Raw genomic sequence first — 57671 nt, forward strand, 5'->3', positions numbered from 1 at the left:
GTTTCGATATAGCCCTGCTGGTCGATGGTGATGATCGCGTCGAGCACGTTGTCGAGCAGAGTACGCAGGTAATCCTCGCGCTCGCGGATGGCCATTTCGGCGGCGATACGTTCGTTGAAGTCCTGAATCTGCACCACGAAGTGCACCGGCGCATCGTTGCTGTCACGCACCAGCGAGACGCTGAGCAGCACCCAGATGATCCGCCCCTGGCTGTCCAGAAAGCGTTTTTCCATCTGGTAGTTGCTGATCTCACCGGCCAGCAGTTCCTCGACGTTTTGCAGGTCAGCTTCCAGATCGTCGGGGTGGGTGATGCGCTGGAAGTCACTGTTGAGTAGCTGTTCGCGGCTGTAGCCGAGCATGTCGCAGAGCACTTCGTTGACCTCCAGCCACTGCCCTTGCAGGGACACCAGCGCCATGCCCTGGGGCGCGGTGCTGAAGGCGCTGCTGAAGCGTTGCTGGCTCAGGCGCAATTGGTCTTCCACGGCCTTGCGGTCGCTGATGTCCCAGATAAACCCGGAAATCCAGTGCAGTTTGCCATCGCTGTCGTACTCGCCGCGGCCTTTCTCGCGCACCCAGACGCTGTGGCCATCGGCGTGTTGCAGGCGGTAGGTCAGTTCGAAGGATTCCTGGCGCTCGACGGCGGCGACCGCGCGCATGGTGAGCGGGCGGTCATCCGGGTGTATCACGCTGGCGAAGCTGCGTACGCGGTTGTTGATAAAGTCGTAGGCCGGGTAGCCGCTCAGCGCCTGGATTTCCTCGCTGAGGTAGCTCATCGACCAGTCGGCATCGTTGCGGCAGCGGTACACCGCACCTGGCAGGTTGGCGACCAGGCCGCGAAAACGGCTTTCGCTCTTTTGCAGGGCGCGGGTGGTCTGGTGCAGTTCATTGATGTCACTGGCGATGCCCAGGTAACCGTTGATCGTGCCATTGAGGTCACGCATGGCGCTGACAGTGAGGTTGACGATGCGCGGTTCGCCGTTCTTGCGCACATAGGTCCACTGACGGGTTTCCGGCTCGCCCTGGCTGGGGATGCAGGTGAACACGGCAAAGCCACTGATCTCGCGGCCTTCCTGGCGGCTGAGTTGGCGGCTGCGGGCCTGCATTTCCGCCTCAAGGTGGAATTGTGCCGGGCTGCATTGGCCGATCATTTCTGCGCCGCGATAGCCGAGCAGGCGCTCGGCACCGGAGTTGAACAGGGTGATCAGGCCATCGCGGTCGGTGGTGATGATGCTGACGCCTGTGGCGGAGTCGAGCACGGCCTGGAGAAAGCGCCGCGCCTCGCGGGTTTGCTCTTCATGTTGCAGACGCTCGAGGGTGGCCCCGACCCAGCGGGCGAACAGGCGCATGAATTCGCGGTCGGCTTCATCGAAGGGGCGGCTGCGGGCGCTGCTGGCGGCAAAGCACAGGGTGCCGAAGCATTGCCCGCCAACCCAGATGCTTGAGCCGATGTAGCTTTCCAGGGCAAACAGCGGGTAGCAGGGGTGGGCGGCGTGTTCACTCTGGCCCATGGCACTGATGGCCAGTACATCGGGGCTGCGCAGGGTGATGCTGCAGTAAGTGTTGCCGAGTACAAAGCACTGATCGTCCTGCAGGCTGCCAGGTGGCGAAACCTGGACCTTGACCCGATAGGTGTCGCCGTCGATCTGGCTGATGATGCCGATCGGCATGCCATAGAACTCGGCCCCCAGTTGCAGGGCCTGGCGTAGCTGGGCGTGGGTGCTCAGCTTGGGCAGCGCGGCAATTTCGTTGAGGGCATGCAGGGCGGCCTGCTGGCGCTGGATGTGCTGCTGGGTCTGTTCGCGCTGGCGATCGCGACGTAACGCCTCCAGCAACTGGCCGAAGGTGGCCAGCAGGGGTTGCAGCTGTGCGGCGAAGTCGTCGCTGTAGCCGCCCTGGCGGTTGGCCAGGCCGAGCATGCCGCACAGTTCGCCGTTGGCGTGAATCGGCAGCCCGGCGAAGGCGTGCAGCGGTGGATGCCCCGGCGGTAGGCCGGCGCTGCCAGGATGCTGGGCCGGTGCGTTGCTGATCAGTACCTGGCCGCTGCGGATGACCTGGCCAAACAGGCTGTCGAGGTTGCGAAACTCCAGACCTTGCGTCACACGGGCGTCGTAAAAGGCCTGGCTGCTGGCATCCCAGGCGATATTGCTGATGGCAAAGGTGCGCAGGTACGGCGCGCCCTGTTCATCTATGAGGATTTCACCAATAAAGCCGAACTGGCTGCCGGTGAGGTCGAGGATCTGTTTGAGCAGGGCGTCGAAGGCTTCACGCTGGTTGTCGGCATTGATATAGGCGGCCTGTGCTTCGCTGATCAGGGCGAGCAGGTTGCGTGAGGCTTCGCTTTGCTGGTGTTTGTCCTGCAACTCGGTGTGGTGCCGCTGCATCAGTGCCTGGCTGCTGTTGCGGGTGGCTTGCAGTAACAGCAACAGCAGGCCTTCAGCCGCCAGCCAGGCGAGCAGCCATTTGCTCAGCAGCCAGCGCTTTTCTTCCTGGTAGCGGCTGTGAAGGTCGCTGACATCGCGCCAGGTCAGGGCAATCACGGTGGCCGCTGGTGTGCCGGCGCTGGGCTGGTAACCGGGCAGCAGCAACTGGTTGATCAGGTAGGTGTGGCCCTGGTCCTGCAGCAGTTTGTGGCTGTCGCCGGCAGCGGGATCGGGGAGCAGGTGTTGGCTGTGCCAGTGCTGCACCTGGGGGCGCGAGAAGCCCTTGAGGTAGCCGTTGGTAGGAGTGGGCGCAAGCAGGGCCACCCCGGCATCCAGCTCGCGGTCTAGCTGTTGCAGGCTATGGGCCAGGCTCAGGCTGACTTCCAGGGCGCCGACACTGACTGCACCCTGGGGGCCATCGACCTGCAGTGGGCTGATGGCGCGGATTACCAGGTCCTCGTCGGCCAGCCCCAACCCAGTGCGGCTGCTGGCGTCTTGCAGGGCATCGAGGAGCATGCTGCGCTGGGCTTGCGGGCGGTCGCCGAAGTGCTCGGGCTGCTGCACGCGCAGCAACACCTCGGTGCTGCTCAGGTACAGGTTGAGGTCGAACGGGTGGTGCGGTTGCAGGGTGCGCCAGCGTGGGGCCAGGCGGGTATACAGTTGCGCGCGAATGGCTTGCAGTGCCTGTGTGGAGGGCGTGGCGTCGGGCTCCAGAGGTGCGGCCTGGCGCAGCAGGTCGACCAGCCAGGCGTCGGCGGCGAGGGTTTGCGCCAGCAGCTGGGCCTGGTTCTCCAGGTTCAGCTGTGCGCTGCGCAAGGCCAGGCGTTGCAGCTCGTGCTGTTTACTCAGTTGCAGTTGCCAGAGGGTTTCCCGCTCATTCAGGGCGACGCCGCCGAGCAGGGCAAAGAAGATCGCCAGGCCAAGGCTGCCGAGGCCAACGATCCAGCGGATCGTCGAAGGCTTTACGTCTGTGTGCATCGGCGGCTTCCTGAGCGTGTCACGCCAGTTACTCATACACCGAGCAGGTGTGTTGCGCCAAGGCCTGTTGCAACTGTTCGGCCGGTTGTGGGCGGCCGAAGTAGTAGCCTTGCCCGTGGTCGCAGCCCAGCTGGCGCAGGAGGTCGAGCTGATCGGCCTGCTCAATGCCTTCGGCCAGCACCTTGAGCCCCATGCTGTGGCCCAGGGCGATCACGGCGCGGGTGATGGCAATGTCGTCCTGATCATTGGGCAGGCCTCTGACAAAGCTTTGGTCGAGTTTCAGCTTGTGTACCGGCAGGCGCTTGAGGCGGGCCAGCGAGCTGTAACCGGTGCCGAAGTCATCGATGGCCAGGCGTACACCGAGGTCACGCAAGCGTTGCAGCAGGGCCAGTGCGGCATCGGGGTCGTCCATCACGGCGCTTTCGGTCACTTCCAGTTCCAGGTGTATCGGGTCGAGCCCCGTGTCACGCAGCACTTCGGCTACCCGCAGGTCCAGTTCGCCGCGGCTGAACAGGCGACTGGAAGCATTCACCGCGACAAACTGCAGATTCACGCCGCTGGTGCGCCAGGCGACCATCTGCCGACAGCTCTGTTGCAATACCCAGGCATCGATGGCGCCAATCAGGCCGGTTTCCTCGGCAATTGGAATGAATTCGCCGGGCGGCACCAGGCCGCGCTCCGGGTGTTGCCAGCGCACCAGGGCTTCGACGCCGATCAGCGCGCGGCTTTCCAGGTGATACAGCGGCTGGTAGTGCACGCGCAGTTCCTGGCGATCCAGGGCATGGCGCAGGGCGCTGGCCATTTCGACGCGCTGATGGGCCTGGGTGGTCAGTTCCTGGCTATAGAATGCATAGCTCTCGCGGCCGCTGCTCTTGGCCTTGAACAGCGCCGAGTCGGCATTGCGCAGCACCTGGGCAACATCGTTGGCATCTTCGGGGTACAGGCAGATGCCAATGCTAGCGGTGATGAACAGCTCCTTATCCGCCACCTGGAAGGGCAGGGTCAGGCTGTTCTGCAGGCGCTGAGCCATGACCGCTGCCTGTTCGGTATTGCTGCATTGCTCATCGAGCAGGCCAAATTCGTCGCCACCCAGGCGCGCCAGGGTCATGCGCTTGCCAAGCTGGGTGCTGAGTCGTTCACCCACGGCCTTGAGCAGCAGGTCGCCGATGTTGTGACCGAGGCTTTCGTTGATGTGCTTGAAATGGTCGAGGTCGATCAGCAGCACCGCACCGCTGTGCTGGTCGCTGCGCGCGCGTTCCAGGGCATGCTCGACACGCTCGGTGAACAGCAGGCGGTTGGGCAGGTTGCTCAACGGGTCGTGGTGCGCCAGGTAGTCCAGTTCACGCTGGGAGCGCTTGAGTGCCGTGATGTCGGAGAACACCGCGACGTAGTGGCTGATCTCGCCCTGTTCGTCGTGGATCACCCGGATGCATTGCCACTGTGGGTAGATTTCACCGTTCTTGCGCCGGTTCCACACTTCGCCACTCCAGGCTCCACGGTTCTGCAGGGCGTTCCACAGGCTTTCGTAGAAGCTGTGGTCGTGCCGCCCGGATTTCAGCAGATTGGGTGATTTGCCGAGGATTTCTGTCTGGCTGTAGCCGGTAATGCGGGTGAAGGCCGGGTTGCAGTGCACGATATGTTGCTCGGCATCGGTGACCAGTACCCCTTCCTGAGTGGCATCGAATACGGCGGCGGCCTGGCGCAGGCTGTCTTCGTCGCGGCGGCGCTGGGTGATGTCGCTGGCGGTGCCGATCAGGCGTTCGGCCTGGCCCTGCTCATCAAGCAGCAAGCGGCCACGAAACTGAATCCAGCGGTAGCTGCCGTCGGCATGCCGCAAGCGGTAGTTGACCTCATAGGGTGTCGGATCAGCGGCGCTTATGCGTTGTTGCAGGTGGCGCTGGAATGCTTCGCGATCATTGGGGTGCAGGCGTTGCATCCACTGCTGCTGGTCGGTTTCCAGCGCTTGCTCCGGGATGCCGAGCAGAGCGGCGTAACTGGGGGAAAAATACAGCTGACCGCTCTGCATGTGCCAATCCCACATGCCGTTCTGGGCCGCTTCCAAGGCTTGCTGCAGGCGTCTTTCGCTGTGTTGCAGGGCTTGCTGGTTGCGGCGGTACTGGCGTTGGTGGGTGTGCAGAATCAGGTGCAGCAGGCCGCCGCTGAGCAGGACGAAAGCCAGCCCCTTGAACGTTTGCGCACGCTCCAGCTGTTCAAGTGACAGGCCCAGGGCAATCAGTTGGCTGTCGCTGAACAGCACCCAAAGGCCGGCAACCAGAAGGTAACTCAGGGTCAAGCGCCAGGCGCTGTAGGGGGCAGTCATGAGCAGCGGATCAGTCCTTGAAGTGGGGCAGGCAGTATAGATGTTAATGAGGGGGCGGCATTCTTATGCAAAAGACCAACTGGTTTTCTGATCCGGGTCAGGGATAATGTGTACAGGTGTGCGCTAAAAATCAGCGCCACCCTTTCTTTGCACGAGGCACATGACCCATGTGGTACAACGGTTTTCTTGACCTGTCGATCTGGCAACTGATCGCAGTCACCCTGCTGATGACGCACGTGACCATCGTCAGCGTCACGGTTTATCTGCATCGTTACTCGGCGCATCGCGCGCTGGAGCTGCATCCGGCGCTGAAACACTTCTTCCGCTTCTGGCTGTGGCTGACCACCGCACAGAACACCCGCGAGTGGACCGCCATTCACCGCAAACACCACGCCAAGTGTGAAACCGTCGATGACCCGCACAGCCCGGTAATCAAGGGCCTGAGCACGGTGCTGCGCAAAGGGGCCGAGCTGTACCGCGAAGAAGCGCAGAATGCTGAAACCCTGCGTATCTACGGCAAGAACTGCCCGGAAGACTGGATCGAACGTAACCTCTATTCGCGCTTCCCGATTGCCGGTGTGGCGCTGATGGCCGCCATCGACCTGGCCCTGTTCGGTGTTGCAGGCATCACCATCTGGGCGGTGCAGATGATGTGGATTCCGGTGTGGGCGGCTGGGGTGATCAATGGCCTCGGCCATGCCGTGGGTTACCGCAACTTCGAGTGCCGCGACGCCGCCACCAACCTGGTGCCCTGGGGCATCCTGATCGGTGGCGAAGAGCTGCATAACAATCACCACACCTACCCGAACTCGGCCAAGCTCTCCGTGCGCAAGTGGGAGTTCGACATGGGTTGGTTCTGGATCAAGCTGTTCAGCCTGTTCGGTCTGGCTCAGGTGCAGCGTGTTGCGCCGATTGCCCACCGGGTGGAAGGCAAGCGCAGCCTGGACATGGACACCGCCATGGCCATCCTCAACAACCGTTTTCAGATCATGGCGCAGTACCGCAAGCTGGTGATCGCGCCGCTGGTGCAGCAGGAGCTGGCCAAGGCCGACGCCTCGGTTCGCCATCATTTTCACCGTGCCAAACGCCTGCTGTCGCGCGAGCCAAGTCTGCTTGATGAAGGCCACCATGCGCGTATCCAGCGCATGCTGGAGCAGAGCCAGGCACTCAAGGTGATCTACGAGAAACGCCTGGCCCTGCAACAAATCTGGGTGAAAACCAGCGCCAATGGCCACGACATGCTCGAAGCCATCAAGCAGTGGGTCAATGAAGCTGAGGCCAGCGGTATCCAGTCACTGCGCGAATTTGCCGAACAGCTGAAGACCTATTCGCTGCGTCCAGCAACCGCCTGACGCTCTGTTGTGCCCCCGAAGCCCGCCTATTGGCGGGCTTTTTAACTTCTGGCGTATGCTGCTGTCATATCCCCGTTATCTGAGCACAGCGGCGGTGTTTATGGATGAAGTCAACAGACAGCAGCTGGAACAGGAAGAGCTGACCCTGGCGTTGTTGCACACCCGTGCCGAAGTGGCGCGGCTTCAGGAGCGCGAGCAGCTGTTCAGCACCCTGCTCGGCAGTGTCAATGCGGTGCTCTGGGCGTTTGACTGGAATACCCAGCGGGTGATCTACGTTAGCCCTGCCTATGAACGCATTTTCGGGCGCTCCACCGAGTTGCTGCTGGCCGGCTACGAAGAATGGCGCAACAACATCTACCCCGATGATCTGGAGTACGCTGCCGAAAGTTTTGCCCAGGTGCTGCAAACCGGCGCGGTTGAAGCGCGCGAGTACCGCATCATTCGTGGTGACGGCCAGGTTCGCTGGCTCAGTGACAAGTGCTTTGTCAGCCGTGAAAGCGCGCCGGGGCAGCCGCATATCATCGTCGGCATTGCCGAAGACATCACCGAGAAGAAGCAGCTGGAAGGCGAACTGCACCGCCTGGCTACTACCGATGTGCTGACCCAGAGCAGCAACCGCCGGCATTTCTTCGAGTGCGCCCAGCGCGAGTTTGAGCAGGCCCGTGAATATGGTAGCCCGCTGGCCTTTCTGCTGCTCGACCTGGATGACTTCAAGCAGATCAATGACCGCTACGGCCACCAGATGGGCGATCAGGTGCTGCAGCGCCTGGCCTACAGCGGTGCGACCACCCTGCGCCGTGGTGATCTGTTCGGGCGCATCGGTGGTGAGGAGTTTGCCGCGTTGTTCCCGCGCTGTGATGCGGCGTTGGCCGAGCAGATTGCCGAGCGCTTGCAGCGTGATACGCGGCGCCTGAGTTTCAGCCATGACGGTACAACCTTCGGCATTACCCTGAGTCAGGGGCTGACCTGTTTACGTCCTGAAGACACCAGCCTGGATGCCCTGTATGCCCGTGCGGATGCTGCAATGTACCGGGCCAAACGCCAGGGCAAGAACCAGATCGTGATCGACTGAATTGGCTGGCGGCAACCCGCCTGGTAAGTCTTGTTGATCGGCAAGAGTCCGCTTATGAGTCGCGCATCCTGCTTCCCCAGGCCTGCTGGCTTAGAGCGCAAAACCCCGTTATAGACAGCTTGCTGCCGCTTCTTCAGCAGCTGGCACAGTATCTGCGTAGGGCTTCGTTCATAACGGCCAGGTAGTCGGCCGACCAATAAGAACGAAGAGTGCCTCACTATGCCCCGCACCTGCCTGCCGACCATCCCCGATATTCCCGTCCGCGCTGATTGCCTCCCAGCGCCCACCTGATCCTGCCTGTGCTCGGCCAGCCTCTGGCTGCGGCGGCGTTCGCCTGCACGCCACTGGCCCCGACCCCAGCCCCCGAATTCGGTGCGCGCCTGCCTTTTCACTCGCTGAAGCCTGTACCGCGCCGATGTGCAACCCACACACAACTGGAGAAATCATAATGAGAAAGACCTCCCTGGCCTTGGCCGTCGCGGCCAGCACCCTGGGCATGTCCCTGAGCCAAGCGGCGTTTGCCGATTTTATTGGCGATAGCAAAGCCACCCTCGAAGCGCGGAATTTCTACTACAACCGTGACTTTCGTGAAGCAGCGGGCCAGAACAAGTCTGAAGAGTGGGCGCAAGGTTTTATCCTGCGTGCTGAGTCGGGCTTTACTGACGGCACCGTTGGCTTTGGTGCTGATGCCATTGGCATGTTCGGTTTCAAATTGGATTCGGGAGATGGCACTGCAGGTAGTGGTCTGCTGGTTCCGGATCGTTCGTCCAATGGTTCGCAGGACAACTATTCCGGCCTGGCTGTAGCGGCTAAGGCCAAGGTCTCCAAAAGCACCCTGCGCGTCGGCCAGATGCAGTTTAAGAACCAGGCGATCGCCTCCAGCGATAGCCGCTTGCTGCCGCAAGTTTTCCGCGGCGGTAACCTGGTATCCCAGGAAATTGATGGTCTGACCCTGGATGCGGGTTACCTCGACGAGGTTAACAACCGCAACTCGCAAGACTATGAAGACATGACTCTGAACACCTACTCCTTGAGTGGTATCAGTATTAAGGGTGGGGCTGTTAATCAGTCCAACGAGTTCGTCTTTGCGGGCGGTAACTACAAGCTCACCAACGACCTGACGGCCGGTTATTACTATTCCAACTTGGAAGACCTGTACAAACAGCATTCCTTCAATCTGGTGCATGTCCTGCCGTTGGGCGACAAGCAAAGCCTGAAGACCGACGTGCGCTATGCCCGCTCCACCGATGACGGCCTGAGCAACGTCGACAACAAGGCCTTTGGTGCGATGGTTACCTACAGCCTGAATGCTCATAAATTTGGCCTGGGCTACCAGAAAATGAGCGGTGACACCGGTTTCGCCTATATCGGTGGCACCGATCCGTTCCTGGTCAACTATGTGCAAATCGGCAACTTCGCCGCCAAGGACGAAAAATCCTGGCAGGCCCGTTATGACTTCGATTTCGCGTCTGTTGGCATTCCCGGTCTGACCTTTATGACCCGCTATCTGACTGGCGATAGCATTGATCGCGGCGCCGCCTCCGAAGGCAAAGAATGGGAGCGCAACACGGACATCGCCTATGTGGTTCAGGAGGGTACTTTCAAGAACCTCGGTATCAAGTGGCGCAATGCGACCATGCGTAACAACTTCAGCCGTGATATCGACGAAAACCGCCTGATCGTCAGCTACACCCTGCCACTGCTCTGACTGTGGCGGTTTCAGGCTGAGCTGTTGCATGCAGCCCAGCCTGAGCAGTACAGCAAACCCGGACTCTGTTCCGGGTTTTTTATGACCGGTGATTGACCTCTGTACGGTGTCGCGGTGGGCTTGCTAATCAATATATAAAAGAATAGATTGTTTTTATCTTAATTGAGCAGCTTGCCATGACGTCTGAACACCCTCCACTCGATATCCAGCAACTGCGCGCCAATGCCGATGCGGCGGGGCAACTGCTCAAGGCCCTGGGCAACCCGGATCGCCTGTTGCTGCTGTGTCAGCTGTCCCAGGGCGAACGCAATGTCAGCGAGCTGGAAACGCTGCTGGGTATTCAACAGCCGACGTTATCGCAGCAATTGGCGGTATTGCGCCGCGAAGGGCTGGTAGAAACCCGTCGTGAGGGCAAGCAGATCTATTACTGCATCAGCAGTCCGGCCGCATTGGCGGTGATCAACACTCTGTATCAACTGTTCTGCGCAGGTGCCGAGCAATGAGTATCGACTGGTACAACTTCACGCCCTGGAGTGCTCTGGCGGGTGGCGCGTTGATTGGTCTGGCCGCCAGCCTGTTTGCTGTGATGAATGGCCGTGTGGCCGGCATCAGCGGCCTGCTTGGCAGCCTGCTGGAGCGTGGTGAAGGCTGGGGCGAGAAAGGTCTGTTTCTGCTCGGCGTGCTGCTCGCGCCGCTGCTCTGGCAGCTGTTTACTCGTCTGCCCGAGATCCATATCGACAGTGGCTGGCTGGCCCTGACGGTTGCCGGTCTGCTGGTGGGTATCGGCACCCGCTATGGCGCGGGCTGCACCAGTGGTCATGGTGTGTGTGGCTTGTCGCGTCTGTCGCCACGCTCACTGGCGGCCACCCTGGCGTTTATGGTCGCGGGCTTTGTCACGGTGTTTATCCTGCGTCATCTGCTGGGAGCCTGAACATGCGCAAACTGATGGCGTTTCTCGCCGGGCTGATTTTTGGCATCGGCCTGCTGACTGCAGGTATGGCCAACCCGACCAAGGTGCTGGCATTTCTCGACCTGGGCGGCGCCTGGGATCCATCCCTGGCGTTGGTGATGGCGGCGGCGATTGGCGTAGCGTTTTTGCCGTTCAGTTGGGCGCGCACGCAGCGCGTCAGCGTACTCGGTGCGCCGATGCAGTTGCCGGGCAAGCGTGAGCTGGATCGCCGACTGATCGGCGGCAGCCTATTGTTCGGTATCGGTTGGGGCATCGCCGGGATCTGCCCGGGGCCGGCCGTGACACTGTTGCTGACCGGGCGCTGGCAGGCTCTGCTGTTCACCCTGGCCATGCTCGCGGGCATGCTGATCTTTGCTGCGTTGGAACGCCGGCGCGGATAACCGCAGGTCAGGCGAACAGCATGGGCGCGCTCGACCGCTGCGTGCGGCTGGATTAATCACCTGCGATTGCAGGCTGGAGTTGTCATGTCACCGTGTATTCAGGCGTTTTTCGATCCTGCCACCTCGACCTACAGCTATGTGGTCAGTGATCCAGCCACTGCACAGTGCGCGATCATCGACTCGGTGCTGGATTACGATGCGGCCGCCGGACGTATCCGTTACGAGAGTGCCGACCGCCTGATCGCCTACGTGCGTGAGCAGGGCCTGCACGTGCAATGGCTGTTGGAAACCCATGTGCATGCCGATCACCTATCGGCCGCGCCGTATCTCAAAGCGGCCTTGGGTGGACGATTGGCGATTGGCGAACAGATCCGCGTGGTGCAGAGCACCTTTGGCAAGCTGTTCAATGCCGGTACCGAGTTTGCTGTGGACGGTCGCCAGTTCGATCAGCTGTTCCAGGATGATCAGCTGTTTCAACTGGGCAGCCTCAGCGCTCGCGCGCTGCATACGCCAGGGCACACCCCGGCCTGCATGACCTACCTGATCGGCGATGCCGCCTTTGTCGGCGACACCCTGTTTATGCCGGATTACGGCACCGCGCGCTGCGACTTTCCTGGTGGCGATGCGCGCACCCTGTATCGTTCGATTGCCCGGCTGTTTGCCCTGCCAGAACGCACCCGCTTGTTCATGTGCCACGATTACCTGGCACCGGGACGCGAACAGCACCGCTACCAGACCACGGTGGCGGAGCAGCGGGCGCATAATGTACACGTGCACCAGGGCATCGACGAAGAGACCTTTGTGGCCATGCGCCAGGCCCGTGACGCCAGCCTGGGCATGCCGGCGTTGATGCTGCCGTCGGTGCAGGTCAATATGCGCGCCGGCCATCTGCCGCCAGCCGAAGACAATGGCGTGCGCTACCTCAAGGTGCCGTTGAATGTTCTCTAGGTGGCCGCTGCTGCAAACGTTGCGCGGTTATGACCGCGACCAGGCCGGGCGCGACGTGCTGGCGGCCTGCCTGGTCTGCCTGCTGCTGGTGCCACAGGCGCTGGCCTATGCCCAACTGGCCGGTCTACCGGCCGTGGCCGGGCTGTATGCGAGCATCCTGCCGCTGCTGGTGTATGCGTTGATCGGTGCCAGCCCAGGGGTGGCGCTGTCGTTCGGTCCGGTGGCGGTATTGTCATTGATGACGGCAGCAGCCCTGGCGCCGCTGGCGGCGGTGGGGAGTGCGGCTTATCTGGTGGCGGCCACCACCCTGACCTTGTTGGTCGGTGTGCTGTTGCTGCTGATGGGTGTGCTGCGGCTGGGCTTTATCGCCAATTTCCTCAGTCATCCGGTGATCTCCGGGTTCGTCAGTGGCTCAGCGCTGCTGATCGCCGTCAGCCAACTTAAGCACCTGCTGGGCATTTCGGCCGATGGCCTGACCTTGTTGCAGGTATTGCCGGCGCTGGCTGCGCAGTTGCCGGCTGTGCACCTGCCAACGCTAGTGTTGGGTCTGGGCAGCCTGGCGCTGTTGGTGTTGCTGCGTAACCTGGGCCTGTTCGGTGTGTCTGAAACGCTGGCGCTGCGTTTCAAGCAGTTGAGTGCCTTGTTGCTGATGCTGCTGGCGATGGGCTTGGGTGCGCTGCTGCACTTGGAAAACCACGGGGTCAAGGTGGTCGGCAGCGTGGCCGCAGGCCTGCCGCCACTGGCGATACCGAGCCTTGACCTGGGGCTGTTGCGTGAGTTGATGCCGGCGGCCGTGCTGATTGCGCTGGTGGGCTTTGTCGAATCGGTGTCGATTGCCCAGAGCCTGGCAATGCGCAAGCGCCAGTCAATCAACCCGGATCAGGAATTACTCGGCCAGGGCGCGGCCAACATTGCCGCCGCCTGCACGGGCGGGATGCCGGTGGCGGCCAGCTTTTCGCGCTCGGCGCTGGCGCTGCAAAGCAATGTGGCCACCCCGCTGGTTGGCGTGTTTGCCGCTGGCCTGATGCTGGCGGCAGTATTGGGCCTGGCGCCGCTGTTGCAGCACTTGCCGCAGGCGGTGCTGGCGGCGAGCATCATGGCGGCGGTGCTGGGGCTGATCGACCTGCGCAGCATTCGCCGCACCTGGCGTTACTCGCGACAGGAAGGTGCGGCCCAGTTGGCGACGTTGCTGGGCGTGTTGTTGCACGGGGTCGAGGCCGGCATCCTGCTTGGCGTTGGTCTGTCACTGCTGCTATTTCTCTGGCGCACCAGCCGCCCGCATATGGCGGTGGTGGGGCAGGTGCCGGGCAGCGAGCACTTTCGCAATGTCGAACGCTACCAGGTGGTGGAAAGCAGCAGCGTACTGTCGTTGCGGGTCGATGAAAGCCTGTATTTCCCCAACGCACGCTACCTGGAAGAGCGTGTCGCCGCGCTGATCGCCGCGCGGCCGGGAGTGCGCCATCTGGTGTTGATGTGTTCCGGGGTCAACCTGATCGACGCCAGCGCCCTGGACACCTTGCAGGCGCTCAGCGAGCGCCTGAACAGCGCTGGCGTGCAGCTGCACCTGGCGGAAGTAAAAGGGCCGGTGATGGACCGCCTGAAACGCTCGGACTTTTTCCAGCGCTTCAGTGGCCAGGTGTTCGTCAGCCAGTATCAAGCGCTGCGTACCCTGGATATGGCGAGTACAGAGCGCGCCAAGCGAGCGCAAGAAAACTGAGCTACAGCTTAATGGCGGCGTGTCGATACGCTGTTTGGATCAGGGATGAAAGCCGTACCGTGTGCCCTGAACAAGTGTGCTCTTGTTGAGGCTATTGTCATGTTCGGATCACAACTGCGTCACGCGTTAGAGCAATGCCAGCAGGACCTGGCGGCGAGCTTGCAGAATATCGCGGCTATCCGTCACACCTTTGCCGTGATCGAGTTCAGCCCCCAGGGCGAGATTCTCGACGCCAACGAACCCTTTCTGGCTGTCATGGGCTATCGCCTGGATGAACTGCGCGGCAAGCACCACCGCCTGTTCTGTACCCAGGAGCAGGTCGCCAGCACGGCGTATGCCCAGTTCTGGCGGCGTCTGGCCGATGGTGAAAGCTTCAGTGACCGCTACATGCGGATTGCCAAGGGTGGCCGCGAGATCTGGCTGGAGGCCAGCTACCTGCCGGTGCGTAATGCTCAGGGGCAAGTCGTCAAAGTGATCAAGCTGGCGGCCGACATCACTGCGCGCATGCATGCTGAGCATCAGCACGAGAGTTACCTGAATGCGATCAACCGTTCGACGGCGGTTATCGAGTTCAACCTGGCTGGTGAGGTGCAGTACGCCAATGACAATTTTCTCAGTGTCATGGGCTACCGACTGGAGGACATTCGCGGCAAGCACCACCGTCAGTTCTGTAGCCATGAAGATGCCAGCAGCGATGAATACCGGCAGTTCTGGCAGCGCCTGAACTGCGGTGAGTACATTGCCGACCGCTTCAAACGGATCACCAAGAGTGGTCAGGTGATCTGGCTGCGAGCCACCTACAACCCGCTCTACGACGCCAGTGGTCGTTTGTACGGCGTGGTCAAGTTTGCCAACGACATTACCCATCAGGTGCATCACCGCGAGGCCGAATCCGCTGCCGCGCGGCTGGCCTTTGATATCGCCCGGGAAACCGATGAAAGCGCGATCAAGGGAACGGCAACCGTCGATGAGACGGTGCAGGTGGTGCGCGGGATTGCCGATGAGCTGGGCAGGGTGTCGAGCAATATCGGTGCCCTGAGTGCGCAGTCCGAGCGCATCAGCAGCATCGTTCAGGTGATCCGCGGGATTGCCGAACAGACCAACCTGCTGGCGCTCAACGCCGCCATCGAAGCGGCGCGTGCCGGTGAACAGGGCCGTGGCTTTGCCGTGGTGGCCGACGAGGTACGCAACCTGGCCGCACGTACCAGCCAGGCCACGGTGGAAATCAATGAAGTGGTGCGTCTGAACCACGACCTCGCCACGCAGGCTGTGAGCGGTATGGACGGCAGCAAGCAGCGCGCTGAGAAGGGCGTGCTGCTGGCCAACAGAGCGGGGGAGGTGATGCTGGAAATCCGCGATGAAGCGCAGCGCGTGGTGGACGCTATCGGTCAGTTCACCGAGGCCATGCAGGACTGAGGCATGCCCGACCGCTGGCGGTCGGGCGCCTGTGTTCAGCAGTTTTGCGGCGCAGGCTGCTGCTGAGTAATGCAGTGGATATTGCCGCCGCCCAGCAGGATCTCCCGGCCCGGCACCATCACCACGCGGTGTTGCGGGAACAGGCGTTGCAGAATTGCTTCGGCTTGCGCGTCTTTCGGGTCGTCAAATTTGGGCGCGATGATGCCGCCGTTGACGATCAGGAAGTTGACGTAGGAACCGGCCAGGCGGATCGACGGGGCGCGCTCCTGGGTGCCGGCCACTAGGTCGACGCCCGCACATTCTTCGTCGGTGGCATGCAGCGGGCCGGGAATCGGCATCTTGTGCACGATCAACTGGCGGCCTTTGGCATCGCGCACGCTTTCCAGCACGCGCATGGCGGCCTGGCAGCGCGGGTAGTTGGGGTCAGTGGCATCGTCGGTCCAGGCCAGCAGCACTTCACCGGGGCGCACGTAGCAGCAGAAGTTGTCGACGTGGCCGTCGGTTTCGTCGTTGAACAGGCCGTCTGGCAGCCAGATCACCGTATCGATGGCTAGGTGATCGGCCAGGTACTGCTCGATCTGCTCGCGGTTCAGGTGCGGGTTGCGGTTGGGGTTGAGCAGGCATTCCTCGGTGGTGATCAGGGTGCCTTCGCCGTCGACATGAATCGAGCCGCCTTCGAGGATCAATTCATCGGTGCGATAGCGCGCGCAGCCTTCGATCTGCAGAATCTTGCGCGCCACCTGATCATCACGCACCCAGTTGGCGTACAGGCCGCCATTCAGTCCACCCCAGGCGTTGAACGCCCAGTCCACACCGCGCACTTCGCCGCTGTTGTTGGTGACGAAGGTCGGCCCGGTGTCGCGTACCCAGGCGTCGTCGGTGGTGATTTCCACCACACGGATATTGTTGTGGGCCAGGCGCTCACTGGCGTTTTCATACTGGCCGGCGGAGACGCATACAGTCACCGGTTCGAACTCGGCAATCGCCCTGGCCACGGCGGTGAAGGCGGCTTGCGCCGGCTTGCCGCCCAGACGCCAGTTGTCCGGGCGCTCCGGCCAGACCATCCAAGTCTGGCTGTGGCTTTCCCACTCGGCAGGCATGCGGAAACCATCGGCGCGTGGGGTGCTGTTCAGGGCTGTCATAGGTTCACCAAGGTACTGAGCGATTAAGTGGGCGGACGATGCAGGCATGGGCTGCTAATGGTGCTTGCGGGCCGAGCTACGGTCATCTGACACGAGCAGGGCGCTGTCGCGATAGCATCGCATGCGGATTCGCCGCAGTGGATAGGCTATTTATATCCGATAAAAATCGGCCTTTAAAGCAGAATAGTCTTTCTATTAGGCTTTTTAATCGACTAATATCGAATAAAAATCTGCTATTACCTGTGTTTGTGTGTAAGCGCCAAGGGTTGTGAGCCTTCGGGTTCAGCGCTTCACCCCTTGCTGCGTGATGCTGTAAGCGAGTAACGATATGCGAGCCCCTAACTTCAAGCTGCAGTGCGCGCACTGCCTAATCCCGTGCCAGTCAGTGGTGACAATATGATCGAGGTAACCGAGGTTTCCATTGCCGAGTTGCGTGCTGCGCTCGAAGCCGGCCAGACCACGGCGGTTGAGCTGGTGCAGGCGTATTACGCACGCATCGACGCTTATGACGCAGCCGACACGCCGACTCACCTCAACGCCGTGGTGGTGCGTAATCCCGATGCGCTCAAGGAGGCCCAGGCCGCCGATGCCCGTCGCGCCCGTGGCGAGTCACTCGGGCCGCTGGACGGCATCCCCTACACCGCCAAGGACAGTTACCTGGTCAAGGGCCTCACTGCCGCGTCCGGTAGCCCGGCGTTCAAGGATCTGGTTGCTTATCGCGATGCCTTTACCGTCGAGCGGCTGCGCGCCGCCGGGGCCATTTGCCTGGGTAAAACCAATATGCCGCCCATGGCTAACGGTGGCATGCAGCGTGGTGTTTATGGCCGCGCGGAAAGTCCGTACAACGCCGACTACCTCACCGCACCGTTCGCTTCTGGCTCATCCAACGGTGCCGGCACCGCCACTGCCGCCAGCTTTGCGGCGTTTGGTCTGGCCGAAGAAACCTGGTCCAGCGGTCGGGGTCCTGCGTCGAATAATGGTTTGTGCGCCTACACGCCGTCGCGCGGGGTGATTTCGGTGCGCGGCAACTGGCCGCTGACGCCAACCATGGACGTGGTGGTGCCTTACGCGCGGACCATGAATGATCTGCTTGAAGTGCTCGACATCGTGGTCGCCGACGACCCGGATACCCGTGGCGATCTCTGGCGTCTGCAGCCTTGGGTGCCGATCCCGAAAGCCTCCGACGTGCGTCCAGCGGCCTATGCCGATCTGGCCGCCAAGGCCGATGCCCTGGCCGGCAAACGTTTTGGCGTGCCGCGTATGTTTATCAACAAGGATGACGCCGCCGGCACCAGCGAAAACCCAGGCATTGGCGGGCCGACCGGCCAACGCATCCACACCCGTGCGTCGGTGATCGACCTGTGGGAAGACGCGCGCAAGGCGCTGGAAGCTGCTGGCGCCGAAGTGATCGAAGTCGACTTCCCGCTGGTGTCCAACTGCGAAGGCGACCGCCCCGGCGCGCCGACCGTGTACAGCCGTGGCATCGTCACCCCGGAGTTCCTGCATGACGAGCTGTGGGAGCTGAGCGGCTGGGCCTTTGACGACTTTCTGCGCGCCAACGGTGATCCCAAGCTGAACAGGCTGGCGGATGTCGACGGCCCGCAGATTTTCCCTCACGACCCCGGCACTCTGCCTAACCGTGAGGGCGACCTGGCCGCCGGCATGGACGAATACGTCAATATGGCCAAGCGCGGCCTGAAAAACTGGGATCAGATCGAGACCCTGGCCGACGGCCTGCGCGGTCTGGAGCACACCCGCAAGATCGATCTGGAAGACTGGATGGACAGCCTCGGCCTCGACGCCGTGCTGTTCCCCACAGTGGCTGACGTTGGCCCGGCGGATGCCGATATCAATCCGCTTTCGGCTGACATCGCCTGGAGCAACGGGGTGTGGGTGGCCAACGGCAACCTGGCCATTCGTCACCTCGGTGTGCCCACGGTCACGGTGCCCATGGGGGTGATGGCGGATATCGGCATGCCGGTGGGGCTGACCTTTGCCGGTCGCGCCTACGATGATTCGGCATTGCTGCGCTTTGCCGCTGCATTCGAATCCACCGGTTCGAAACGCCTGGTGCCGCCGCGTACGCCGCCGTTGTCGCGCGGCTAAAACAGCAACGGGATTGGCGCACACCGCGTCAATCCCGTTAGTTTGTGCTCAGTTCTGGATAAGGTTCAGGCGCTGTGGCGCTTGTGCAGTTCGAACTGCTCGTGGCCATCGTCCCAGCCGGCTTCCCAGGCGGCGATCAGTACGTCGGCGGCCAGGGTGCGGGGGATATTGGTTTGCCCAGTCAGGCCGGCCATGTAGCCCTGCTGGTAAGCCTTGTTGAGGCTTTCCAGGCTCCAGTGCTGGTCATCTTCCTTGGTGAAGTCGGCGCAGGCCATAGCGGCAGCTCGCAGTAGATTTACCCCTGCAATGCTAGCTGCATCGCCTGGCCAGGGCTGCGCCGCTGATCCCGCTTTTGCCACCACTGGCGGGTTATGTGATGCAGTTGGCGAAACGCCAGCTTGCCCGCAGGGTGCACTGTGCGCACCGATATTTGCCCATCTAAGGCTAAGGCGCACCCTACGCAAGCAGGCCGCCGCTACACGGCCAGGGCCAGAATGCTGGCCTGATAGGCTGCGGCAAAACTGTCGAAATCACCTTCCTCGTGTGCTTCCAGCTCTGCCTGCTCCTGTAGCGACTGGGCGGCGCTGGCCTCGAAGGCTGCTTGCTGCTCGGCGCTCAGTGGTTGGCTGCGGAAGTATTCGGCGTGCTGCTTGCTCTGGCGCAGGGCGAACTCGGTAAAGCTCAGGCCTTGCTGCAGCTGTGCCAGCACCTGGGCCGAAGGTGTCAGGCTGGGGTCGGCGACCTTGGCCTGTTGCGCCTGCAAGGCCTGGCGATGGGCTTCACCGCCCTGGCTTTGGTCGAGCAGCTCAGCCAGCGGCAGGATCTGTTCCAGCAGCTCGCTGGCCCAGGCTTGCAGCACCACCGGCTGGCCATTGCGTTGCAGTTGCAGGCCCGGCCGGCGACCTTCCTTGACCACGGCCAGGAAGTTGTCGGTGCAGGCATGGCATTCGCCGCTTTCCAGCAGCGGGCTGTCGGCCAGTGCGCAGAACAGCAGGAAGGCGTCGAGGAAGCGCGATTCGGTAAGGTCGATGCCCAGCGGCAGGAATGGGTTGATGTCCAGGCAGCGCACTTCAACGTACTGCACGCCACGGGCCATCAGTGCCTGAATCGGCCGTTCGCCGCTGTAGGTCACACGTTTTGGGCGGATGTTCGAGTAGTACTCGTTCTCGATCTGCAGGATGTTGGTGTTCAGTTGCAGCCACTCGCCATCCTTCTTCGCGCCAATGTCCACATAGGGCGGGTAGGGCGTGCCAACCGCCTGGCGCAGGCTGTCGGTGTAGCTGGTCAGGTCGTTGTAGCAGGGTGTCAGGCCGGACTGGGCGCTGCTCTGATAGCCCAGATCACTCATGCGCAGGCTGGTGGCGTAGGGCAGGTAGAGGGTTTCTGCGTCCAGTTCCTGCAACTGATGCGGGCGGCCGCGCATAAAGCCCTTGTGCAGCGCCGGCGAGGCACCGAACAGGTACATCAGCAGCCAGCTGTAGCGGCGGAAGTTGCGGATCAGCGCGATATAGCGCGCCGACTGGTAATCGCGTGCGCTGCGGGTATCGCCTTCGGCCTGCTGCTGCAGTTGCCACAGGGCTTCTGGCAGGGAGAAGTTGTAGTGGATGCCGGCGATGCACTGCATGGTCTTGCCGTAACGCAGGGCCAGGCCCTTGCGGTAGACGTACTTGAGTTCACCGATATGCGAGCTGCCGTAACGGGCGATCGGGATCGTCTCTTCGTCCGGCAGGGCGCAGGGCATCGATGGGCTCCACAGGTATTCGCCGTCCAGCTTGCTGTAGGCGAAGCGGTGGATCCGCTCCAGGTCGGCCAGGGTTGCGGCCGGGTCAGCCTCGGCCGGGGTGATAAATTCCAGCAGCGATTCGGAGTAGTCGGTGGTGATCTGCGCGTGGGTCAGCGCCGAGCCGAGTGCGGCCGGGTGCGGGGTCAGGGCCAGTTGGCCGTTGCCGTCCACGCGCAGGCATTCGCGTTCGATACCGTGAAGGCATTGGGAAAGCAGGGAGAGGTTGGCGCGCTCGCCAAGCTGGGCCAGGCGGCGGGTTAACAGGTCGCTCAAGATTGCATTCCTTCACGCATCGGTCGCCTCAATATGGGGACGACTGCCGTGCTCTACAAGGGGGCGAGAAAACCGGCTTCAATCGGGCGCGGTTGATAGCGCTTTATAACCCGGCGCGGGTGAAGAAGGTTATAGCTGGGCGCTGTGCTTTTGCGTCAGGGCGACGCGGCAGGGCGGGCACGTTGCCCACGGACATAGGGCTTATGTCCGTGGGCGTTGGCTTATTTCTTCAGTTGTTTGGCATTGGCAAACAGCGCCGCCATGCCGCCGCTGGCCGGTGCGGGCTTGTCCTGGCTGGAATGGCGTTCGCTGCGCGGCGCATTACCGGCGGGTTTGCCGCCACGGGATTGGCCGCCACGCGGGCCTTCGATTTTCTCGCCGGGGGTGTCGCCCATGCGCATCGACAGGGCAATGCGGTTGCGTGGGATGTCGACTTCCATCACCTTGACCTTGACCACGTCGCCGGCTTTGACCGCTTCGTGTGGGTCCTTGATGAACTTCTCCGACAGCGCCGAGATATGCACCAGGCCGTCCTGGTGCACGCCGATATCGACGAAGGCGCCGAAGTTGGTCACGTTGGTCACCACGCCTTCGAGCATCATCCCCAGTTTGAGGTCGCTGAGGGTTTCCACGCCTTCCTGGAACTCGGCCGTCTTGAATTCCGGGCGCGGGTCGCGGCCGGGTTTTTCCAGCTCGCTCAGGATATCGCCAATGGTCACCAGACCGAATTTCTCGTCGGTGAACTGCTTCGGGTCGAGGCGCTTGAGGAAGGCCGAGTCACCGATCAGCGAACGGATATCGCGGCCGGTGTCGGCAGCAATACGTTGCACCAGCGGGTAGGTTTCCGGGTGCACGGCGGAGGCGTCCAGCGGGTTGCTGCCGTTCATCACACGCAGGAAGCCGGCGGCCTGTTCGAAGGTCTTGTCGCCCAGGCGCGGCACCTTGAGCAGGTCGGCGCGGCTGTTGAACGCACCATTGGCGTCGCGGAAAGCGACGATATTCTGCGCCAGGGTCGCGTTCAGCCCGGAGATGCGCGCCAGCAGCGCGGCGGAAGCGGTGTTCACGTCGACGCCGACGGCGTTTACGCAGTCTTCCACCACCGCATCCAGCGAACGCGCCAGCTTGAGCTGCGACACGTCGTGCTGGTACTGGCCGACACCGATGGATTTCGGGTCGATCTTCACCAGTTCAGCCAACGGGTCTTGCAGGCGGCGGGCGATGGACACCGCGCCGCGCAGCGACACGTCCATATCGGGGAATTCCTTGGCGGCCAGCTCGGAAGCCGAGTACACCGAGGCACCGGCTTCACTGACCATGACCTTGGTCAGGTTCAGGCCCGGCAGCTTCTTGATCAGGTCGGCAGCCAGTTTATCGGTCTCGCGGCTGGCGGTGCCGTTGCCGATGGAGATCAGGTCGACACTGTGTTTGGCACAGAGTTTGGCGAGGATCGCCAGGGTGCCGTCCCAGTCGTTGCGCGGCGCGTGTGGGTAGACGGTGGCGGTTTCCAGCACCTTGCCGGTGGCATCGACCACGGCCACCTTGCAGCCGGTGCGCAAGCCCGGGTCGAGTGCCAGGGTGGCGCGTGGGCCGGCCGGGGCGGCCAGCAGCAGGTCGTGCAGGTTGCGCGCAAACACGTTAATTGCTTCGTCTTCTGCTGTTTCGCGCAGTTCGCCGAACAGGTCGGTTTCCAGGTGGGTGTAGAGTTTGACCTTCCAGGTCCAGCGCACCACTTCACCCAGCCATTTATCGGCGGCGCGGCCACGGGCGCTAATGCCGAAGCGCTCGCCGATCATGCTTTCGCACGGGTGCATCGTGCCCGGCAGCTCGTCGCCTACTTTCAGGCTGGCGCTGAGAATGCCCTCATTACGGCCACGGAAAATCGCCAATGCGCGGTGCGACGGGGCGCCCTTGAGCTTCTCGTCGTGCTCGAAGTAATCGCGGAACTTGGCCCCTTCGTTCTCTTTGCCGGCGACGACGCGGGCGCTGAGGGTGGCGTTGTCTTTGAGGAAGCTGCGCAGGCTGGCCAGCAGGTTGGCGTCCTCGGCGAAGCGCTCCATGAGGATGTACTTGGCGCCCTCGAGCACGGCCTTGACGTCGGCAAAGCCCTTGTCGGCATCGATAAAACGCTCGGCTTCGCTTTCCGGCGTCAGTGTCGGGTCGTTAAACAGTGCGTCGGCCAGTTCGCCGAGGCCGGCTTCCAGGGCAATCTGGCCCTTGGTGCGGCGCTTCTGCTTGAACGGCAGGTAGAGGTCTTCCAGGCGCGTCTTGGTGTCGGCCAGGTTGATTTCGCGGCTCAGCTCGGGGGTCAGTTTGCCCTGTTCCTCGATGCTGGCGAGGATGCTGGCGCGGCGCTCGTCCAGTTCGCGCAGGTAGCGCAGGCGCTCTTCCAGGGTGCGCAGCTGGGTGTCGTCGAGGCTGCCGGTGACCTCTTTGCGGTAGCGCGCGATAAACGGCACGGTAGAGCCTTCGTCGAGCAGCGCCACGGCGGCGGCGACCTGTTGCGGGCGTACGCCCAGTTCTTCGGCGATGCGGTTGTTGATGCTGAGCATAGGAAAAGCTACCCACACGGAAACGAAAAACCGGCCACGCAGAGTACGGGCCAGGCACGAAAGCCGCGCATTATAAACACTGCCCGGCAATGCACCGGGAACCCGTCCGGGAAAAATCTGCTAACAATGGCTTACCCGTCGGCCATGGCTCCTGAGCCATAATGCCGGCTATTGCACACTGCCAGCGCGTCCGCGCCCGGCGGATGCCTGGACAAGGAGCCCTGAATGAGCAGCACTGCACTTCCCGTTGAAGGCGAGAAAATCCTTATCGTCGATGACGACGCGCGCCTGCGTCGCCTGCTCGAACGCTTTTTCGACGAGCAGGGCTACCGCGTGCGTGCGGTGGAAAACGTCGAGCAGATGGATCGCCTGCTGGCTCGCGAGCTGTTCAACCTGGTGGTGCTCGACCTGATGCTGCCGGGTGAGGACGGCCTGTCCGCCTGCCGCCGCCTGCGCGAGGCGAACAATCAGGTGCCGATCATCATGCTCACCGCCAAGGGTGACGAAGCCAGCCGTATTCAGGGCCTGGAACTGGGCGCAGACGATTACCTGGCCAAGCCGTTCAACCCGCGCGAGCTGCTGGCGCGGATCAAGGCCGTGCTGCGCCGTCAGGCGCCGGTCGTGCCGGGCGCGCCGGGTAGCGAAGATGAAAGCGTGAGTTTCGGCGACTATGAATTGTCTCTGGCGACCCGCGAGCTGAAGAAAGGTGAGGAAGTGCACATGCTCACCACCGGCGAGTTCGCCGTGCTCAAGGCGCTGGTGCAGCACGCCCGTGAGCCGCTGACCCGCGACAAGCTGATGAACCTGGCCCGTGGCCGCGAGTGGGACGCCCTGGAGCGCTCCATCGACGTGCAGATTTCCCGTCTGCGTCGGCTGATTGAGCCGGATCCGTCGAAACCGCGCTATATCCAGACGGTCTGGGGCGTGGGCTATGTGTTTGTGCCGGACGGCAATAAGTGATTCGTAGGTTGGCGCTGAGCGCAGCGAAGCCCAACGGTCTGTTCGCGAACCCTGCGTTGGGCTTCGTCGCTGCGCGCCTCAACCCAACCTACATCGAGTTGTGATGAAAACCCCTCTCTGGTTCCCGCAAAGTTTTTTCGCCCGCACGCTGTGGCTGGTGCTGATCGTGGTGCTGTTCTCCAAGGCGCTGACCCTGGTTTATCTGATGATGAACGAGGACGTGCTGGTGGATCGGCAATACAGCCACGGCGCGGCGCTGACCCTGCGTGCTTACTGGGCGGCGGACCCGGAAGACCGCGCCACCATCGCCGAGGCCGCCGGGCTGACCCGTGTGCCACATGAGCAGGTACCGGCCACCGAGCAGCACTGGCCTTACAGCGAGATTTTCGAGCGGCAGATGCGCACCGAGCTGGGCCCGGACACTGAGGTGCGGGTGCGCGCCAAGAGCCCGCCGGCGCTCTGGGTGCATGCGCCGAGCCTGGGCAGCGACTGGCTCAGGGTGCCGCTGTACCCGCACCCGCTGCGTGGTCAGCGGATCTGGAGCGTGCTCGGCTGGTTCCTTGCCATCGGCCTGTTGTCGACGGCGGCGGCGTGGATTTTCGTGCGTCAGCTCAATGCGCCGCTGAAACGCCTGGTGTTCGCTGCGCGGCAACTCGGCAAGGGCCGCAGCGTGCGGCTGCCGGTCGGCGATACGCCGAGCGAAATGACCGAGGTGTACCGCGCCTTCAACCAGATGGCCGAGGATGTTGAGCAGGCTGCCCGTGAGCGTGAGCTGATGCTGGCTGGGGTGTCGCATGACCTGCGTACGCCGCTGACCCGCCTGCGCCTGTCCATGGAGTTCCTCAATACCGATTCGGAGCTGACCGAGGATATGGTCCGCGATATCGAGGACATGGATGCCATTCTCGACCAGTTCCTCGCCTTTATCCGCGATGGCCGTGACGAGCCGCTGGAGCAGCTCGACCTGCTGGAGCTGATCCGCGAGGTGGTGGCGCCCTACAACCAGAAGCAGGAAATGGTGCGCCTGTGCCTGGAGCCCGTGCCGGCCTTCCCCCTGCGCCGGGTGTCGCTCAAGCGCCTGCTGGTCAACCTGATCGAAAACGCCCTGCGCTACGGCTGCAATGCCGTCGAGGTGGCGGTTTCCCTGTCGGGTGACCACAGCGCGCCGTACGTGGTGCTCAGCGTGCTGGATCGCGGTACGGGTATTGATCCGGCCGAGCTGGGCAGCATCTTCAACCCGTTTATTCGCGGTGACCGTGCTCGCGGCGGGCAGGGCGCTGGCCTGGGCCTGGCCATCGTCAAGCGCATCGCTGCGCTGCATGGCGGCAGTGTCGAGTTGCGCAACCGCTCCGGCGGCGGCCTGGAAGCCCGGGTATGCCTGCCACTGGGCCTGCTGTTGCCGCGCGACGCCGTCTAGGGGCGCTGGCATACTGTCATCGTTGCGCTGAACTATGCTCTATCAGCGCCATGACATGAGGTCAGCATGCCTACCGTTCCAGCCCGCCTTTCTGCATGGACTTGGTTGCTGCCGCTGCCACTGCTCCATATTGCCACCTGGTTTTCCCTGGCGACCCAATTCACTGACGGGGCGGCGCTCTGGTACCTGCCATTTGCTCTGGCCCTGGTGTTGGTGCTCTGGTGGGGGCCGCGGGTGTTGCTGGCGGTGTACCTCAATGCGCTGCTTTGTATGCCGCTTTGGGGCCTGGACTGGCGCTTGGCGCCGCTCTATGCCATCCCGGAAACCCTCGGGGTAACCCTGGCCTGGCTGCTGTTACGGTTGCGTCCGTTCGACCCGGCCCTGCCTGATCTTGGCCACCTGCTGCGCCTGATGCTGCTGGGCGTGTTGCTGCCGGCCGTCCCCATGGCGATTGGCGTGCAGGGCAACCTCTGGCTGACCGGGCATATTCCGCTTTCGATGCTGCCGTCCGGCAGCATGACGCTGTGGCTGGCTGATAGCCTGACCGCGCTGGCATTGGCCATTCCGCTGCTGGTGTACCTCACGCCTTGGCTGCGGGGGCATGGTTGGTTGCGTGGCCAGGCGCTTGTCGGCAGCGAGCAATTACCGCCAGTGTTGCGGCAATTACCGCCCTGGCCGCTATTGCTGATGCTGTTGCTGGGCATGCCCTGGCTGCTTGGTGTGCTGCCGCTGACCCTAAACCTGCCGCTGCTGGGTGTGATGATGCTGGGCCTGGCGTTGGTCTGGGGCTTTGCCGGCGGCGTGTGCGGGGCCATATTGAGTGTGTTGATGGTGTTGATCCTGCCGCTGTTGCGCGGCCTGGGCGATACCGAGGCATGGCTCGACCCGCAGCGCCTGGAGCTGCACTTCAGCGTGCTGCTGTTCATGATCGCCACCTTGCTGGTGGGACGCAGCCTCAGTGACTTGCGCCAGGCCCTGGCGCGCAGTGCGCAGATGCAGCAACAACTGGCACTGGCCAATCTGGCACTGGAAGCCAGCCCGCTGGGGGTGATCATCGCCGATGCGCGTCAGCCCTCCTTGCCGCTGATCTACTGCAACCCGGCCTTTGAGCAGATCACCGGCTACAGCCGTGCGGAAACCCTGGGCAATAACTGGAATTTTCTGCTCCGCGATGACCAGCAGCAACAGGCGTTCAGCCGTTTGCAGCAGGCAGTGCGCGAGGGCGTGGCCTGTGATGTGGTGTTGCGCAGTTACCGCAAGGATGGTCAACAGTTCTGGAACGAACTGACTCTGGCGCCGATGCGCGACGAGCAGGGCATCAGCCACTTTGTCGCACTGCAAAGCGATGTGACCGCCCGCGAACAGTTGGCCAGTCAGGTGCGCCTGCAGAGCGATGAGTTGCTCAAGCAGAGTTACTTGTTCAGCCAGACCGAGCACATTGCCAACCTCGGTGGTTGGGTGCTGAACATGCCGCAGCAGACCATGGACTGGAGCGCCGGCTGCTTCCGGATCTACGAGCTGGACCCGAAAAACGGTACGCCCGACCTCAACGAAGCACTGAGTTACCTGGATGCCGGCGGCCGTGTGCTGGCCGAGCAGACCCTGCAGCAACTGGTGTCGGGTCAGGAGCAGTTCGATTTCGAGGTGCGCCTGCTTACCGCCAAGGGCAAGACGCGCTGGTTGCGCATCCGGGGTATCAGCGAGCGCGATGGCAGTGAACTGGTGCGGGTGTATGGCGCGCTGCAGGATGTCAGTGCGCGCAAGTATGCCGAGCAGCAGCTACGCGAGCGCGACGAGCGGCTGCGGCTGTTCTTTGAGGCACCACTGATTGGCATGGCCCTGACCAGTCCGACTTTTGCCTGGGAAGAGGTCAACCACAAATTCTGCAGCATCCTCGATTGCAGTCGCGAGCAACTGTTGGCCAGCAGTTGGGAGAGCCTGTCGCTGGACGAAGATCTGCTGGTCGAACAGCCGCTGCTGGATCAGGTGCTCAGCGGTGAGCGTGAAGGCTTCGAACTGGAGAAGCGTTTTCGCCGCGCCGACGGCAGCCTGGTGCATACCCGCGTCAGCCTGCGCGCCGTGCGCCACAGCACCGGGCGGGTGCGCATGTTCCTGTTGCTGGTGGAAGACATCAGCGAGCGCCTGCAGGCCGAAGCGCGCTACCGCACCATCGTCGAGAACGCGCCGGAAGCAATCATGCTGTTTGACCTGCACGGCACGTTGGTCGAGTGCAACGACAATGCCCTGCGGCTGCTGCGCTATAGCCGTGAGGAAATTGCCAGCAAGCGCGTGTTTGACCTGAGCCCAAGCAAGCAGGCCGATGGCCAACTGACGGCCGATCTGGGCCGGCTTTACCTGCAGCGCGCGATGGCGGGTGAGGCGCCGGTCTTCGAATGGCTGCACCGGGACAGCGCTGGTCGGCAGATTCCCTGTGAGGTCCGTCTGGTGCGCATGCCGGGCGAACCGGTGCTGATTCGCGGCAGCGTCACCGATATTTCCGAGCGGCAGCGCTATCAGCGTGAGATCGAGCGGCTGGCCTTCAGTGACGAACTTACCGGGCTGCCCAACCGGCGCCTGCTGCTCGACCGCCTGCAGCATGCCATGGACCGTGAGCTGCGCGAGAATACCCTGGGCGCTTTACTGTTTATCGACCTGGATCACTTCAAGACAGTCAACGACAGCCTGGGGCACCAGGTTGGTGATGGCCTGCTGCGCGAAGTCACGGCACGGCTGGCCAGCGGCCTGCGCGCCGAAGACACCCTGGCGCGGATGGGCGGTGACGAATTTGTGGTACTGCTCGAAGGGCTCGACAGCAACCCGCAACTGGCCGCTGAGTCCGCCGCGATCACGGCAGAGAAACTGCTGAAAAGCCTGGTTGGCACCTGCTGGATCGACGGCCATGAGCTGTCCATTAGCGCCAGTATCGGCATCGCCCTGCATCCGTTTGGCAGCCAGCGGGCCTCGGATGTGCTGAAGCAGGCAGACACTGCGATGTACCGGGCCAAACAGGGCGGACGCAATGCGCTGCATTTCTTCGCCCCGGAGATGCAGGCGGCTATCGACCAGCGCCTGCAACTACAAAGCGAGTTGCGCCAGGCCGTACAGCGCAACCAGTTGTACCTGGTGTTCCAGCCGCAGTTGGCCCTGAGTACCGAGCGAGTGGCCGGCGCCGAGGTGTTGCTGCGTTGGGTGCACCCGGAGCGTGGCGAGATCATGCCGGCGGACTTTATCCCGTTGGCCGAAGAAACCGGGCTGATCGAGGAACTGGGTGGCTGGGTGCTGGAGCAGGCCTGTGCAACGCTTGCGCGCTGGCTACCGCAGTGGCCGCAGCTGGTTCTGGCGGTCAATCTCAGCCCACGCGAATTGCGCCAGCGCAGCTGCGTGACGCGGGTCCGCGAGTGCCTGCAGCGTCATCAGGTTCCGGCCACGGCGCTGGAGTTGGAGATTACCGAGGGCGTGCTGCTGGAAGATGTTGAGCAGTGCATCAGCAATATGCAGGCGCTCAAGGCGCTCGGCGTGCGTTTCGCCATCGACGACTTCGGCACCGGCTACTCCTCACTGACCTATCTAAAGCGTCTGCCGCTGGATCGGTTGAAGATCGATCGCAGCTTTACCTGGGACATGGACGGTGAAGACGGCAGCGGCCTGATGCTGGTGCAGACCATTCTGGTGATCGCTCGCAATCTGGGTCTGGAATGCGTGGCCGAAGGTATCGAAAGCCAGTGGCAACTCGATTGCCTGCGCCAGCATGGCTGCTCGCTGGGGCAGGGCTATCACTTCAGTCGGCCGTTGAAGGAAGCGGATTTCCAGGCCTGGTTGCAGCAGCATCAGGCGCCACCACCACTTTTTTGAGGCTCAGCCCTTACCCTTGGTGCGCGTCAGGTGGGGGCCGCCGTTCTTCTCGATGTACTGGATGATCATCCCGGCAACGTCCTTGCCGGTGGTGGTTTCAATGCCTTCCAGGCCCGGCGATGAGTTCACTTCCATCACCAGCGGGCCGTGATTGGAGCGCAGGATATCCACCCCGGCCACGCTCAGCCCCATGACCTTGGCCGCGCGGATGGCGGTCATGCGTTCTTCCGGGGTGATCTTGATCAGGCTGGCGCTGCCACCACGGTGCAGGTTGGAGCGAAATTCGCCGGGCCTGGCCTGACGCTTCATCGCTGCAATCACCTTGTCGCCGACCACGAAGCAGCGGATGTCCGCGCCGCCGGCTTCCTTGATGTATTCCTGCACCATGATGTCCTGCTTGAGGCCCATAAAGGCTTCGATCACCGACTCGGCGGCAGTGGCGGTTTCGCACAGCACCACGCCGATGCCCTGGGTGCCTTCCAGCACCTTGATCACCAGCGGTGCGCCGTTGACCATCTGGATCAGGTCGGCAATGTCATCCGGCGAGTGGGCAAAACCGGTGACTGGCAGGCCGACGCCGCGGCGCGACAGCAGTTGCAGCGAGCGCAGCTTGTCCCGCGAGCGGGCGATGGCCACCGATTCGTTGAGTGGAAACACGCCCATCATTTCGAACTGACGCAGTACGGCGCAGCCGTAGAAGGTCACTGAGGCACCGATGCGCGGAATCACCGCATCGAAGCCTTCCAGCGGTTTACCGCGGTAATGGATCTGCGGCTTGTGGCTGGCGATGTTCATGTAGGCGCGCAGGGTATCGATCACCACCATCTCATGGCCGCGCAACTGCCCGGCTTCAACCAGGCGGCGGGTGGAATACAGGCGCGGGTTGCGCGACAGCACGGCGATCTTCATTGGGCACCAGAAGGGTCAGCAAGGGTGGGTTTGTTCTGTACGTAGCTCAGGGCCGGGTTGACCAGCAGTTGTCCGGCAATCAGCGCCTTGGAGCCGAGCAGCACGCGGTAGCGCATGGTCTTGCGGCAGGTCAGGGTGAACTCCACCGGCCATTCGCGCTCACCCAGGGTCAGGGTGGTGCGGATGACGTAGCGCGACTGACTCTGGCCGTTGGAACTTTTGATGGTCTTTACCGATACCAGTTGCGCCTCGCAGCGATGCCGGCGTTGTACCAGGGTGCCGAGGTGCGCGGTGAAGCGTACCCAGGGCTGGCCATCGCGGTCGAACGGCTGGATATCGCTGGCGTGCAGGCTGGATGTGCTGGCCCCGGTATCGATCTTGGCGCGCAGGCCGACCATGCCCAGTTCCGGCAGGTTGATCCATTCGCGCAGGCCGATGACGCCAAGTTGGTCAAAAGTCTTCAAAGGGCAGTTCCAGGCTATTTGCGGGCATTCTAGTTGGCACGTGTGACAACTGCATCAGGCAAAATGTCCGCCTGCACAGTGTGATCAGCGAGGGCTGGATGAGCGAGAAACAAGACGACAAGGTGCGCCTGGACAAATGGCTGTGGGCCGCGCGCTTCTATAAAACTCGCGCCCTGGCCAAGGCCGCCATCGAAGGCGGCAAGGTGCATCACCGCGGCGAGCGCTGCAAACCGGGCAAGGAGCCCAAGGTGGGTGACGTCTATGTAATCCGCACCGGCTTTGAGGAACGCAGTGTGGTGGTGCAGGCGTTGTCCGTGGTGCGGCGTGGCGCGCCAGAAGCACAGGCGTTGTATGCCGAAACCGCCGAGAGCATCGTGCGCCGCGAGCAGGCCGCCGCCCAGCGCAAGGCCGGAGCATTGGGGCTGCAGACCGAGGGTCGGCCAAGCAAGAAGCAGCGCCGGCAGATTCACGATTTCAACGAGCGACAGGATGGCGGCCTGCGCCATCCCTGGGCTGACGAAGAGGACTAGCGCCCGCTGATCACACTCAGGCGGCCCAGCAGGGGCAGCTTGGCCAGGCTTTGCAGCAGTGGCTGGGTGACATACTCCAGCCACTCGCTGGCTTTGTAGGCAAACGGCGTAAAGCAGCCCCAGGCCAGGGCCAGTATTGCCAGGAACACGCCGCCGACCAGCGCATCCGAGCCCCAGTGTGCGCCGGCTACCAGGCGCGGCAGCATAAAGATCACGGCCATCGTCCAGACCAGCAACAAACGCCAGTTGCGCGCAAAGAAGCTCATAAACATCGCCCAGATCAACAGCACCGAGGCGTGATCGCCGGGGAAGCTGCGGGTAGCGCTGTCCTTCATGTCCCAGCGTTCTTCCCAGGTTGGGAACAGCTCAGTCAGCCGCGCGGCGCCTTCCACCACCAAGGATGCGCTCGGACGCTGCCAGCCCATCAGCTTGACCAGTTCGGCAAAGCCGACGCGAAACAGCAGCATCACGAACAGCGCGGCGAGAAAGGCGTAGAGCGCTTTACGTACCTGAGCGGCGCTAAACACCAGGTTGGCCTTGAGCATCACCGCCAGCATCAGCACGCCAACCCCCATGTCGACCGGGCGCATGCTGCCGATGGCCCAAACCTGTGCCCACAGGCCGGCGCCGTGCACGGGCTCGTTGAGCAGGGCAAACAGTTGCAGATCGAACTGGTCCCACAGCATGCGGCTCGGTGCCCACAGCCAGCTGGCGAGCAGCAGCAGGGCGACGACATGGCAGGCAAGCAGCGGGCGCAGGCGCCATTGGTCGTTAATAAAGGAAGGGCTCATGCAGTGGCATCCTTGTCATCTGTAAGGGATTAAGGCGGCGGGCATGCTAGGGATTCAGTCCTTGAATTGCAAAGATTCGCGCGGCCTTTTGTCGACAACTGTGACCCGGGTTGGTATCGATAGCTTCTGCCCGCAGGGCTGATAGATAAGAGGCGCTTGGTCGGTTGGGCGTTTGCGCCTAAAATCGCGGGCCGAAACACATTCAGTGAAATTGGCATGTCTGATTTTTCCCAACGCTTCTTGTTCGATGACAGCGATATTCGCGGCGAGCTGGTCGGCCTGACCGACAGTTACGGCCACGTACTGGCCAAACATGACTACCCGCAGCCGGTCGCCCAGTTGCTCGGTGAACTGCTGGCGGCCGCCTCGCTGCTGATCGGCACCCTGAAATTCGACGGCCTGCTGATCCTCCAGGCGCGCTCCTCCGGTGCCGTCCCGCTGCTGATGGTCGAATGCTCCAGCGACGGCGAGTTGCGTGGCATTGCCCGCTACCATGCCGAGCAGATCGCCGCCGATGCCAACCTGCGCGAGCTGATGCCCGATGGTGTACTGGCCATGACCGTCGACCCGAAAGCCGGGCAGCGTTACCAGGGCATCGTTGATCTGGAAGGCGACACCCTGGCCGATTGCCTGACCAATTACTTCGCCACCTCCGAGCAGTTGCCTACGCGCTTCTGGCTCAACGCCGATGGCCAGCGTGCGCGCGGCCTGCTGCTGCAGCAGTTGCCGGCCGACCGTCTGAAGGAAGCTGATGAGCGTGAAGCCAGCTGGCAGCACGCCATGGCTCTGGCCGACACGCTGAAGGCCGAGGAACTGCTCGGGCTGGACAACGAGACTCTGTTGCACCGCCTGTATCACCAGGAAGCGCTGCGCCTGTTCGACCCGCGCGCTCTGCAATTTCGTTGCAGCTGCTCGCGTGAGCGCTCCAGCCGCGCGCTGATCAGCCTCGGTCAGGCCGATGCCGAGGCGCTGGTGCAGGAGCATGGCGGCAGCGTGGAAATCGACTGCCAGTTCTGCAACGAGCGCTACCTGTTCGATGCCGCCGATGTGCTGCAACTGTTTATCGACGGTAGTACCGATGCGCCGTCAGACACGCGCCACTAGGGCGCGCAGCTCTAAAACGAGGCGCGGAGAACTGATCAGAGGCTGCACCCGCAGCTAAATTTTTCTGGCATAATCCGCGCACTTTTTCGCTGTAGTAGTGCTCCACTTTCTACTACAAAACGTTCGGAAGACTCGGCCACGTGGCCGACGGGGATCCACATGACGCAAGCCAACAACGCCGTGTACACCGACATCAGCGCCGCCCAACTGGTCGAAGAAGCCCTTCGTCGCGGTGAAGGCGAGCTGGCCGCCAATGGCTCGCTGGTCGTACGTACAGGCCATCGCACGGGTCGTTCTCCGGCTGACCGCTTCATCGTGCAAGAGCCGAGCACCGAGGCGAAAATCGCCTGGGGCGCAATCAACCGTCCGTTCCCGGCTGACAAGTTCGACGCCCTGTGGGACCGCGTGCAGGCGTTCTCCGATGCCCAGGACAGCTTCGTTTCCTACGTTCATGTAGGTTCTGCCGACGCACACTACCTGCCGGTCAAGATGACCACCGCCACCGCCTGGCAGAACCTGTTCGGCCGTTGCCTGTTCATCAACCCGGAGCAGTACAACCCGGCTGGCAAGGACGAGTGGCAGATCCTCAACGTTGCCAACTTCGAGTGCGTACCTGAGCGTGACGGCACCAACTCCGATGGCTGCGTGATCCTCAACTTCGCCGCCAAGAAAGTCCTGATCGCCGGCATGCGTTACGCCGGTGAAATGAAAAAAGCCATGTTCAGCGTGCAGAACTTCCTGCTGCCGGACGCCGACGTGCTGCCGATGCACTGCGCCGCCAACATCGGTGAAGAGGGCGACGTGACCCTGTTCTTCGGTCTGTCCGGCACCGGCAAGACCACCCTGTCCGCTGACCCAAGCCGCTACCTGATCGGCGACGACGAGCACGGCTGGGGTGTGGGCGTGGTGTTCAACATCGAAGGCGGTTGCTATGCCAAGTGCATCGACCTGTCCGAGAAGAACGAGCCGGTGATCTGGAAAGCCATCCAGTTCGGCGCCGTACTGGAAAACGTCGTCCTCGACGAAAACCGCGTCCCGAACTACGCCGACGACAGCCTGACCCAGAACAGCCGTGCGGCCTATCCGCTGGAGCTGGTCGAGAAGCGCAGCGAGAAGAACCTCGGCGGCGAGCCGAACGCGGTGATCTTCCTGACCTGCGACCTGACTGGCGTACTGCCGCCGGTGTCGATCCTCAACGAAGAGCAAGCGGCTTATCACTTCCTCTCCGGTTACACCGCGCTGGTCGGTTCTACCGAAATGGGCAGCGGCGGCGGCATCAAGTCGACCTTCTCCACCTGCTTCGGCGCACCGTTCTTCCCGCGTCCGGCTGGCGAGTACGCTGAGCTGCTGATCAAGCGTATCCGTGGTTTCAACTCCAAAGTCTATCTGGTCAACACCGGCTGGACCGGCGGTGGCTACGGCGTGGGCAAGCGCTTCAACATCCCGACCACCCGTGGCGTGATCGCAGCGATCCAGAGCGGCGCGCTGATCGGTGCCGAAACTGAGCTGCTGCCGATCATCAACCTGAGCGTGCCGAAGTCGGTACCGGGCGTTGAAACCAACCTGCTCAACCCGCGCAACACCTGGGAAGACAAGAACGCCTACGACGAAGCGGCGAAAGGCCTGGCTGGTCTGTTCATCGACAACTTCAAGAAGTTCGATGTGTCCGACGCCATCCGCAACGCCGGCCCGCAACTCTAAGTTGTAAGCGCTGTACTGAAAAAACCGCCGAGATCGGCGGTTTTTTTATGCATGGGAAATTGCAGCGATAGCCTGTGGGAGGCGCTTTAGCGGCGAGTTCTCGTCAATGAAGGCGTTGTTGCGGCTAAAGCCCCTCCTGCGGTGCTCTGCATGTGCGATAAGCAACGGAAAAGCCGCCCGGAGGCGGCTTTGGGTGCGTATCTGCTAACAGATCAGGCACATTTGCGAGTGTTGCGCGTTGCATTGTTGCTCAGGTGGCCGCTCTGCACGGCCTGGCTGTTGCTATGTGGTTGTCTCGGGCCACAGCGCTAACGGGGTTGGCAACTCAGGCGATTTCCGGGGCCGTTGTCTGCAACTGTCGACTTCAGCATGACTGGCTACTGCCAGATAGGTGTCGATATGTCGCGGGTGAGCACTGGCGCTTTCGAGTTGTATGGCGGCGTTAGGTCTATGGTTTGGCATCACTCACGGCGAACCTGAGTTGTCCCGCCAGACTGCGCATCGGCCTGTTGCTGCGTCAGCTACTCCGGTTCTTCCGGGGTCTATGCGGCGCGGCCATCGGGCCTGGGTGGTGAGCGATCTAGTGGAAAACCGGCAAGCTGCCGCTGAACCCAGATACCTGCATACTCATCTCCTCTTTCACTTGCATGGTTTGAATGTACGCCAGAGTGGCCGATGCTGTTAGTTGGATTGGCAATAGCGGCGCGGCCTGTAGGAATCAATCATTGTTTGCCGCCAGTGCGGTCAATGGAGTGACAGCCATGAGTACCCTGGAACGTGTATTTGGCTTCAAGCAATTGCGCCCCGGTCAGGAGCGCGTGGTGACGGCTGTACTCGCTGGCCGTTCGGCGGCGGCGATTTTCCCCACCGGGTCGGGCAAGTCCCTGTGCTACCAGCTGCCGGCGCTGCATCTGCCGCACCTGACCCTGGTGGTCTCGCCCTTGCTGGCGCTGATGCAGGACCAGCTGGCGTTTCTGCATAGCCGTGGCATCAGCGCTGCGAGTATCGATTCGGCGCAAAGCCGCGAGGAGGCCAGCGCGGTAATGGCGCGGGCGAAATCCGGCGAGCTGAAGATTCTGATGATCTCGGTCGAACGGCTGAAAAACGAGCGCTTTCGCAACTTTATCGCCCAGGTGCCGATCTCTCTGCTGGTGATCGACGAGGCGCACTGTATTTCCGAGTGGGGGCACAACTTCCGCCCGGATTACCTCAAGCTGCCGGACTACCAGCGCCAGTTCGGCATCCCGCAGGTGCTGTTGCTCACCGCCACGGCCACGCCGCCGGTGATTGCCGATATGCAGCAGAAGTTCGCCATCGCCGCCGAGGATGTGGTCACTACCGGTTTCTATCGCGCCAACCTCAACCTGCTGGTGGAGCCCGTCAGCGGCGCCGACAAGCAGCGCCGTCTGGAGCAGTGGTTGGGCGCCAAGGCCGGGCAGCCGAGCATCGTTTACGTGACCCAGCAGAAAACCGCCGAGCAAGTGGCTGCGCACCTGAGCCAGCGCGGAATTGCCGCCAGCGCCTACCACGCCGGCATGGCCTCTGATGCGCGGGAGGCGATTCAACGGCAGTTTATGGCCGGACAGATCAACTGCATCGTTGCCACTATCGCCTTCGGCATGGGCATCGACAAGGCGGATATCCGCAATGTGCTGCACTTCGACCTGCCGAAATCCATCGAGAATTACAGCCAGGAAATCGGCCGTGCCGGCCGCGATGGCCAGCCCTCCGACTGCTTGGTGCTGGCCAATCGCGACAGCCTCAACGTGCTGGAAAACTTCGTGTACGGCGATACGCCGGAGCTGGACGGCATCCGTTGTGTGCTCGACGAACTGCTGAATAGCAGCCAGAACGGCGAATGGGAGCTGATGCTTAACCAGCTCTCCGAGCAGAGCAATATTCGTCAGCTGCCGTTGAAGACCCTGCTGGTGCAATTGGAGTTGCGCGGGATCATCGCCCCGCGTTACGCCTATTTCGCCGAATATCGCTTCAAATACTTGGTGGAACCTGAAGCCCTGCTGGAGCAGTTCGAGGGTGAGCGGCGGCAGTTTGTCGAGGCATTGATCAGCACCTCGCAACGCGCGCGAACCTGGTGCACGGTGGATTTCGACCAGCTCTATCAGCAGCACCAGGCCGAGCGGGGCCGGGTGATCAAAGCCCTGGATTATTTCCAGGAAAAGGGCTGGGTCGAGCTGGAAAGCAAGCAGATGGCCGAGGTTTACGCGCTACTTGAGCCAGGCTTTGACCCGGCAGCCTTGAGCGTTGAACTGCACCGCTATTTCAGCCAGCAGGAAGCCAGCGAGATCAGCCGGATTCACGCCATGCTCGCGCTGTTTGCCAGCGAGCAGTGCCTGAGCCAACGCTTGGCCGCCTATTTCGGTGACGCCAACGCGCCGCAGCAGTGTGGGCATTGTTCGGTGTGCTGTGGGCAGGCGGCTCGGCTACCCGAGCCGCCAGCGTTGCCGCCGTTGGCAGAGCTGGATAGGCAGGCGCTCTGTGACGGCTTCGTGCGCAAACATCAGGAGCTCAAGGACGTTGCGCCGAGCCGCGAATGCCTGACGCGCTACCTCTGCGGCATCAGCGTGCCGCTGTTTACCAAGCTCAAAGCGCGTCAGTTCAGCGGCTTTGCCGCGTTGGAGGCTTACCCTTATGCGGCAGTGCGCGAGTGGCTAGGGACGTCGGCAGGGTTGCCTAACGGCTGATTCAAGGGCAGATCATCCGCCCGCCGCCGGTGCATTGATCTTCGTCGTCCACCGCTGCGCTCTGCATGCGTACCGTGGCTTCGGAGGTGACGATAAAGCCGGCGCGGCTGCGGCAGACGTCCGCATAGTTGGTACTGGTACGACGTGACACATCCTGGAAACTGGCGGAAGCCCGGCCTGTATTCTTGCGGTCGACAAATTGCGAGGTCGAGCTGAGTAGCCTGTCGACGATTGGAACGATCAGCCTCATGCAGTACTGCACGCGAATTTTCAGCAGGTTGGCGTCCTGGATCGATACCGGGTTCTGCTGCATCGGGCGGTACATCAGGTTGTCGTTGGGGATCGCGTCATAGGCGTTGCCGTCACCGAGCGGGTCATCCTGTTCTATCGCCCAGGCCCCGAACGCTGCGCTGTCAGGACTGACACGGGTGATCAGCAGGAAGTTGTCGATTTCCTCGGCCGTATGATCCAGACGCTGCTCTTCATCCTGAATCTGGGAAAACATCGGGTACATGCCACGCACCAGGCCACGGCGCATGTCGGCGTACTGGGCGTTATTCATCGCACCGATACGCGCCGCCTGAAAGGTGGCGTAGTTCAGGCCGGTTTTGGTCGAGTAAATAAAGGCAGCCTGCACGGCCCCGAAAATCAGCAGGATCAGCACCGGGATGATGATCAGGAATTCGGTCATTGCTTGTGCAGCTTGCCCGCGCCGTTTCATTTCAAGGCTCCTGCTCGGCGTCGCGGCCGGGTTGCTCCATCACGTCGAGCAGGCGCTTGCCCAGTGCCAGGGCGCGGTCGGCCTGGGGCTGTTGCGGGTTGAGGGTGCTCTGCATCTCGGTAGCGGTGAACAGTGCTTCGCGCAGTTGCAGCTGCAGCAGGTTATGCCAGGCGCGTGCGTGCTGGCGGTCGCGCAGCAGTGCTTCGCGGTAGCTGTTGATCGCGCCCTGAACATCGCCCTGGCGGGCTAGGCTGTTACCAAGCTGGTAACGCACGCCGGCATCGGCCGGCATGGCCTTGGCCAGACGGCGATATTGCTCGCCAGCCTCAACGAAGCGGCCGTTGGCGTAGTCCTGATTGGCGGCATTCTGCAGGGCCAGCAAATCGGATTGCGGCAGGCCGGCGCAGCCTGACAACAGCAGGCTGGCGAGGGCGAGGCTCAGGATGCGCATTTAAGACTGTCTCCGGGTTCTATGTGCAGGCGTTGGCATTCGCCGGCGCTCAGTTCAACCACGCTACGGGCGCGCCAGCAGGCACTGAAGCGCCAGGGGCGCAGGTTATGGCGTATCGCGATAATGCGCTGTTCGGCGTCTAGATAAAGTACGTCGATGGCAAAGCGCATAAAACAGCAGTGTACCGAGTTGCAAGGGCTGATCCACAAACCGTGGGTTGCCGGCAGGCTACGTCGCCCGAGCAGGCCGCGCAGGCGCGTCCAGGGCGTTGCCGCCGACTCCAACTGCAACGGCGTGACTCCGCCAGCCTGGTGGATAAGCTGGCTGTTCACGTCTGGCCCATAAACTTGACCACAATCGGGAAGAGCAGAATCACGAAGGTCAGCGGGAAGATAAACATGATCAGCGGGATGACCAGTTTTACCGGTGCCTGCATGGCGGTTTTCTCGGCCCGTTGGAAGCGTTCTTCGAGGCGCTGCTCAGCCTGGATCTTCAAGGTGGTGCGCAGGCTGCTGCCCATCTTTTCCGCCTGGATCACCGAGCGTACGAAGGTGCTGACATCCTTGAGGTTGACGCGTTGTTCCAGGCGCGTAAGGGCCTCGGCACGCGGCAGACCGGAACGGATGTCGCGCAGGACGATGCGAAACTCATTCTTCATCGCGCCATCCGGGCCTTTATCCACGGCCTGCTGCAAGGCGCCAAGAAAGTTCAGGCCGGCGTCCACGCACATGGTCAGGTATTCGAGAAATACCGGCAGGTTGCGGATGATGTCACGGTCGCGGCGCTTGTGTGTGTCGCTGATCCACATCATCGGCAGCGCCGCACCCATGACCAGCATAACCAGCAGCACTGGCCAGATGATGCCGCTCTTGCCAGTGGCCATGGGCAGCGCGGCGGCGAGTGGGAAGAGGATCGCCAGGGTGATGCACAGGGCGAGAAAGTCCTCGGCAGTCAGCACATAGAGTGCACCGGTCTTCTGCAGCTTCAGGTCGAGCTTGTCCATCTGCTGGGGCGGCACGTTGCTGCAGAAGAAATGGCTGATCAGGCGTACCAGCGGCCAGATAGGGCGCACCCAACTGGGTACCGGATCCATATAGGCGCGGTTTTCCTCGGGCACCAGCGTCAGCAGCCAGATAAACAACAGCAGTGAGCAGCTGACGGCAATCCCCAGGCCGGCGCTGCTGAGTAGGGCGAGTAGTTCAGTCATGCGTCAATCCGGGTAATGCGTCTGATGGACATAAAGCCGAGCACTTCCATCACCACCATCACGGTCAGCACCATCAGGCCGTTGCGGGTGGTGTAGAGCTGGCTCATGGCCTCCGGCTCAATGGCGCTGAGGATGCCGGCGAGAAACACCGGCAGCAGCGCCATAAAGGTGCCCTGGGCGCGGCCCTGGGCGGTCAGGCTGTCGATCTTGCCTTCCATGATGCGTTTGCGGCGCAGCATGGCCGCCATGCCATTGATGGTTTCCACCAGGTTGCCACCGACCTCACGGCTGATACGGATCGCCGAGCTGGCCATGATGAAGGAGGGCAGCGGGATGCGTTTCTCCAGCTTAAGCAGGGCATCTTCCAGGGTGACCCCGAGGCGGATGTTCTTGATCAGCAGGCCGAACTCCTGCGACAGCGGAGCCGGCGACTGCTGCACCACGTTCTCCAGCGCCATATTCAGGCTGGCCCCCGATTGCAGGCTGCTGGAAAGCAGCATAAAGGCATCGGGCAACTGCTCTTCGAACTTCTGCAAGCGCGCCTTGGTCATCTGTTTAAGGATCAGCCGTGGCACGAATACCGCCACTATCGCGCCGGCGATGGTCAGCACGAGGATCTGGAACAGCACATGCAAGAACAGCGGGATCAGCACCAGCAGCATCAGGTTGAGGATGAACAGCTGGCGGCCGTTAGCGAAGATGAACATATCGGCCATCTCAATCTCGGCATTGCGCGAGAACTGCTTGCGATAGAAACCGAAAAAGTCCGAAACGCGGTCGGCCAACAGCACGGCGGCAATCCCCACCGCCGCGCCAAGGGCCGCGATACAGCCGATCAGGAGCAGGTCGCTCATGAGTCCATCCTTGGGCGGAAGATGTCCAGGTTGACCGGAATGCCGCGTTTGGCCAGGGCCTCGTAGAACTCCGGTACCTGACCCGTGGCGTGGAACTGGCCTTTGACCCGGCCGTTCTCGTCGAAACCGTTCTGCTGGAAGCGGAAGATTTCGTTGAGCTGGATGGTGGCCTGCTCCATGCCGGTGATTTCACTGATGCTGGTGATGCGCCGTGAACCGTCGCCGAAACGGGTTTGCTGCACGATCAGTTGTACCGCCGAAGCGATCTGCTCACGGATCGCCTGTACCGGCAGGTCCATACCGGCCATCAGCACCATCACCTCCAGACGGCGCAGCATGTCGCGTGGGCTGTTGGCGTGGCCGGTGGTCAGCGAGCCGTCGTGACCGGTGTTCATCGCCTGCAGCATGTCCAGTGCTTCGCCACCACGGCACTCGCCGACCACGATGCGGTCGGGGCGCATCCGCAGGCAGTTGCGCACCAGGTCGCGGATGGTCACATGGCCTTTGCCTTCCATGTTCGCCGGGCGCGCTTCCAGCGCTACCACGTGGGGTTGCACCAGCTTCAGTTCGGCGGCGTCTTCCACCGTTACCACGCGCTCTTCAACCGGGATAAAGTTGGAGAGGATGTTCAGCAGTGTGGTTTTGCCTGAGCCGGTACCACCACTCACCACGATATTCAGACGTTGCTCTACCGCCGTACGCAGAAACTCGACCATTTGCGGGTTGATGGTGCCGAAGCCGATCAGATCGTCGGTGGTCAGCTTTTTTTCCGAGAATTTACGAATGGTCAGGCACGGCCCACGCAACGCCAGTGGCGGGATGATGGCGTTGACCCGCGAGCCATCCTTGAGGCGCGCGTCGACCATCGGTGAGCTTTCGTCGATGCGCCGGCCCAGCGGCGAGATGATCCGCTCAATGGTCGAGAGCACTGCGGCGTTGGAGCTGAAGTTGATCGGTGTTTTCTCCAGCCGGCCGGCGCGCTCGACGTAGATGTCGTTGTGCGCGTTGACCATGATTTCGCTGACGGTTTTGTCGGCGATCAGGTCCTCCAGCGGGCCAAGGCCGATGGCTTCATCCAGTACGATCTTGCGCAGTGTTTCGGTATTCAGGGCTGGTAGGCGACCACCGACCTGCTGGAGGATTTCATCGATCAACCCGGACAGGGTGCTGCGTACCTGCTCGTGGTCCATGCTGTCGAGGTTCATCCGGCGCAGGTCGAGGGCACGGAACAGCTCGCCCTGAATGAACTGCGCCCACTCCATATAAGCCTGATCGTGGCCTTGCTTCTCGGCCGGAGCCTCCAAGTCTTCCAGCTCCGGTACCAGCGGTGCCAGGCTGTCGGCTTCGTCGTTCTGCTGAGTGTTCAGGGCGCGCACACGCACCAGATAGCCGCCGATGGCAATTGCATCTTCGGGGGTCAGTGGGCCATGGCGCGACACCGGACGTTCGTTGACCAGCACCTCGTAGCCACGGCTGACGTCTTCGACAAACAGTCCGGCCAGGGAGTGTTCGATGCGAGCATGCACCGGTGCGATCTTCCAGCCGCGCAGGCGGATCAGCCCGCCGCGCGCCTTGCCCAGCTCACAGTAGGCGCTGGTGCAGGTGAGCTTTTCCAGCGGTTTGCCGTCGCGATAAGTGACTTCAATCTCGAACATGTTGGCCTCAGTCGATCAGCTCAATGGCACCGGCTTTTTCCTGGTAGCGCTTGAGCAGTTCGTCATTACGCTGCAGCTCCTGGGCGTTGATCGAGTCCGGGGCGGCGGTCATCAGGCGCGGGGTGATAAAGATCACCAGTTCGGTGCGTTTGTCCGTGCCGGAGTCGCTGCCGAACAGGCGGCCGATCCAGGGCATCTCACGTAGCAGCGGGATACCCTGATTAGCGTAGGCGTTTTCCGTGGTAATCAGGCCAGACAGCACCAGGGTTTCGCCCAGGCGCAGTTGCACGTCGTTCTCGGTGCGGCGGGTCTTGAAGGCCGGGTAGCCGCTGACCTGGTTAGCCATGTCCACCTGGCTGATTTCGGCGGAAACCTTGGTGGAAATCTGCTCGTTGCCGTAGACCTTGGGCTCGATATTGAGCATCACCCCGTAGTCCTTGTACTCCACCGAAGGACCGCTGATGCTGCTGGTAACCACCGGTGTTTGCCCGCCGACAGTCAGTTGTGCCTTGCCGCCGCTGCGTGCGGACAGCCGTGGGGAGGCCAGGGTCAGTGCCGCGCCGTCCTTTTCCAGCAGGTTGATACGCGAGGTGATTTCGGTGGCTATACCCCAGTAGCCCACAGTACCCAGCGCGAATTTCTCCGAATTGGCAGCCAGTCCCGAGACTGCCAGGCCGGTGGTTTTGTCGACAGCGGGAGGCAGGCTATTGATGGGGCTAAGCGTAGAGTTGGTCGAGGGGAACTGGCCACGGAAGTATTTGTTATTACGCTGGTCAGAGGCGAGCGACCAACTTGGGCCATTGATCTGGTCATCCCAGATAATGCCCAGGCTTTCGGTGTAGTCCTTGGAGAACTCGGTCACGCGCACATCGAAATAAACCATCGGCGCGTCGTATTCGGAGGTCGGCTGGGCCAGCACCATGACGTCCGGGTAGCTCTGCTTGACCACCTCGATGCGCGTCATGTCTACCGCGTCGAGGCTGCCGTCGATGACGATCTGCCGGCCGACGGCCTTGATGCTGATGCCGGGGATATTGCCGAGCATGGCTTGTACCTCGCTCAGCACTTCGAGGGCGTCGGACTTGCTGGCCGCGCCTTGCTGCTCCTCGGCGAGGACAATCACGTTGTCGCCATAAGGCTTGGCTGCGTCCTTGATCTGCACCAGTTGCGTGGCACTGACCCGTCCTTCGATCACCACCTGGCGGCCTACCGTACGCAGGCGTGCACCGGGAATGCTGCTCAGCAAGGCGCGCAGTTCCGGCAACTGGCGATAGCCGTTCGCTTTGGCCACCACCACGCTCATCTGCTCGCGGCTGCCATCCTCGAACCAGATCAGCATGGTGGTTTCGCCATCCTGCTGGGCAGTGAGAACGATTTCCTCGTTTTTCAGCAGAGTGGCGCTGATCAGCTCGACATTGCCCACTGCCACGCGCTCGACCCCCGGCGCCTTGAGCACCCGTACATCGCCATCGTAGAGCAGCAGTGCGGTGGGAAGTACGTTGGCCTGAGCGGCAAAGCTCAGGCACAGGGTTGCCAGCATTCCTACTAAAAATCGCATCGTGTCCCGCCCTGATCTGTACGAATTTGTCTTGTTATGGTTTTGTCCGCCCCTTATCCGGCTGGAAGAGGGGCAGCGGGGAAGTGCTTATTCCAGCCGCAGTGTCTGGATGGGCAGCACACCCTGTTTGCCGGTACCGCCGGGGATAAACTGGATCATCCGCGTGGTATCGCGGCGAGTCGCGCTGACGGGTGTATCCCTTGGGGTTTCCACGCCGATGCTGACGCCACGAGCCAGCACGTTGCCGTTGTTGTCCACCACTTTGCCGTCGACCACCTTGCCGATGGCTTTGCCGGACGCATCGTAGACGGTGTCTCCACGTACTGTACCGAGTACCTTGCCGGATGCATCGCGCACCACTTGCTGGGCATCCTGGCGCAGCCCGACGTCGGCATCGGCCTTGAGGTTGCCGGCCAGGTCGTAAACCTTGCCGTCGCGCACGGTGCCGACCTTGCGACCCTGGCTATCGATCACGTCGTTGCCGACAATACTGCCGAGCACATTGCCGTTGGCGTCACGCGCCACCAGTACTGCGTCGGCCATTGGCTTGCCATCGCTGTCGAGTACGGCCTGTTCGGCTTTGCCCAGTACCTTGCCGTCACTGCCGATGGCCACGCCGTCCTTGACCGTACCGAGCACCTTGCCGTTGGCATCAATCAGTTGGCCGTCCTTGACGGTACCGAGTACCTTGCCGTTGGCATCCCGGACGATTTCCCCCGGTGCACCAATCACCTTGCCGCTGGCATCGACCAGTTTGCCGTCAACCAGTTTGCCGCTGACATCACTGCTGGCGCCTGCAACGCTTGAGCTGCTCATGTCGATCACTCGGCCGTTGGCATCCAGAGCGACATTCTGTTCAACCCGGCCCAGTTCCTTACCATCGAGGCCGACGGCTTTGCCGTCCTGGTAAGCACCGATGACATTGCCCTGGGCGTCGACTACCTTGCCGTCGACTACCTTGCCGATAACGTTGCCATCAGCATCACGTACCACGGTGGCGCGTTCGCTCATGCGCAGTAACGGGTCGTCGGTAGCCAGGCCGCGAACGATACGGCCCATGACTTTGCCATCGAGGCCGATGGCCTGGCCGTCGATAATCTGGCCGATGATGCGGCCCCGCTCATCCACCACGTTGTTACCGACGATGCGGCCGAGCAACTTGCCGTCGGCACCCAGCACCACGTCGACGGTTTCTGCCGGTAGTGGGTCGAGCAGGCTGGAAACGGTGACCTGACCCAACTCGGCAGCGCTGCTGTCTTTCGGGTGGCGCAGCACGGCGACCAGTTCGCCGGCTTTTTCCGCCAGCTCCACACGAGCGACCTGTGCCGGGGTGAGCATCAGCGACAGAGTAGAGAAGTTCATGTTGAAGCCGTCAGGTGTGCTGCGGTCGTGGTAGTTCTCGTACTTGCGACCTTTGGCGTCTTCGCGGCCGGCAGCGAGCACCTCGACATCTTGCAGAACGTTGATCACTACTTCGTCGGAGTAATTGGTTTGCTCCTGCAGGCCGATATCGGTGGCCGAAAAAGTGCCGAGTAGGTCGATGCGGTCGCCAGGGCGCAACATGCCATCGAAGGAGTTGATCTTGCTGACTTTGACGGTCTTGACCCGCTTGCCCAGCGCGACGTTTTCCGAGAAGCGCGACACGCCGTCCTGTTCCACCGAGTCCCAGCTCAGGGGGCGGCCTTTCTGCAGGTCGCGAATGGTCAGGCGGTTTTCCAACTGTGCCCAATCATCGGCCAGCACGGCATTGGAGGGCAGGTAGTCGCGTGGAACGTCCATGATTGCCACGTTTTCCGGGGTCAGCGGCTGGGCCTTGGCGATGTCGGTCTTGGGGACGATCACCGATACCTTTACCTCGTTGGCCGGCTGATAGGCCGCACGGTACTGCGATTCCTTGGCTTTCAGGTACAGCCAGCCGAGCAGTGCGGCGAGCACTCCGCAGGCGATGGCGATGATCAGTAGTTTTTTTCCCGAAACGGATGACATGTTGCTCCCCAATCCCATGAATGCCCCATTTGGGGTTTCAGTTTATTATTCGCTGCCTCAATGCCGCGTCTTGTTGTTTCAGCCGTCTATTGCTGCCAGCGGCCTTACTTGCTTAACGTCCATTTGCTGGTAACGGGGTCGTAGGTCACGGTGGTTTTGCCTTTGCAGTCCTGGCTGTCGTCGACCCCATTGACGAACCCGCCCACGCCTTGTTGCCCGCCGTTACTCAGGCGCAAGGACGGGTCGTTGAACTTGCTCTCCGGAACGCCACTGAGAATGTCGCCATTGTTGAGCGTGTCGCTCCAGCCCCCGGGCATCACCAGACATGGCGAATAGTTTTTCCAGTTGCTGTTTGGCATGAGGACAAACTCCACGCTTACCAGCTCCTCGTCTTCGTTGCCCACTTCATTGGTGAATGTGGACGGGGCGGTAAGCGTGCTCTTGAGCGAGTAGAGGCGACCGTTCAATTCATAGCTGGAGGTCTGCGGTACGCCGTTGTCATCCAGTGTCACGATGCGGCGCATCGGCGCAGCGGTAAATCCTGTGGGTTGCGGGTCGAGCAGTTTGCGGTCGTTGGCGGAATAGAACTTGTTCTTGTACAGGTAGGCGAAGCCGTAGACCTTGCCGCCGGCGGTGAGCGCCATCAGTGGCAACTCGTTGCCATTTTCGTCGACCCACTGGCGGTTGCTTGTGGCGCCGCCATAGATGATGTTGCCGGCCCCGTCGACGAATACGCAGTCGCCGCTATCGGTGCGTCGGCACCAGGCGAGGATATTGCCGTTGTCGTCAACCAGCATGTCGCCGTCCATGCGTCCGAGCAGATCACCGTTCTGGTCGTAGACCCATTCGATGGAGGGAAGCTGTGCGTCGACGTCCGGCAGTTCGGTATCACCTGGCGCTGGGGTTTCGCCGTCGTCGTAGTCGCCTTCTTCGGAGTCGTTCTCGTTGAAGCGCACCTTGGTGTTGTTATAGCGCTGCACCTTGTTCATTTCGCTGGACTGGGTGCGGTAGTTGTTGTGCACATTGTCGAACAGCTGCGTGACATCAGTAGTCGCAGCCAGCAGCGCCACGCCAGTGACACCGAGTACCACCATGTACTCGGTCATGGATTGGCCCAGCTGGCGCAGGCGACTCATCAGCGATCCATCCGGTTGAGCAGGATTTGCGTGCGGCCGTCGGCGCGTATCAGGCCGACGGTCATCAACTCGCGACCCTTGGCGAAATTGAGGACGATGGCGTTGTCCTGGTTGCTGCGGCCCTCCAGGGCCCAGCCCTGGCTGAGCAGTTCGGCTTCGTACCAGGCACGGGTGTTGTCCAGGTCGTCTTCGCCCAGCAGCATGACCATGCGGCCCTTGCGAATATCGTCATCGCTGCGCATGTCGCTGATCACCTGCGCCCCTAGCGGCACCGGCATGCCAGTCCCCAATGCCTGTTTGCCGGCGTCACTGGCCGGGGGGTTGGTCAGCAGCATACGACCGTAGCTGAAGCGATCATTCTGGGCGCGTACCTGCAGCATCATCATGCAGTGCTTGTTGATGTGCAGAATCTGCTCCCAGCCATTGAACTCGGTGAAGTCCACCTCTTGCCACTTCCCGGTGTAGAAGGTCTTGACCTGTTCCACGGTGGCAGGCACGCGGAAACTGCGTCCGGCCATGGGCGAGTGGTTCCACTGCACATTGCCGCCCAGTGAGCTGACCAGCATGCCGTCCATCCGCGGGAAATCGTCATAGTCACAATCGGCCTGGGCGTTGGCGCAGGCCAGCAGCAGGCTGCCGCATAGAAGTCGGGAAAGTCTGTTCATTTGAAGTAGCAGAAGCCGGTGGTGGCGTTGCAGGTAACCTCGCTGTCGGGCATCGGGTCGGTGTTTACCGGGGCGAAGTTGACGTCATTGAACGAGGGCTCGAACAGGCCGATCAGGCCTTTGAGCACACCCCAGACCGGGTTGTCCTCGACCATGGTGCCGAGTACAAAGTCATCGGTCTTTTCATGGAAGTGCCCTTCACTCTGCGCAACCCAGCCATCGGCCAACACTGCCGATTTGGCCCTGACGTTGAGCTGGTTGGCGAACTGGTCACCGAATAGCGGGTTGCCGCCAAGCTGACCGCCAGCCATCGGTACAGGGATATTGATGGCGGTCCGGTAGAAGTTCTGGGTCGGATGAGCGATCTGCAGCAGGTCGCCGTCGCCGCCGCCGAAACTGAGGATGCTGACCACCTTGGCCACTCCGCCCATGACATCGTTGTAAGTGTCGATGATGGTGTAGGCCAGCCCAGGCGTAGCGGTTTTGGCCAGGCTGGCATTGTTCGCCGCACTGCCAGCGCTGGCCATGGTCTGGCCGCTGTGGGTCCAGCGCCAAAGCCGGTTGTTGGCCGTTGGCTGGTCGATGTCGCTGGCGGCCAAGGCCCGGCTGGTAGCCTCGAATGGCAGCAGGCGTTGTTCGGCGCTGTTGCGGATATCGGCATCCGAGCGGATCGCCAGATAGCCATTGGTGGTGTCGATCTGGCTTGGCAGGTCTTCTTTTTCCTGGCCGTATGGGCTGTACCAGACGGTACGTTCCCAGGCGGTGTAACGCGCCAGTTCCTGGGCCTTGTAGGACATGTCGGCCAACTTGGCCACCACGGGCACCAGAACAAACAGCAGCAACAGACAACCGGCGGTCATCACCACAAATTCGGCCATTGCCTGCCCACGGCAGCGCCAGTGCAGGTTCATGGCAATGCTCCCGTGACACCGTCCTGGGCTTTATCCAGCACTTCGTCGGTGATCTTTTCCAGCACCGGTTTGGCGACCGGTTTGATCATCGGTGGCAGTTTGTCCATCAGCCGGTCTCGGCCCGGCTCGATCACAAACTGACGGGCCAGGTCGAACAGAAAACCAGCCACGTTCGCCGGAGTGACATTGAGAATCTCGGTCAGGTCGATCTTGCCGGATGCAATAAATTGCATGACCTGACTCGGCTCGCGCAGGCGTGCATCCCAGAACGGGCTGTACTGGTTGGGCGACTCGCTACGGCCCGGCGGTGGGGCGAAATAGGTTTCCGCCGAGGAAATGGTCATCATCCGCTCGCCATCGCCCCACAGGAATACCAGCGGGTTGTCATCCACCCCTTCGGTTTGCAGGGCGAAACGCCCCTTGCGATTCAGCACATTGGAGGTGTCGGCGACCGGCCGCAGGTTGAGGCTGTCGGGGTTGTCGCTGGTGCGAATGGACGTCAGCGGTTTGGAGACCGCCACGGTGAACTCCTTGCTGCGTCCGGTTTCGGCATGGTCCTCACCGAGCACGAAGAATGACGGTGAGCCGCTATAACCGGTGTTGACGTCCTCGGCGAGGTTGGTGCCGTAGATCATCATGGGAAAGATGCCCCAGCCGTACGTCACGGCATGTACCGGATGCAGCGCATCTCCATAGGGCCGCGGTTTGCTCGCGAGCAGGCCTTGAGTGGGATTACCCCACTGTGGGCCGAACAGGTATTGGTCACCGACGTTAGTGACCAATTGTTGGGTTGCGCCGCCCAGCGGCAAGCCGAGCCCGAACTGGATGCCGTCATCGAAAATGGTGACGCAGCCGACCAGCGGCAGGCACAGCTCGATCGCCAGATCCAGTTCGAGCTTGAAACCCATCGAACTGTAGTCCAGCGAGCTCCAGCCAAATACCGGCATGGCCTTGCCGGCCCCCGAAGTGCTCAGCGGGTTGTACACGTAGGCGGTGCCGCCGTTGTTGAACACCCCAACCTCGAAGCCGAACCTGAATTTGATATTGATAAAGCCCAGCGGCAGGCGGATTTCCGGCGTGCTGAAGCCGACGGCCGCATCAAAGGTGCGCTCCGACAGCCAGGCATTTCGCTGTTCGTTGATGGTGGCCGCGAAATAGCGTGACGCGTTACCGGTTACGGTCATGTCCTTGGATTTGCTGGTGCCGGTCTTGTTGTGCATCTCCGGGGCCATATTGACCAGCATCGATCCGGGCGTATAACCACCGAGAAAGTCGGCCAACAGATCCTCATCATCTGCTGGCGGAGTGCTGGTGCTTCCGCCACTTGTGCCACCCCCGGTGCCACCGGGTGGCGTGCTGGCGGTGTCATTGGCGCCCCTGATTTTCTCCAGCAGGGTGTCGACCGGCAGGTAGTCGGCAAAATAGGTGAGGATAAAGTTCTGCACCAGCAGCATGGTCGACAGCGGTGCGACCTCCAGGCGATCGCCGGGGCTGCCGGGGGGCCTGTCCATCTGGTGTTGCCTGACTATTTCACCGGGTATTCGCGCCTGCGCCTCGAAGGTGGCAATGGCGAAGGCTTTTTGGAAAAAGCCCATGATCATGTTGAAACTCGATACTACGTCCGGGTAGACCTTCATCACCGGCGTGGCCACGGCGCGTACCCCGTGGCCGAGTATCTGGTACGGCAGGGTGACGACGTTGAGCACGTCGGCAACTGACGGTTTGGGTGGGATCAGCAGGATCGGCACCTGATAGGCCGGAAAGCTGTTGACCCAGCGCGGAATGTTGGCGTAACGCTTGGCCCAGGACATCAACGCCACCACCTGGCCAATCGACAGCTCGTTAGCGACGATGGCGCGGTTGGTGTAGGCGATCAGATTCTGATGGCGGGCGAACAGTTTGGCCTGGGAGTAAGCGGCCGCGTCAGCAGCGTTTTCCAGCTGCACGCGATCACGGGTAAGGATGCCCTGATTGAATAGCAGAATCAGGGCGATCAGGGCGATACCCATAAACAGCAGGCCAAATACCATGGCCTGCCCGCGTTGCCGTTGCCGGTTCATCGCTGCTGTTTCGCAGGTTATGAATTAGCGTGTCGACTCATCCTGCTGGAAGTTGCTTAGAGTATGGTTGGTAGCTGCAGCGCTTTGGGCGGCTTGGCCTCGAGCTTCGGCCGTTGACTGTGCGGTACCGCCGCCCAGTTCGGCGGCCATATCGCCTACCTGATCGCGTACTGTGCTACCGAACAGGTTGTAAACGACGATGGCGGCAATGGCGATCAGGGCGACGATGATGATGTATTCGGTCATGCCTTGGCCTAACTGACGAGCGCGCGATTTGATGGACATGGTGCTTCCTCTGGACTCGGCCGAGTCTTCTTCTTGATAAGTGGTTGGCGTGGCCGCTCATTGGCCTCCAGCGGTGTTCATCCTGCGGCTAGGAAAGTTCCATGCCGTTCATCGCTTTTGTGACATTACCGCGCCAGTACGCACAGCGCCCCCTCTGTTCAGATAGGTAGTTACAAGGTGTTGCAGGCTGTAATGGTGCGGGCTGCCTTGAAAACTCCCGTACAAGCCTCTGGAATCAGGGTTTTGCCAGTTACGGCCGCTTGAGTTGTTGTTATAAATTTTGTGCTGTTTTTTTGACGATTTTGGGGTTTCCGGCATTTTTCGGACGCGAGCAGAGGTGTGGCCTGCCTTGCGGTTGGTCATGTGCTTTGTTATAGATCACAATTCTTGCGTGTGCAGTGGGTAGTGGGTAGTGGGTAGTGATAGTAAGAATGATTCGATAATCGAACAGGTGTGAGGCGCTGTAGTGGGGGGCTGCTGCACGCGCTGTTCAGCTGGATTTGAGGGCAGTGTGATCAAAACTATAATAAAAATGCGGGCACTGGCTCGTTCCATGGTCGGTGGCAGCAAGGGCTTGATTGCGGCCATCTCCGGGCCGTTCTGTCTGTTGTTACTGTTGTTGGCGTGGCCTTGCGTATCTCAGGCGGATGAAGTGATGGCGCAGGCGGCACCTGTGCTGTCCTTGCGTCTCGGCGAGCGGCTGATCGAGTTGGATCGTGTACAACTGGCGGCCTTGCCCCAGCATCGTGTGCAGACCAGTACAGCCTGGACCGATGGCAAGAAGGTCTTCGAAGGGCCGTTGATGCGTGATGTGCTGGCGTTGCTGGGGCTCTCGGCCACGAGCGTGCAAAGCGTCACCTTGCAGGCCTGGAACGATTACGAGGTCGAGGTTAATGCTGCCGACTACTACCAGTGGGATGTCGTGCTGGCTCACAGCATGGACGGTCAGGCTCTGACCCTGCGCGACCGTGGCCCGCTCTGGGTGGTGTACCCACGCGATGATTTTGCGCCATTACAGGACCCGCGTTTCGATCACCGCTGGGTCTGGATGTTGCGTACGATCATCGCCAAGCCCTTGTGATGCATGGAGTCGTGTATGTCGCCGTGCATCTTGTGCATCGAGGATGAGACCACCCTGCTGGCCGATGTTGCTGAGGAACTCACAGCAGCCGGTTACCGGGTGATCAGCGCCACATCGGCGGAGCAGGCGCTGGCATTGCTCGATGCCCAGCATCCTGACCTGATTCTCTGCGATGTGCTGCTGGGCACTGATGATGGTCGTGATGGCTACTTTATTCATCAACATATTCGCCAGCGGCGGCCTGATCTGAAGACCACGCCGTTTATCTTCCTGACGGCTCTGGGACACCGCAGCGCATTGCTGGAGGCCAAGCGCCAGGGCGTGGATGATTACCTGGTCAAGCCCATCGATTACGACATGCTGCTGGCCACCATCAGCTCGCGGCTGGCGCAGGTGGGGCGTTTGCATGACCCTGCTGCGCCCCGGCAGGGCTACTATTTCGAGCGTCTGAGCGAGGTGTTTGCCCAGTTACCTGGCGCTGTGCTGCTGTGTGACCGCGATGGCCAGCTGCTGTACGCCAACCCCCAGGCCGAGCGCCTGGCGTGCGAGGAGCAGATATGGCAGCGCACAGCCCAGGGGCGAGTGCACTGGGCCGGTGTTGTGCCGGCCTCCCTGCAGGCGTTGCAGCAGATGATGCTGAACGTCAGCACCAGTGCTTCCGGTGAGCGGCGCATGCTCGCACTGGAGCGGCACATGGCCGATAGCCCGGTGCTGGTCAGTCTGTTGTGCCTCGAACCTGAACCCGAGCAGAAGCTCCTGGCCTTATTCATCTGTTCGGCTCACAGCCGTGCCTTGCCGGATCTGGATGCCTTGCGTCTGATGTTCTCCCTTACTCCCAGCGAGGCTCGCGTCGCGCTGTTGCTGGCCGAAGGGCGGCGGCGTGATGAAGTGGCGCGCGAGTTGGGGGTTTCCGCCAGTACCGTGGCCTTTCACTTACGCAATCTGTTCCTCAAGACCGGCGTTTCCCGGCAATCGGACCTGGTTGCCCTAGTGTTGGTGGCCGGCTGGTCTCTGCCTGGCCTCTGCGGCCCGGGGGACAGCTCGCAGTGAACCTGGCCCGCCTGCGTTTGAGCAGCGTCGCGCTGGTCGCGGTGATGTTCTTCCTGTCGATGCTGGCCTATACCCTGTACAACCTGTATTCGCTGCAGTCGGCGTTGCGCCAGGATGTCGGTGAGAACATGGTCTGGGCCCTGAGCCAGGGCGTCTACCAGAGCGCTCGTCTGTCCCAGGTGGCCGCTCGGCAACCGCGTACGGCTGCTGATGATGCTGAACAGCAGATGCGTCAGAGCATTCTCACAGCCAACCTGTCGATGCTCGTCGAAGGCCCGCAACGGCGTTTTATGGAGCACAGCGAAGTACTGGCAGATATCAGCCGCGTGCTGGGCATGCTGGAGCAGCCGGTGGTGGACCATATCGGGTTGCAACAGCAGCTGCAGTTGATCGGCAACAAGGTGATGCTGGCCGAGCGCGAAAGCGAAGGGCGCGACCGCGACCGGCACCGGCAATTGGTGATGCAGGTGATCCTGACGGTGCTGGGCATTCTGCTCGCAGGTTCGATTCTCTGCGTACAGTTGTTGCGTAGCCTGAAGCAGGTTCGCGTGGCCAGCGAAGAGATCAGTCGTCAGCACGAACAGGCGCGCACGCTGCTCGATGCGCTGCAGCAGGAGCGTGCGGCGCGACTGCGCTACCGGGACTTCGTCTCACTGATGTCACACCAACTGCGTACCCCGCTGGCGGTGATCGATTCCAGTGCCCAGCGCCTGCTCAGGCAGAACCCAGATCAAGAGATCACCCAGCGCGTGCAACGCATGCGCACCTCGGTCAGCCAATTGAACGAGCTGATCAGCCGGGTGCTGGATGGCGTCCGCCAGGATGATGCAATGGAGAGCAGCACACGTGCCTCCTCATTGGAGCTGCTCGTGCATGATTGGCGCGATGTGTTAGCCGAGGCCATGGCTCGTCTGGATGAGATGCTCAGCGCGCGGCCCGTGCGGGTGGACTGGCGTGAGGCGGGTGAGGGGCCGTTGCCGATCAGTTGCGATCGCCTGTGGTGCGTGGAAATTCTCTGCAACCTGCTGTCCAACGCCGATAAATACAGCCCGCCCGGCAGTCCTATCGAGCTGGCTGTGGAGCTGCGTGAGGAGCACCTGTACTGCAGCGTACGCGATTTTGGCCCCGGCCTGACCGATGACGACCGTGAACGGGTATTCGAACGTTTCTACCGTGCGCAGGGCACACGCAGTATTGCCGGCACCGGTCTGGGCCTGTCGATTGCCCGCGCCCTGGCGCAATGGCATGGCGGCTCGTTAACCGTATGCAATGCTGAGGGTGGTGGAGCGCTATTTACCTTGGTGCTGCCACGCTCCGCTGAGCTCTAGACGCCATTGCCACTGCCGCTCAATTGATTGTGCGGGTGTATGCCGTCTGCCCCTGATTCAGGGTCCATTCCAGCACGTCGCGAGCCAACTGGTCGCCGGCCTGGCCGAAGGCATTGACCACTGCGGGTAACGAGGTGTCGCTGGCTGTCTGGCTGACTTCGAAGCGCCGGCTGGCGAGGATGCGCAGGCTGCCACTCTCGACCAGGCGCGCCTCGAACAGGATACGCGCGGCTGGGCGGCCGTTCTGGTATTCGCTGTGGAAGGCGCGCAGGTCACCGTCCAGTTCGAGGTCGGCCTGCAGGCGGCTGTCATCACTGCTGACGGCTTTGAGCCGGCCGTCGTCGAGGAAGGCGTCGATCAGTCGGTCGCGCAGCAGCAGCGGTGCACGGTCGCTCCAGCGTACGCCCTGGTAGGCACTGATCTGGTCGCCTGGCGGTAGTACGGCAATCCGTGTGCTATCGAGCAACTGGCTGCTGTAGGGCTTGTTCACGCGCAAGGCCCAATTGGCGCTGACGTTGTGGCTGGGCAGGCTGCTGGCCGGCAGGCGGTAGATGCTCAGCACCTGGCTTTTCGGCAAGATCGAGCAGGCGCTCAGGCTGCCGATCAGCAGCAGGGTGGCGAGCAGGCGTAGTCGGCTCATGGCTGGAACTCCTTGATGGTATCGCTGCGCAGCAGGTAGCCGGTCGGGTCTTCTTCCAGGCGGCGGGCGAAGGAGCGCAGGGCGCTGAGGGTTTCGCGCAGTTCGACAATGGTCGGGCCCAGTTCGCCGAGGCCTTGCATGCCGTTGTTGAGGGTACTGTGGTTATCCGCTAACAAGCGTTCGACGCTGTTGCTGCTGCGCTCCAGCGAGGCCATCAGGCGGCTGGCGCTGTCCACCGCTTCACGGCCTGGCCCGCCGAGCAGTTGGTTGGCGTTGCGCATCAGGTCGGCGGCTTCCTGGCTGGCGCTGGTCATCTGTTGCAGGGCTTGGCGCAGCTCGTCGCGCTGTTCGGCGACGCTGGCACTGGTCTGCTCGATGTTGTCCAGGGTGCGTGAAATACGCCCGATGTTTTCTCGAGAAAACAGTAAGTTGGCGCGGTTGAGTAGGCGGGTGACGCTGACCACCAAGTCTTCACCGTTGGACATCAGGCGGGTAAGAGGAGAGGGATCGGCGATGATTTCCGCCCGCTGGTCGTCCTTGCCTACCAATGCCGGGCTTTCCGGGGTGCCGCTGTGCAACTGGATCAATGAGGCACCGGTGATCCCGGTGATCGACAGGCGAGCGCGGGTGTCTTCTTTGATCGGTGTGCTGGCGCTGACGCGGATGTGCGCGCGCACCTTGCGCGGATCGTTCGGGTCGAGGCGCAGGCTGATCACGTCGCCGACCTTGATGCCGCTGTATTGCACCGCGCTGCCGGCCGACAGACCACTGACCGCTTCGTTGAAGATCACGTCAAAGTCGTGGGTTTCCTGGTCCGAGCTGGCTTTGCTCAGCCACAGGGCAAAGCCCAGGGCTGCGCTGACCATCAGCACGGTGAACAGGCCAATCAATACGTGGTGGGCACGCGGTTCCATCAGTGGCTCCCTGGCGCGCCGTTGGCGGCCTGTTCGGCTGCGCGTCCGCGCGGGCCGTGAAAATACTCGTGAATCCAAGGGTTTTCGGTGGCTGCCACTACGTCCAGGCGGTCAGCCACCAGCACGCGTTTTTCCGCCAGCACCGCCACCCGGTCGCAGATGGTGTAGAGCGTATCCAGGTCATGGGTGACCAGAAATACACTGAGGCCGAGGGCGTCGCGCAGGGTCAGGATCAATTGGTCAAAGGCCGCCGCGCCAATTGGGTCGAGCCCGGCGGTGGGTTCGTCGAGAAACAGAATGTCCGGCTCCAGGGCCAGCGCGCGGGCCAGTGCCGCGCGCTTGATCATGCCGCCGGACAGCTCAGTCGGGTACTTGTCGCCGGCTCCGCGCGGCAGGCCGACCAGCGCCAGCTTGACCTGGGCCAGGCGCTCGGCGGCGGCGGGGGTCAGGCCGGCATGTTCGATCAGCGGCAGGGCGGTGTTCTCGGTCACCGTCAGCGAGGAAAACAGCGCCCCGCGCTGGTAGAGCACACCGAAACGCCGTTCGAGCTGCGAGCGGCGCTGTGGCGGCAGGGCCAGCAGTTCTTCACCAAAGACCCGCACGGTGCCGGCGTTGGCCTGGCGCAGGCCGAGAATGCAGCGCAGCAGAACCGACTTGCCGGTGCCCGAACCGCCGACCACGCCGAGTACCTCGCCGCGATACAGGTCCAGGGCCAGGTCCTGGTGCACGGTTTGCGTGCCGAAACGGTTGACCAGGCCGCGTACTTCGATAATCGCTTCGCCCATCACCAGCCCATCTCCATCAGAAACAGCGCGGCCAGGGCATCTAGCACGATCACCACGAAAATTGATTGCACCACTGCCGAGGTGGTGCGCTCGCCCACCGACTGCGCGCTGCCGGTGACCTTGAAGCCTTCCAGGCAGCCGATCACCGCGATCAGGAAGGCAAACAGCGGGGCTTTGGCGATGCCGACCAGAAAGTGCTTGAGGGCGATATTCTCCTGCAGCATGGCCAGGTACATGGCCGGCGAAATATCCAGGCTCAGGGCGCAGACCACCGCACCGCCGAGGATGCCGCTGAGCATGGCGATAAAAGTGAGGATCGGCAGGGCGATCAGCAGGGCGAACACCCGTGGTAATACCAAGAGCTCCAGAGGGCTCAGGCCCAGGGTGCGGATGGCGTCGATTTCCTCGTTTGCCTTCATCGAGCCGATCTGCGCGGTAAAGGCGCTGGCGGTACGGCCGGCGATCAGAATGGCGGTGAGCAGCACGCCAAACTCACGCAGGAAGGAGAACGCCACCAGATCGACGGTGTAGATGCTCGCGCCGAAATCGGCGAGCACCGTGGCGCCGAGGAAGGCCACCACCGCGCCCACCAGAAAGGTCAACAGGGCGACGATAGGCACGGCATTCAGGCCGCTCTGTTGCAGGTGCGCCACCAGCGAGGTGATGCACCAGCGTCCGGGGCGCAGGATGATGGCGAACATTGCCGCCAGCGTCATGCCGATAAAGCCGAGCAGGGCGATGCCCTGTTGCCAGAGCTCGTCAACGGCCTGACCGATCTGTCCGAAGAATTCACGCCAGGCCGGGGGGCGTCTGCTGGGTT

Annotated in this window: 45 protein-coding genes and 2 pseudogenes (2 of these 47 running past the window's edge); 21 read left to right on the plus strand and 26 right to left on the minus strand. The window is 62.0% G+C overall.

All coding sequences use genetic code 11. The features are described from left to right. On the minus strand, positions 1 to 3398 hold the 5' portion of the coding sequence (locus tag IOD17_RS01070; RefSeq protein ID WP_233683266.1) for a PAS domain S-box protein. The gene continues 1009 nt to the left of window position 1, outside the view; 3398 of the gene's 4407 nt are visible here — the first part of the coding sequence; the start codon lies at positions 3396 to 3398; its stop codon lies beyond the left edge, outside the window. A 28-nt stretch (positions 3399 to 3426) separates the two neighbouring features. Then, on the minus strand, positions 3427 to 5718 hold the full coding sequence (gene dibA / locus IOD17_RS01075) for a phosphodiesterase DibA (protein WP_233683267.1): 2292 nt from the start codon (positions 5716 to 5718) through the stop codon (positions 3427 to 3429). A gap of 167 nt (positions 5719 to 5885) precedes the next feature. Between dibA and desA the strand changes: the two genes are divergently transcribed. The 10 genes and pseudogenes from desA to IOD17_RS19425 all read left to right on the plus strand — a co-directional run. Beyond that, positions 5886 to 7070, plus strand: coding sequence for a delta-9 fatty acid desaturase DesA (gene desA, locus IOD17_RS01080; protein ID WP_233683268.1), 1185 nt, complete (start codon positions 5886 to 5888; stop codon positions 7068 to 7070). 100 nt (positions 7071 to 7170) lie between these two features. Beyond that, positions 7171 to 8142: a GGDEF domain-containing protein gene (locus IOD17_RS01085; RefSeq protein ID WP_233683269.1), complete on the plus strand. Its 972-nt coding sequence runs from the start codon at positions 7171 to 7173 to the stop codon at positions 8140 to 8142. Positions 8143 to 8590: 448 nt separating this feature from the next. Then, positions 8591 to 9850 carry an OprD family porin gene (locus IOD17_RS01090; protein ID WP_233683270.1) on the plus strand — a complete coding sequence of 420 codons (1260 nt, stop codon included), beginning with the start codon at positions 8591 to 8593 and terminating at the stop codon, positions 9848 to 9850. Positions 9851 to 10026: 176 nt separating this feature from the next. After that, positions 10027 to 10353, plus strand: a complete 327-nt coding sequence (locus IOD17_RS01095; RefSeq protein WP_233683271.1) for an ArsR/SmtB family transcription factor — start codon at positions 10027 to 10029, stop codon at positions 10351 to 10353. Further along, positions 10350 to 10781: a YeeE/YedE family protein gene (locus tag IOD17_RS01100; RefSeq protein WP_233683272.1), complete on the plus strand. Its 432-nt coding sequence runs from the start codon at positions 10350 to 10352 to the stop codon at positions 10779 to 10781. The genes IOD17_RS01095 and IOD17_RS01100 overlap by 4 nt, the downstream gene beginning before the upstream one ends. Positions 10782 to 10783: 2 nt before the next feature. Continuing rightward, the gene (locus IOD17_RS01105; protein WP_233683273.1) at positions 10784 to 11200 is read left to right on the plus strand and encodes a DUF6691 family protein; all 417 of its coding nucleotides are present in this window, start codon (positions 10784 to 10786) and stop codon (positions 11198 to 11200) included. A gap of 84 nt (positions 11201 to 11284) precedes the next feature. Continuing rightward, positions 11285 to 12148: an MBL fold metallo-hydrolase gene (locus IOD17_RS01110; RefSeq protein ID WP_233683274.1), complete on the plus strand. Its 864-nt coding sequence runs from the start codon at positions 11285 to 11287 to the stop codon at positions 12146 to 12148. Beyond that, positions 12138 to 13865 carry a SulP family inorganic anion transporter gene (locus IOD17_RS01115; RefSeq protein ID WP_233683275.1) on the plus strand — a complete coding sequence of 576 codons (1728 nt, stop codon included), beginning with the start codon at positions 12138 to 12140 and terminating at the stop codon, positions 13863 to 13865. The genes IOD17_RS01110 and IOD17_RS01115 overlap by 11 nt, the downstream gene beginning before the upstream one ends. A gap of 99 nt (positions 13866 to 13964) precedes the next feature. Beyond that, positions 13965 to 14738 (plus strand): annotated as a pseudogene (locus IOD17_RS19420) (PAS domain-containing protein); the annotation flags it as partial. A gap of 102 nt (positions 14739 to 14840) precedes the next feature. Continuing rightward, positions 14841 to 15281, plus strand: a pseudogene (locus IOD17_RS19425) (methyl-accepting chemotaxis protein); the annotation flags it as partial. 35 nt (positions 15282 to 15316) lie between these two features. On the opposite strand, the gene aguA reads toward IOD17_RS19425, so the two are convergent. Continuing rightward, complete coding sequence (aguA, locus tag IOD17_RS01130; RefSeq protein ID WP_233683276.1) at positions 15317 to 16423, minus strand: agmatine deiminase; 1107 nt, start codon at positions 16421 to 16423, stop codon at positions 15317 to 15319. A 396-nt stretch (positions 16424 to 16819) separates the two neighbouring features. Here aguA and IOD17_RS01135 point away from each other — a divergent pair, with 396 nt between their 5' ends. Beyond that, complete coding sequence (locus IOD17_RS01135) at positions 16820 to 18529, plus strand: amidase (RefSeq protein WP_233683277.1); 1710 nt, start codon at positions 16820 to 16822, stop codon at positions 18527 to 18529. Positions 18530 to 18594: 65 nt separating this feature from the next. Here the strand turns inward: IOD17_RS01135 and rmf are convergent, their stop codons facing one another. The 3 genes from rmf to IOD17_RS01150 all read right to left on the minus strand — a co-directional run bounded on the left by rmf (position 18595) and on the right by IOD17_RS01150 (position 23134). After that, on the minus strand, positions 18595 to 18804 hold the full coding sequence (gene rmf / locus IOD17_RS01140) for a ribosome modulation factor (protein WP_233683278.1): 210 nt from the start codon (positions 18802 to 18804) through the stop codon (positions 18595 to 18597). Positions 18805 to 19004: 200 nt separating this feature from the next. Beyond that, the gene (gene gshA, locus IOD17_RS01145) at positions 19005 to 20585 is read right to left on the minus strand and encodes a glutamate--cysteine ligase (protein ID WP_233683279.1); all 1581 of its coding nucleotides are present in this window, start codon (positions 20583 to 20585) and stop codon (positions 19005 to 19007) included. Between the two features lie 221 nt (positions 20586 to 20806). After that, positions 20807 to 23134 (minus strand): Tex family protein, encoded by a 2328-nt coding sequence (locus tag IOD17_RS01150; protein WP_233683280.1) that lies wholly within the window; start codon positions 23132 to 23134, stop codon positions 20807 to 20809. Positions 23135 to 23359: 225 nt separating this feature from the next. Here IOD17_RS01150 and ompR point away from each other — a divergent pair, with 225 nt between their 5' ends. The 3 genes from ompR (at position 23360) to IOD17_RS01165 (ending at position 29363) form a co-directional block, all read left to right on the plus strand. Continuing rightward, positions 23360 to 24094, plus strand: a complete 735-nt coding sequence (gene ompR / locus IOD17_RS01155; protein WP_233683281.1) for a two-component system response regulator OmpR — start codon at positions 23360 to 23362, stop codon at positions 24092 to 24094. A gap of 103 nt (positions 24095 to 24197) precedes the next feature. After that, positions 24198 to 25511, plus strand: a complete 1314-nt coding sequence (locus tag IOD17_RS01160) for an ATP-binding protein (protein WP_233683282.1) — start codon at positions 24198 to 24200, stop codon at positions 25509 to 25511. Between the two features lie 66 nt (positions 25512 to 25577). Next, positions 25578 to 29363 (plus strand): EAL domain-containing protein, encoded by a 3786-nt coding sequence (locus IOD17_RS01165; protein WP_233683283.1) that lies wholly within the window; start codon positions 25578 to 25580, stop codon positions 29361 to 29363. A 3-nt stretch (positions 29364 to 29366) separates the two neighbouring features. Here the strand turns inward: IOD17_RS01165 and rimK are convergent, their stop codons facing one another. Then, positions 29367 to 30272, minus strand: coding sequence for a 30S ribosomal protein S6--L-glutamate ligase (gene rimK / locus IOD17_RS01170; protein ID WP_233683284.1), 906 nt, complete (start codon positions 30270 to 30272; stop codon positions 29367 to 29369). Then, complete coding sequence (locus tag IOD17_RS01175) at positions 30269 to 30703, minus strand: ATP-dependent zinc protease (RefSeq protein ID WP_257777425.1); 435 nt, start codon at positions 30701 to 30703, stop codon at positions 30269 to 30271. The genes rimK and IOD17_RS01175 overlap by 4 nt, the downstream gene beginning before the upstream one ends. Positions 30704 to 30834: 131 nt before the next feature. Here IOD17_RS01175 and IOD17_RS01180 point away from each other — a divergent pair, with 131 nt between their 5' ends. Then, the gene (locus IOD17_RS01180; RefSeq protein ID WP_233683285.1) at positions 30835 to 31266 is read left to right on the plus strand and encodes an RNA-binding S4 domain-containing protein; all 432 of its coding nucleotides are present in this window, start codon (positions 30835 to 30837) and stop codon (positions 31264 to 31266) included. Here the strand turns inward: IOD17_RS01180 and IOD17_RS01185 are convergent. After that, entirely contained in the window at positions 31263 to 32057 is a 795-nt protein-coding gene (locus IOD17_RS01185) for a phosphatase PAP2 family protein (protein WP_233683286.1), read from the minus strand. The genes IOD17_RS01180 and IOD17_RS01185 overlap by 4 nt on opposite strands. A gap of 216 nt (positions 32058 to 32273) precedes the next feature. Here IOD17_RS01185 and hslO point away from each other — a divergent pair, with 216 nt between their 5' ends. The 3 genes from hslO (at position 32274) to IOD17_RS01200 (ending at position 37564) form a co-directional block, all read left to right on the plus strand. Then, positions 32274 to 33161, plus strand: a complete 888-nt coding sequence (hslO, locus tag IOD17_RS01190; RefSeq protein ID WP_233683287.1) for an Hsp33 family molecular chaperone HslO — start codon at positions 32274 to 32276, stop codon at positions 33159 to 33161. 159 nt (positions 33162 to 33320) lie between these two features. Next, the gene (locus tag IOD17_RS01195) at positions 33321 to 34862 is read left to right on the plus strand and encodes a phosphoenolpyruvate carboxykinase (RefSeq protein ID WP_233683288.1); all 1542 of its coding nucleotides are present in this window, start codon (positions 33321 to 33323) and stop codon (positions 34860 to 34862) included. A 761-nt stretch (positions 34863 to 35623) separates the two neighbouring features. Next, positions 35624 to 37564: a RecQ family ATP-dependent DNA helicase gene (locus tag IOD17_RS01200; protein WP_233683289.1), complete on the plus strand. Its 1941-nt coding sequence runs from the start codon at positions 35624 to 35626 to the stop codon at positions 37562 to 37564. A gap of 1 nt (position 37565) precedes the next feature. On the opposite strand, the gene IOD17_RS01205 is transcribed toward IOD17_RS01200, so the two are convergent. The 13 genes from IOD17_RS01205 to IOD17_RS01265 all read right to left on the minus strand — a co-directional run bounded on the left by IOD17_RS01205 (position 37566) and on the right by IOD17_RS01265 (position 51053). Next, a complete protein-coding gene (locus tag IOD17_RS01205; RefSeq protein WP_233683290.1) occupies positions 37566 to 38285 on the minus strand; it encodes a TadE/TadG family type IV pilus assembly protein in 720 nt (239 codons plus the stop codon). Position 38286: 1 nt separating this feature from the next. Next, complete coding sequence (locus tag IOD17_RS01210) at positions 38287 to 38736, minus strand: tetratricopeptide repeat protein (protein WP_233683291.1); 450 nt, start codon at positions 38734 to 38736, stop codon at positions 38287 to 38289. After that, a complete protein-coding gene (locus tag IOD17_RS01215; protein ID WP_233683292.1) occupies positions 38724 to 39068 on the minus strand; it encodes a DUF192 domain-containing protein in 345 nt (114 codons plus the stop codon). The genes IOD17_RS01210 and IOD17_RS01215 overlap by 13 nt, the downstream gene beginning before the upstream one ends. After that, positions 39065 to 39943, minus strand: a complete 879-nt coding sequence (locus IOD17_RS01220) for a type II secretion system F family protein (RefSeq protein ID WP_233683293.1) — start codon at positions 39941 to 39943, stop codon at positions 39065 to 39067. The genes IOD17_RS01215 and IOD17_RS01220 overlap by 4 nt, the downstream gene beginning before the upstream one ends. Further along, on the minus strand, positions 39940 to 40797 hold the full coding sequence (locus tag IOD17_RS01225) for a type II secretion system F family protein (protein WP_233683294.1): 858 nt from the start codon (positions 40795 to 40797) through the stop codon (positions 39940 to 39942). Before IOD17_RS01225 ends, IOD17_RS01220 begins: the two co-directional genes overlap by 4 nt. After that, a complete protein-coding gene (locus IOD17_RS01230; protein ID WP_233683295.1) occupies positions 40794 to 42452 on the minus strand; it encodes an ATPase, T2SS/T4P/T4SS family in 1659 nt (552 codons plus the stop codon). Before IOD17_RS01230 ends, IOD17_RS01225 begins: the two co-directional genes overlap by 4 nt. 7 nt (positions 42453 to 42459) lie before the next feature. After that, the gene (locus tag IOD17_RS01235; RefSeq protein ID WP_233683296.1) at positions 42460 to 44010 is read right to left on the minus strand and encodes a pilus assembly protein N-terminal domain-containing protein; all 1551 of its coding nucleotides are present in this window, start codon (positions 44008 to 44010) and stop codon (positions 42460 to 42462) included. Positions 44011 to 44097: 87 nt separating this feature from the next. Beyond that, entirely contained in the window at positions 44098 to 45996 is a 1899-nt protein-coding gene (gene cpaB / locus IOD17_RS01240) for a Flp pilus assembly protein CpaB (protein ID WP_233683297.1), read from the minus strand. A 104-nt stretch (positions 45997 to 46100) separates the two neighbouring features. Further along, on the minus strand, positions 46101 to 47132 hold the full coding sequence (locus tag IOD17_RS01245; RefSeq protein ID WP_233683298.1) for a hypothetical protein: 1032 nt from the start codon (positions 47130 to 47132) through the stop codon (positions 46101 to 46103). Beyond that, entirely contained in the window at positions 47132 to 47797 is a 666-nt protein-coding gene (locus IOD17_RS01250; protein WP_233683299.1) for a hypothetical protein, read from the minus strand. Before IOD17_RS01250 ends, IOD17_RS01245 begins: the two co-directional genes overlap by 1 nt. After that, positions 47794 to 48708 carry a hypothetical protein gene (locus IOD17_RS01255; protein WP_233683300.1) on the minus strand — a complete coding sequence of 305 codons (915 nt, stop codon included), beginning with the start codon at positions 48706 to 48708 and terminating at the stop codon, positions 47794 to 47796. Before IOD17_RS01255 ends, IOD17_RS01250 begins: the two co-directional genes overlap by 4 nt. Then, complete coding sequence (locus IOD17_RS01260) at positions 48705 to 50768, minus strand: hypothetical protein (protein ID WP_233683301.1); 2064 nt, start codon at positions 50766 to 50768, stop codon at positions 48705 to 48707. Before IOD17_RS01260 ends, IOD17_RS01255 begins: the two co-directional genes overlap by 4 nt. A gap of 24 nt (positions 50769 to 50792) precedes the next feature. Then, on the minus strand, positions 50793 to 51053 hold the full coding sequence (locus IOD17_RS01265) for a hypothetical protein (protein WP_233683302.1): 261 nt from the start codon (positions 51051 to 51053) through the stop codon (positions 50793 to 50795). 532 nt (positions 51054 to 51585) lie between these two features. Here IOD17_RS01265 and IOD17_RS01270 point away from each other — a divergent pair. Genes IOD17_RS01270 through IOD17_RS01280 form a run of 3 tightly spaced genes read left to right on the plus strand, consistent with a single transcriptional unit; the run spans position 51586 to position 54512 of the window. Beyond that, the gene (locus tag IOD17_RS01270; protein ID WP_233683303.1) at positions 51586 to 52134 is read left to right on the plus strand and encodes a molybdopterin-dependent oxidoreductase; all 549 of its coding nucleotides are present in this window, start codon (positions 51586 to 51588) and stop codon (positions 52132 to 52134) included. A 15-nt stretch (positions 52135 to 52149) separates the two neighbouring features. Next, positions 52150 to 53184 (plus strand): response regulator, encoded by a 1035-nt coding sequence (locus IOD17_RS01275; RefSeq protein WP_233683304.1) that lies wholly within the window; start codon positions 52150 to 52152, stop codon positions 53182 to 53184. After that, complete coding sequence (locus IOD17_RS01280) at positions 53181 to 54512, plus strand: sensor histidine kinase (protein ID WP_233683305.1); 1332 nt, start codon at positions 53181 to 53183, stop codon at positions 54510 to 54512. The genes IOD17_RS01275 and IOD17_RS01280 overlap by 4 nt, the downstream gene beginning before the upstream one ends. 19 nt (positions 54513 to 54531) lie before the next feature. On the opposite strand, the gene IOD17_RS01285 is transcribed toward IOD17_RS01280, so the two are convergent. The 4 genes in view from IOD17_RS01285 to IOD17_RS01300 are tightly spaced (each overlapping or abutting the next) and all read right to left on the minus strand, a layout consistent with a single transcriptional unit that may run on beyond the window. Next, positions 54532 to 55152 carry an ABC-type transport auxiliary lipoprotein family protein gene (locus tag IOD17_RS01285; RefSeq protein WP_233683306.1) on the minus strand — a complete coding sequence of 207 codons (621 nt, stop codon included), beginning with the start codon at positions 55150 to 55152 and terminating at the stop codon, positions 54532 to 54534. After that, positions 55149 to 56066 carry an MlaD family protein gene (locus tag IOD17_RS01290; protein WP_233683307.1) on the minus strand — a complete coding sequence of 306 codons (918 nt, stop codon included), beginning with the start codon at positions 56064 to 56066 and terminating at the stop codon, positions 55149 to 55151. Before IOD17_RS01290 ends, IOD17_RS01285 begins: the two co-directional genes overlap by 4 nt. Next, positions 56066 to 56851: an ABC transporter ATP-binding protein gene (locus IOD17_RS01295; RefSeq protein ID WP_233683308.1), complete on the minus strand. Its 786-nt coding sequence runs from the start codon at positions 56849 to 56851 to the stop codon at positions 56066 to 56068. The genes IOD17_RS01290 and IOD17_RS01295 overlap by 1 nt, the downstream gene beginning before the upstream one ends. Continuing rightward, on the minus strand, positions 56851 to 57671 hold the 3' portion of the coding sequence (locus IOD17_RS01300) for an MlaE family ABC transporter permease (protein ID WP_233683309.1). Its footprint extends 325 nt past the window's final position; the window shows 821 of its 1146 coding nt (coding positions 326-1146); its start codon lies beyond the right edge, outside the window; the stop codon is at positions 56851 to 56853. Before IOD17_RS01300 ends, IOD17_RS01295 begins: the two co-directional genes overlap by 1 nt.

The sequence above is a fragment of the Pseudomonas anguilliseptica genome (assembly GCF_021375795.1).
In the GTDB taxonomy this organism is placed as follows: domain Bacteria; phylum Pseudomonadota; class Gammaproteobacteria; order Pseudomonadales; family Pseudomonadaceae; genus Aquipseudomonas; species Aquipseudomonas anguilliseptica_A.

Bases quoted from the DNA above. Each gene is read 5' to 3' on its own strand.
- dibA (WP_233683267.1), bottom strand. From the start codon at position 5,718: ATGACTGCCCCCTACAGCGCCTGGCGCTTGACCCTGAGTTACCTTCTG.
- desA (WP_233683268.1), top strand. From the start codon at position 5,886: ATGTGGTACAACGGTTTTCTTGACCTGTCGATCTGGCAACTGATCGCA.
- IOD17_RS01085 (WP_233683269.1), top strand. From the start codon at position 7,171: ATGGATGAAGTCAACAGACAGCAGCTGGAACAGGAAGAGCTGACCCTG.
- IOD17_RS01090 (WP_233683270.1), top strand. From the start codon at position 8,591: ATGAGAAAGACCTCCCTGGCCTTGGCCGTCGCGGCCAGCACCCTGGGC.
- IOD17_RS01095 (WP_233683271.1), top strand. From the start codon at position 10,027: ATGACGTCTGAACACCCTCCACTCGATATCCAGCAACTGCGCGCCAAT.
- IOD17_RS01100 (WP_233683272.1), top strand. From the start codon at position 10,350: ATGAGTATCGACTGGTACAACTTCACGCCCTGGAGTGCTCTGGCGGGT.
- IOD17_RS01105 (WP_233683273.1), top strand. From the start codon at position 10,784: ATGCGCAAACTGATGGCGTTTCTCGCCGGGCTGATTTTTGGCATCGGC.
- IOD17_RS01110 (WP_233683274.1), top strand. From the start codon at position 11,285: ATGTCACCGTGTATTCAGGCGTTTTTCGATCCTGCCACCTCGACCTAC.
- IOD17_RS01115 (WP_233683275.1), top strand. From the start codon at position 12,138: ATGTTCTCTAGGTGGCCGCTGCTGCAAACGTTGCGCGGTTATGACCGC.
- aguA (WP_233683276.1), bottom strand. From the start codon at position 16,423: ATGACAGCCCTGAACAGCACCCCACGCGCCGATGGTTTCCGCATGCCT.
- IOD17_RS01135 (WP_233683277.1), top strand. From the start codon at position 16,820: ATGATCGAGGTAACCGAGGTTTCCATTGCCGAGTTGCGTGCTGCGCTC.
- rmf (WP_233683278.1), bottom strand. From the start codon at position 18,804: ATGGCCTGCGCCGACTTCACCAAGGAAGATGACCAGCACTGGAGCCTG.
- IOD17_RS01150 (WP_233683280.1), bottom strand. From the start codon at position 23,134: ATGCTCAGCATCAACAACCGCATCGCCGAAGAACTGGGCGTACGCCCG.
- ompR (WP_233683281.1), top strand. From the start codon at position 23,360: ATGAGCAGCACTGCACTTCCCGTTGAAGGCGAGAAAATCCTTATCGTC.
- IOD17_RS01160 (WP_233683282.1), top strand. From the start codon at position 24,198: ATGAAAACCCCTCTCTGGTTCCCGCAAAGTTTTTTCGCCCGCACGCTG.
- IOD17_RS01165 (WP_233683283.1), top strand. From the start codon at position 25,578: ATGCCTACCGTTCCAGCCCGCCTTTCTGCATGGACTTGGTTGCTGCCG.
- rimK (WP_233683284.1), bottom strand. From the start codon at position 30,272: ATGAAGATCGCCGTGCTGTCGCGCAACCCGCGCCTGTATTCCACCCGC.
- IOD17_RS01180 (WP_233683285.1), top strand. From the start codon at position 30,835: ATGAGCGAGAAACAAGACGACAAGGTGCGCCTGGACAAATGGCTGTGG.
- IOD17_RS01185 (WP_233683286.1), bottom strand. From the start codon at position 32,057: ATGAGCCCTTCCTTTATTAACGACCAATGGCGCCTGCGCCCGCTGCTT.
- hslO (WP_233683287.1), top strand. From the start codon at position 32,274: ATGTCTGATTTTTCCCAACGCTTCTTGTTCGATGACAGCGATATTCGC.
- IOD17_RS01195 (WP_233683288.1), top strand. From the start codon at position 33,321: ATGACGCAAGCCAACAACGCCGTGTACACCGACATCAGCGCCGCCCAA.
- IOD17_RS01200 (WP_233683289.1), top strand. From the start codon at position 35,624: ATGAGTACCCTGGAACGTGTATTTGGCTTCAAGCAATTGCGCCCCGGT.
- IOD17_RS01205 (WP_233683290.1), bottom strand. From the start codon at position 38,285: ATGAAACGGCGCGGGCAAGCTGCACAAGCAATGACCGAATTCCTGATC.
- IOD17_RS01210 (WP_233683291.1), bottom strand. From the start codon at position 38,736: ATGCGCATCCTGAGCCTCGCCCTCGCCAGCCTGCTGTTGTCAGGCTGC.
- IOD17_RS01220 (WP_233683293.1), bottom strand. From the start codon at position 39,943: ATGACTGAACTACTCGCCCTACTCAGCAGCGCCGGCCTGGGGATTGCC.
- IOD17_RS01225 (WP_233683294.1), bottom strand. From the start codon at position 40,797: ATGAGCGACCTGCTCCTGATCGGCTGTATCGCGGCCCTTGGCGCGGCG.
- IOD17_RS01230 (WP_233683295.1), bottom strand. From the start codon at position 42,452: ATGTTCGAGATTGAAGTCACTTATCGCGACGGCAAACCGCTGGAAAAG.
- IOD17_RS01235 (WP_233683296.1), bottom strand. From the start codon at position 44,010: ATGCGATTTTTAGTAGGAATGCTGGCAACCCTGTGCCTGAGCTTTGCC.
- cpaB (WP_233683297.1), bottom strand. From the start codon at position 45,996: ATGTCATCCGTTTCGGGAAAAAAACTACTGATCATCGCCATCGCCTGC.
- IOD17_RS01245 (WP_233683298.1), bottom strand. From the start codon at position 47,132: ATGAGTCGCCTGCGCCAGCTGGGCCAATCCATGACCGAGTACATGGTG.
- IOD17_RS01250 (WP_233683299.1), bottom strand. From the start codon at position 47,797: ATGAACAGACTTTCCCGACTTCTATGCGGCAGCCTGCTGCTGGCCTGC.
- IOD17_RS01255 (WP_233683300.1), bottom strand. From the start codon at position 48,708: ATGAACCTGCACTGGCGCTGCCGTGGGCAGGCAATGGCCGAATTTGTG.
- IOD17_RS01260 (WP_233683301.1), bottom strand. From the start codon at position 50,768: ATGAACCGGCAACGGCAACGCGGGCAGGCCATGGTATTTGGCCTGCTG.
- IOD17_RS01265 (WP_233683302.1), bottom strand. From the start codon at position 51,053: ATGTCCATCAAATCGCGCGCTCGTCAGTTAGGCCAAGGCATGACCGAA.
- IOD17_RS01270 (WP_233683303.1), top strand. From the start codon at position 51,586: ATGCGGGCACTGGCTCGTTCCATGGTCGGTGGCAGCAAGGGCTTGATT.
- IOD17_RS01275 (WP_233683304.1), top strand. From the start codon at position 52,150: ATGTCGCCGTGCATCTTGTGCATCGAGGATGAGACCACCCTGCTGGCC.
- IOD17_RS01285 (WP_233683306.1), bottom strand. From the start codon at position 55,152: ATGAGCCGACTACGCCTGCTCGCCACCCTGCTGCTGATCGGCAGCCTG.
- IOD17_RS01290 (WP_233683307.1), bottom strand. From the start codon at position 56,066: ATGGAACCGCGTGCCCACCACGTATTGATTGGCCTGTTCACCGTGCTG.
- IOD17_RS01295 (WP_233683308.1), bottom strand. From the start codon at position 56,851: ATGGGCGAAGCGATTATCGAAGTACGCGGCCTGGTCAACCGTTTCGGC.